Source organism: Methanoregula sp. UBA64, from assembly GCF_002502735.1.
In the GTDB taxonomy this organism is placed as follows: Archaea; Halobacteriota; Methanomicrobia; order Methanomicrobiales; family Methanospirillaceae; genus Methanoregula.
Map to the genome: position 1 here is coordinate 222,677 of NZ_DAQC01000006.1, position 57,490 is coordinate 280,166.

A 57,490-nucleotide genomic window follows, 5' to 3' on the forward strand; every position below is an offset into this window, starting at 1 on the left:
GCCAGGGCAATGAGCATCTCCCGCAGGTCAAGGTCAAAGAACGATATCGGTTTAGTGTCCAGGGGCGGGCCGTCTGTCGCGCCGGCTTTCGCCGGGGCCACGCTGTACCCGCCATAATCCGCGGTAACCGCCGGTATGCACGCTGCCAGTAAAAGGAAAAAAATGAGGGCAGCAGCCCTCACCGGGCGGGGTCTCATTGGTGAATGGTTCTCTATGATGGGATATCAGATTTATGGTTCGATTTTAATATGGGGTAAAATTATAACTCTGCGTCCCAAGGACCGTCATCCCGTACACCTTGAACCGCCAGGTTCCGGGTGCAATTCCGCCGCTTCTGCTGATCGTAATGAAGATCCTCCCGTCCGTTGCGCCGTCATCCGCATCGTAATACGGCCCGAGCGTCCCGTCCGGGGCAATAACCGTAAGCGCGAGGGAATCAGGGACATATCCCCAGTTGAGGTCAACGGTAAGGGAGGACTTTCCCGAAGGGACACTTGCTGTATGCCAGTCGGTCTCCCCCTGCGAGATAGTTCCAACGGTCATGGGCGACATGATCGCAGGCATATGCAGACTTCCGGCCGGGCTCACGGTATAGCCGGCACTTCTGTTGTCGGTACCCTGTGCAGAAACTCCCGATATGAGCACGATGGCGCAGACCAGGATTGCGAGGCTCGTTACGGATACTTTCATAGTAACCGGTGAGCGGGTTTTGGAATCCGGCTCATAACGTTTCTAACGCAATCGTCTACCGATCAGGGATCCGGTAGACACGGGAGTTAGAATCGTTATATCTCCCGAACCTGAGTTTTCCCGCGGGGCAGCCGGGGGTTGTCCCAAAAAAACCCGGGTTCTGCAAGACGACGAATTTTGCCGGGCCCGGGCCCGCCCGACGGCATGAGAACAGTATCGTAAACTATTGTGACCTGTCCTTCGAGCGGAGCGTATGTAAAAAAAATGGAGGAAAAAATGAAACATGTGAACTACGGCGTCATCCTGCTGGCACTGCTGCTCGCAGCGATGGCGATGATACCGATGGTGAGCGCCGCAGGAGAAAATTACGGCACTACCCAGCAGACTGTAATTACCACCGTTCAACATTCCATTGAAACAAATTCCAGCACGCCCCAGATGAATCAATCGGAATTTAGAACATATATCCAGAAAATGAGCCAAAAATATGGTTCTGATAAGGTCAAAGCGTTAACCACTCTCACCGGAGAACCCGACACACTTTCCCCACAGTTATCGTACGTTGGCGTTTGGACTGATCATCTCACAACTCCAAGTGGTGGAAATTCTGATTGTGCCTTAATGCTGTATAAATTCAATCAGGCAGATCCAAGTGGAAAGGACCACTATTATTACTGGCAATGGACATCAGCTCAGCCCAATTCTGGAGTGGTTTTAACTGACTTCTGGAACAAAGTTCAGCTGACAAATGGAAACTCCCGTTTGATTACCTATAATCCCGGTTCCACGATCACGGGCAATCAGCAGACAGTAAATGTCGGGATATCTACAGGATATTCCGGAATTAACTTTAATATCGGGGGAGCCTTTGTTCTCCATCAAGATACTGTCAAGCCCAAAGCCGGAGACTGTCAGGTTGGGTACGGTGGAAAATACGCGGTTGAATGGAGTGGGATATATGGAAACCCCCAGGAAATTCATGGTGCGATGCACATGGATATTCCCTCGGGGCAATCCCTTACGTCAACATGGACTAATTCATTGACCGCAGTATGATCGAAACGTATCTCCACAAGAAAGATACCTAAAATCTTCCCTTTTTTTTTAATATATCCCGTAACAAAAATCTGCATAAGTACTCTATTTTAGGCGTGAATCTCAACAGGTGCCTCGTGGCTCGTCACTCGCCGATCACCCCGGTTTTCCCGGAGAATCCGGTAGATGCTCGCGCTAGAATTGTTATAGGGACCTAGACTACAATCTCACCGATGGACTTCGCAGGAGTCCTCAGGTGGGTTATTTTGCTATGGAACGGAAAATCGGCTTGCTCGTATTATTGGTTATGGGAATTATTGTGAGTGTAATCGGGTTTGCCCTTGCCCAATTTCTCCCGACACTTATCATCATTGTTCTTATCGTTGCAGTGTTTCTCTACTTGGATTACCAGGAATCGCATAAAGAGGGTCAGAAAGATCTCAAAAAAAAAGCCGCTGCTGCCGTATTCGTGATCGTTACCGCGTATTGCATGATAACCGGCTTGTGGATTTTCTGGGCGGGAATTACTGCTATTCTCTATGTAGAAACTCTCGCTGACTCGATAATGGAACGATGTGATGCCCGTCACCGGGTCGATCCCGGTACGGGAACAATGCAGACACCGTCAACGGGAAACACCCTTGAGCCCATCAGGCAATCACTATTCCTTCTTGAGCAGCGGGTGAATGTGCTCGAAAAGGAGAAGGGAAAGTGAAGTCAGATCTCCTCTTGTTTTTTGCCATAACCGTAATCGGATCACAGGATAAAGGAGGATGCGTGCTTTGAAAATGGAAAACCCAAAAATTTTTTTTTAAAACCGGCGCACTGATTGCCATTTTAATTCTTTTCATAGCCGCTGCCGGCTGTGCATCAGAGAATAAAATCAGCAAAGACGAAGCGATCCGCGTGGCCCTTACTGACACCAGGACCATTCAGGCAATTAACAACAGCGCCTATAACGTATCTGAAGTCAGCACTGCAAATCTGGGTGTTGGCACACAAGCCCAGAATGAAGTATACTGTGTTTCGATAACCGTTCTGGACGGCAGCAATAAACGGGTAAATGTCTTTGTGACGTACGACGGGAAGGTGGCGCTCGTCGATGTCCCGTATCCTGCGATAACACCTCCTCATTACCCGGGAAGTACCTCATGAATAGTGTTGTGGGGGATACCTGCGGCGGGGTGTAGTGCAATGGAACGAAAAAACGTTGGAATGAGGGTTCCGTGGTATTTCCTGATAACGATCATCATAGCAGGCATAGTGACAGGAGGGATCTATTTGTTCACGATACAGCCATCGACCTCTCCCAAGATCTCCGTGACGGGAACGGTAAATATCACCGGTGGGGGTCATTACACCCTGATCTCGGATAACGGTACAGTATATTATCCCCTGAATCCTGAAGTGATCCATTTTCCCCCGGGGACAAGTGTCTACTGGGAAGCAGTCCCTGCCGATTCAGCAAATCTTTCTTCTGGCATTCCTGTCGAGATCCTGGTGATAACAGAATATGTTCCACCTTTAGACACAGTACGGGTTAATTTCACAATAAACGGCGAGTCTGCACCGGTTCCGCCAATTGCCACAACTCCACCCCGCGTTTGATCAGCATTGTGCAACAAATTGACAAATCCTCGTTTTTCCAACGCATCCCTTTTTTGGTAGACTGCCGCGCTAGAACCGTTAAATCCCCGGTAAAGAAATCTTCCTGCGTGATGAACCGGGGGTTGTAACAGGATATGTCGGCAAAAACCCAAAATTCCTTTAATTTTTTCCGGACGATCGCGATATCCACGATCATTATCCTTCTCTGGGTTGTCCCGTTTTTAATCCTCTTGTGGCAGGCAGGAACGCCCGGCAGCCAGCTCTGGGGTTTGATCTCCCTTATTGCGCTTCCGGCCACCATCGCATCCCCCCTGGTATATGGCTGGTTGTCCCGTGATTCAACCGGCGCAATACTTATCGGGACATTACCGTTCCTCATTATAACCGGCCTGGTAATCATTACCGGTAACGGCCCTGGAGGCTCCCAATACCTGGCCTACAGGATTGCGTATATCGCATCACTGATTCTGGCTGGCGGACTGGAAGGTTTTTTTGCAGCAAAGAAAACGACAGGACATTTAGTGATCGCCCTGCTCCTTGCAGTACTCTGGGCGGGGATATTTTTCAGCGGAATTCACTGATTTTTTTAATCCCTCTTACCGGTTTGATCAGCATTGTACAACGAATGGACAATATCCTGTTTTTCCCCCCGATACGTCCCGCTTTGGTAGATCCTTGCGTTAGAACGGATATATATCGCCTGGGAAAACCCCTCCTTCGTGGACAGCCGGGGGTTGTCCCGTAAATGTATGGACTGGTCTTGTGCAGGTGACGAACTGCACCGGGCCCGGTCTACCCGCGGATACGGGAAGCTTTCACCTGGCTAAGGGTGTAAGGAATTTTCCCGTTTCTCCCGGGCCGACAATACAAGGAAGTGATACCATAGGATTCACGCACAAAGGTCAGGATGGCTCCGACGGTTCAGGGAAGGATGCCATTCAGGTTTGCAAAGAAGAACGACAGACCGGCCCGGGCCGGGGACCTGGCAGGGCAGCGATACCAAAAACCGGTATCGGGAGGCAGGGATAACGATGGTGAAGAGTAACTCCGTGACAGAGAGCGAGATCCCGCTCTACCTCCTGCCCCGGGCACTCGCCCACCAGATCAACCGTATCGGCGACTCCGTATACCGGGTCAGCGTGAAACGCACGCACTGGCACCATTACAACCTCTCGGTGAGGACCCGGTCCCTGCCAAAGGAACTCGCCCCGGGGTGTGGCAGAGAACCGGTACGTCCCGGGGATCTTCCAAAGGAATACCGGAATAATGACGGTACACCGGATCCGGGATGTGAGGCATGAAACGGGGCTCGCCTCCGTACCGGGCCCTCTCTGACGCTCTTCCCCTTGCACGCCGGCGCGGGATAACCCAGGCCGCGGTGCGTGCCCCGGAAAACCTGTATGATTTTACGATCGTCTCGGCACTCCCTCTCGCATTTGTACGTGTCACCTCTTGTTCACGGATTCATGCACCGGCCGCAGAGCTCGCAAACGAGTTCCGGGACGAGCTCTTCGGGCTCGGCCGGATCCCGGTGCATACGGACATATCACGTGAACTCTGGCTCCGCTCGCGGCATGGCACCTGGCGGTTCCTTCGCCTCACGCCGGACTCCCTGGTCGAGCTCGGGCAGGACGGCAGGGTTCTTTTGGGAAAAACCGCGGCCGCCGGAAAAAAAGCAATCTTATCCTGAAAGGAGGGCAACTCCCCGCAGGGGAGGAACCCTCCCCCCTCCTTTCCCGTGGTAAATGGAAACGTCCCTTTTTTACCCCCCGGACCCCCCCCGAAAATACCGTTCATGCCCTGTTTTGGAATGGCCCGAAAACAAGCCCAAATCGGGCTCCGTTTGCCCCGGACCTCTCTTCCGGAGGTAATAATTCGGGAAAACGCGGTAATAATTCGGCCGGAAACACCCCGTTTTACGCCGGAGAACCCGAGGTAACAGATAGCAGCATTACAGCGGCGAAAGTACGGGGCGATCGTATTTCAGCCCGTTTTTGATAAAAAAGGGCCTGGAAACGAAGATATGCCCTTTTTGGTAAAATGATCCTTTTTACGACGTAGAACCACCCTCCCATTTTTGCGAAATTGTCCGGCGCGTTTCCTGCCCCGGATTGCCCTAAAATCCTCGTATAATGCCCGGTTTTACCCTCTGAAAATTTATTCAGCCAGAGATATCCTCTCTTACGTCGTAGAATACTATGTCAAAAGGGCCCTTAGATGACCCCGGGAAAACCCCGGGCCGGCAGGAGATGCGCGAAGACCCTGCCGGGAACCATGCCGGATCCGTAAAAGCGGGTCCGGCCTAAAAAAAAAAGGAGTTGACACACATGGGAGATTTCGTACAACACTCGGATGAAAAACCGCGGTCCGCACACTTGCAACCCCGATCGAAAATGTTGCGGGCTTTGAAGCACTGGTCCAGTCAGTCATCGCAACAAACCCGTTTGGCTGCGTGTCCTACAAGAGCGGCGGCACAACCCACGCTCCGGTCGAGAAGACAAAAGAGAACTACGTAGTCAGGATCGTGTACCAGAACAGCGACGCCAAGGTAGTAGGGAACAATAACGGCAGGTTCAACTCGGTCGCCGGGTTCAATGCCGGTGCCGCCGCCCTGCTTGCCGATACCGCACTTGCTGCGGCCCACGGCGGCTCGCCTGCCCGGGACACCGACACCGAAACGTACTCGGCAACCCTCAAATGCAATGACCCGAACGGTGAGCTCTACAACTTGACGTTCACCAGGAGCCAGGTGACCCTCTCCTCGTACATGGACGATGCGATCCGGGCAAAGGTCGAGACCTGGGCCGACACCGTTCCTGCCCTCGCATAAAAAAAGGAGATCCCCGGATCACCAAAAACGCATTCTGCCGTTCTACCTCCGGCCCCCGTGCGAAAGGAAGGGAGGAGACCCTTGTTCTCTCCCCCCTCCCTGCTTTGCCGGGCCGGTGTTTTAAAAAAAAAAATTACCTGAGGAGGTTACACCATGGAAAATGAAATGCTCGGGATAATACTTGGGGCGGTGCTCCCGGTCTATCCCCTCCTGCTCGTCATCTACCAGAAAATTGGCAGGTATGACGAGATTGTCGAGGAGTTTAAGAAACTCCAGAACGAACACGAAAAACTGTCGGGGCTGCACCATGCCGGATAATGCAGCAAGAGAACCTGTCGCGAAAGTGACCGGCCTCTACCGGGGGAAATTCTCCGGGCTCGAACCGCTCACTCCCGACAAACCCTTAAGCCTCGAAGAGGTCCGGCGCAATCCGATCTTCTACGAGCTGGATCTCAACCCGGATACGGGTGACGAGAACCTCATAATCGATCTCATCTACGACAACCTGTCCCCGCAGAGACTCCCGGATTTGATCCGGGGGACCGATATCCCGCACGGCATCCGGTTCTGGCCGGACTGGTTCGACATTCCGCCGTACCGTGAGATCCGGGACGTGGACGGCCGCTGGGTCTACCCCCGGGCTCCGGGGATCCACACCGTGCAGATCCGGACCGGCGTCCAAAGGCGGGCAAGGCTCGGCGGGAACCGGGATTTCCGCCCCGGGATGGGGGGATTTACGAGCCCGCTTTTCGAGTTCATGATCGCAGGGGAGGGCAATGTTCGAGAATGAAGTGCAGACAAGGGCCGCGATCTGCGGGACTGCCATCCTCATGGCCCTCGTCTTTTTCCTCGCGCACCTGCCGGCCGTTCTTCTCGTAGTCCCGGTCGCGGTCCTCTTTTTGGGCCTTGTCGCCGACCCGGAAGAGACGCATGCAGTCTGGTACGGGATGCTTTCTGTGCTCTGCATCTTCGACATCGCGGCGCTTTCCGATGCGGAGAAGGAGAACTACGCGGTAAAACGGCACTACTTCTGGTTTGGCGAGGCGGGGATGGCAGCGATCCTTGCCGGTCTTTTTGCCGTGCCGTCGGGGTTCTGGCTTGCCGGCCGGACCGATCCGGCGCTTGCCGCGATAGGGGCCGGCACCATCTTTCTCCCGCTCTTTGTCTTCCTGCCAAAGGTGATCAGGTGGGCAATGCAGGCGGACGTGGATGCCGCAATCGAAGCATTCGGGAAGAACGAGCACACAAAAAAAATGTTCTGGGCCGTTTTTGTTGCGGTTGCGGGGCTCGTGCTTGCCCGTGTTGCAGATCCGGCAATAGCACAGGAGATCATGCGGGCGATAGCCGGCTAAATCCCTTTTTTCCTTTTTAAAACCTGAAATGTGAAAATTGTGGTGGTGAGGATAGTGGGGGAGTTGATGAATGCATGAAACAACAAGCTCCGGGATTCCTGCGGCGCTCAAAAGGGCGGCCTGCCAGAGGGTGCAGCAGGGGAATGCAAATACACATGCAGCGATGAGCAGAAGTTGCCGAAGGCCGGGATCCCTGTTCCCGCATTAAAAAAATTAGGCCGGAGTTTTTTATGGATTCTTTGTTTTGGCCGGTGCGGTCGTTTTGGTCGGGGATCCTATTCAGCAGGTAACCTTTTCACGGGCCAATCCTTTTAGCAGTTCGTCCAGTTGTTCTATCTCCGGTGGATAATCCTTCAGGCACCCCTTTGCCTTATGGTAGCACTTTTCACTCTTGCCAATCAATGCCTGTTTTTTATCCCTATCAATTCCTTCTGTTTTGCTTAGTGTAAGGAACCGGTCGCCATGAGATGCCCAAATCTTTCCCAGCTCCCAGGATTTCTCCAGGAATTCGGCGTACCCGGGTTCTGCATCATGGATAATTTTCTCCAGTTCTTCAGGCGATTCTTGGTGCGACTTCGTGAAGTCGCAGAGTATCATGATCGCTGACACCCGGCTGTGGCTCTTCACATACCTGCACATTTCATCCCCCGCAGAGGTCTTCAGGGTATTCTGGGCATTGCGGTTCAGCAGGCAGAAGAAAGTCTCCATTTTCCCCAGGATCTCACGAATCCCCCACGCTTCAACTCCCTCCAGGTAGGATACGATCATCCTGGCCTCTTTCCAGGTACCAATATCCCAGCCCTTGGTTTTTTTCAGGCCCGCGATCAGTTTGCATTTCACGGTGTGGTTAGCCTTTCCCGGGTCCGGATGCGTACAACAGCAACCGGCTAGTACGGCGAGCAGGTAACAGTCAGGATTGTTTGGGGCCATACGGATCAGGGCCATGGTCTGCTCCTTAGCCATCACGGCCCGTTCCGGAAATAACCGCTTTGGTAATAACAGGTTGACAAGAGCCCGGTTGTACAGGGCATAATCAAGGAAGGGAGCAGATTTCAGTACGCGGGAAAACAGGTAATCCGCTTTTTCCAGGTCCTGCCAGTCTATCGTACCGTTGCAACCGAGTCCCCTGTTGAGATAGAGGAGGCCCAGGATATTCAGCTGACGGATAAATGAAAAATCCTCCGGTATTATCCCGTCTTCCCGATTTCCCGAAAATCTCACAACGGCCTGTATCGCGGTATGCAGGCAGGCAATACCCTTCCCGTAAATTTCCCTCTCATAGCAGCCTGCCTCTTTTTTCACCTCGGCCTGGAGGAGGTATAACAAACCCTGTGTAACAAAAACTTCCGGGTACCGGAGAGTATGCAGATTATGGGATATGGTTATCAGGCATGCAGCATCCTCCAGGCTCCTGCCGGTCTCGATAGGCGGGCAGTCCCCCCTCGTATTATTGGGCCATCCAACGCAATTCTCACAACTATCCCGGTGTTTCTCTTCGGTAAGATATTCCAGGTACGCAAGCGCATAATACGCCTCCCAGCGACGCGGCTGGTTTGCCAGCTCCTTCTTATATTCGGCAGTTGCTTTACGGACATAGATATCTGCCAAACGTTCGTTGCCGGAAGTGAGTGACAGTTCTTCATAGATCTTACCCCGGTTATAATGGAGCTTCTCGTAACTTCCGTCAAAATCCAGAGCGGCAGAAAAATTTTTGCATGCTTTTGTTAACAGTTCGTGTTTTTTCCCGCTTGCGGGTAACGAGGACCGGTAGAATTTCAGCCCCTCGTTAAAGAAGAATGTTGCTTCCCACCTCCGCGACCCTTCATTTCCCGTGAGTTCGGTAAATATTTTGCAGGCCAGTATTTTTACCATCAGCTCGGTATCCGGATATCCCAGAGAGAGATCTTTTTTATCGATCGTCTCTTTGATTTCCCTCATATCGTCGGGACGGACTGCCCAGCTGATCCCGCGTTTGTTTTTTGGATCGGCCATGGTGGCCGAAAGCACAAAATTGTTGCCCATGTACCCGTACATCCCGGACAATCGGGCGCCATTGACTCTCTCGCTGAAAAAAGCAATGATTGCCCCGATGGGAATGGTGAAGGAGCCAACCGATACTGACTGGCTTTTAAGGATTGGTTCACTATCCTCAATTTCTTTGAGTTGCTGAAGCGATGCAATGGGAGGGAAAGGACGTTCCATCTGGTTGGGTTCCCTCAGATCCTTTACCCAACCCTCCGTATTGACATCTTTATACATTGCAACAATATCGTTGAGTTCTGCCTGAAGCAGATCGCTGTAATGTCCGGTCGTTTTTCCCGGTGTTGTTTTCTCGGTGGATGTTCCTACGGGTGTATCAGCGAGGGACATATCCACGAAATCATAAAAAACAATATACGTCTCTTTTGTCTTTACAAAATAATGAAAAGACGAGATCAGGATACAGAGAACGATAAAGTAAAGGAACCCCTGTATTGAGAGGATAGCATTCAAGGCTTGGGTTGAATTTAAACTGAAATTGTCCCAGAATAAGATCCACGGGCTGGAAAGAGTACTCTGGCTGCCATTGAAAAAAGCAACAAGTTCCTCTATGAAGTATTTTGCCAGAAGGATGCCGAATAATACAATTGCTGCCACGATCATCGTGGGGAGAACCCCGAACCGGATATGTTTCCGGTAAATCCGGACAAGCTTAAGGTAACCCCTGTGAAGGGTAAACTGAAGCCCGGCTATCGGGATAAAGAGTGAAAGAGGAAATTTTTCAATCATACTGCGCATCACCCGGGGGCGGATCCATCAGAGAAAGTAAGATCTGTATGGATATATTTAGTTTTTTATAAAAAATGGGCGCTGACCGGGGTCGCCCGGCTGTACCCCCTTGAACGGTACTGAAGGATAGTGTCTTTTGGGACGCGGATCCGACAGAACGCGTATATTTCCTTCGGCCGGAAGAAACAGTGCCCTGTGGGATTATAAAGAAAGATCCGTCTTTGACCATTTTGACAAACCCGGCAATATTTTCACCCCGCTGCGTCATCGTGTCGATTCTATCCACGTCTGATTCAGCATTCTTCCGGGTAGGGATAGCGGTATTAAAAAACAGGTTGTGTTATCCGCTTGTTAGATGGCGGGAGAGCCGGGTATTTGATATCCATCCCGTGAGTTTATCTGTTGCTTTTCCGGTCTTGGTTACGAAGATATCCTGGCACAGGGAAATCTTTTCCATGAGATCTTTGGCATCACCGATTGTTGCAGATTCGGATACAACAATAAAACCGTTATTTAACCCGAATTCAAATCCTTTTTTCTTTTGATCCTCAAGGAAATCCGCTAATGTTTTACCGTTCGAAGCATCTTCGTTAGCATCGGATTTTTGCTCAATCAGGATATCTTTGACATACTTATCGATACTGCTTGCATGGATCATATACGCTGGTGAACCATCCCCTTTTAGGATAGGCAGACGGGTGGTTTCGCAATCATCGTCAAACTTTTTTCGGAGTTCGGTTAACAGGATCTCGCTTTCTTTCCGGTCATTCCCGTTATTGTTTTTCATGCTCATGACGGTCATCTCCGAAATTTTTTTCATTATCCCGGAGACCGGTTGTGCTGCCAGATCTTCCTGTGTATCCTGTTTTAGGAGTTCCTGTAACTGTTTATTGGATTCACGGACCTGTTTACTTGCCGATTCAAAATTTTCCTTGCCGAAATAGAATGCGATTACCGTTCCGATCCATGTAGCAAAAACGGGAAGAATAATATTCAGGGTCGATGAGGGATTGGAATCCCTGGCCATTACGAATATTGCAAATCCAATGATTGCTGCTATCCCCACAATTATGATAATAAGCGCAATTTTTTTGACGGTTTCACAATCCCTGCAGGAGGTATCCGCCCATTCACTGTTCCTCTGGGCGGTGTCACTGGATTGAGGGGTAGGTCCTGCAGAAGAATCCCTCTGGTTTTTTGTATCTGCCATTGGTCATCCCCACATTATTCTGTGCAATATATTATTTTTACAAATATATAATAAATGCCGATCTCCTCTCCGGGATCTCCAATTGCCGTGAGATTCTGAAATAAAAAATAAAAAACGGATTTATTCCCTCTTTGACCCGGTTAAAACCAGGGTAAATATGGAATTCCCATCCCATACTATCTTATCCGGGGATGTCTCCAGGTGGCCATATTTTACAATAACCGTGTGAGAGCCGGAGGACCTTACTTTTTGTGGAACCCAGAAATGAAAAGGACGGACAGCCCCAATGTTCTCCATCTTTGTTCCCCCGGTATCTCCGGTATCTACGCCATCAATAAAAACTCCAAATGTAAGCTGCCCTGTTTTAATGCAACGATAATCAAAAAACATGGAGGGTACCTGATTTATGTCACACGTAAACGTATCTTTTGGAGGATTTCCACTGGCGCTATGACCGTAAATTCCAAGAATTTCCGCATTTCCTCTTGTAAATGGTTCGACCATATCTTCACAACCTGCATCAACAGAACCCAAAAGATTATGGAAATCTCTTGGGGTATTGTGCAGATTACAATAATGCTATTGTTATTATATAATTATTTATATTGTATTTGGGTGTAACAGGCTTAAAAATGAATCTTTTTACTGCCGCTTCCTCGCAATAATCAAAAATGCCCGGACCACGGGATATTCTCCGATTCCGCATCCTTCCCGGAAAATCCCGGCACATGGAAAAATCGGATTTTTTCACCCCTTTTCGTATCCGGGTACCGGAACGACCGGATTTTTTATTAAAAAATGCTGCGATTATCGCTGGTTATTAAAAAATCCCGGAAAAATTAAAAGAGTGACCGCAGTGCCATTACCAGGCTCTGCAGGGGATTATTGCCGGACCCGGCATGCCCGGCCGTACCGGCGCCCGGCCCGGTCACCTGGACGTGGATGCCGCAATCGAAGCATTCGGGAAGAACGAGCACACGAAAAAAGTGTTCTGGGCCGTTTTTGTTGCGGTTGCGGGGCTCGTGCTTGCCCGGGTGCTGGACCCGGAGGCGGCCCGGCAAATCGTGGGGGTGATCGCCGGGATGGGGGGTGAACCTCCCGCGAATTATGCACGGACATTTCCGGCAAAACTTCCTTTTTTTTAAGTTATTGCAGGGCAGCTGCCTGTCGTATGGGGTTCAATCCTTTTTTTTAGTGCGAGAGTTTTTCTGCAAAACCTGCAACTTTTTTTGCCGCACCGGTGAGAATGGGCTGATCATGGCCTGAAAGCATGACCTCGTAGTCCAGGGAACCCATTTTTTTAATCGATGCAAGCGATTGTGTCTCATTCCCCTGGTAATTCAGGGGCTCTATGAACTCATCCCCCTTCATGCGCAGCGTATCCCCCGAGAAGAGCACGTTCTTTGAGGGGCAGTAAAGCCCGATATTCCCCGGGGTATGGCCCGGCAGCTCCACAACAACCAGGCCGCCAAGGACCGGGATCACATCCTTATCCCTGAGCCGTACATCCACCGGGCACGGAACGTGCCTGAGGAACGGCCGGATCAGGCGTAACAGGAATGCCATGGCAAACGAGGACTTTGGGATCGGGACAGGTTTTGTCCCTTCGACTGCATCCGCATCAACGGCACTTGCCATGACGCGGGCACCCGATATATCGCGAAGGGCTTTGAGGCCCCCGATATGATCCGGGTGCGCATGCGTGACGATGATCTGCCTGATGTCCGCGGGACCATAGCCGGATTTTTTTATCTCTTCAAGGATCCGTTTTTCAGAATGTCCCATTCCTGCGTCGATAAGGGTGATGCCGTTGTCCAGGATCATATAGACATGGCCGCCGCTTACTCTGTCCAGCATCTGGATTTCCGGAGTTATCTGAACCATAGTTATCACCCGGTCGTTACTCAAAGCCGGTATAATCGTTACTGACAACTTGTCAGTGACATTTTGTCATTGGGTCGGATATAGGTATCGGCCGGGCAATAACCTAGAGGGAGGACCGGAACATTCCCTCTTGTGTACCAAGGGTCCGTTCCATCAGTACCCGTGATGCGGCAATCTTTTTCTTCCGCTCAACAGGATCGCGTGTGTTCCTGAGCTCGCGGTTCAGGTACAGGCTGACAAAAAAAAGGATCTCGGCAGTCTCATCCGGGTAGTCCGTGTTGAACTGTCCTTCCGCTACACCCTGCCGTACGATTTGCTGGACAACAGACAGGAGCTTTGCCTTTATCTGGTTGACATACTCTGCCCGCCCGCCAAGCGACCGGTCAATTGAGGCGCCTCCGACAAGTCCCATCTTTTTTTTGGAGAGATCGATAAGCGCATCTGAGATCATCAGCAGTTTGTGAGGGGCATCCGGTGTCTGGTCGTTTGCTACCCGGGAAACATATTCGCTGACACGGTCCAGGTACCGATCGATGATGGCCCGGGCCAGGTCGTCCTTGGAAGCAAAATAATAATAAAAAGTACCTTGTGCGATGCCGGCTTTGCGGATAATGTCGCTTGGGGAAGTATGGTCGTATCCCTTTTCGATAAAAAGCTGCTCTGCGATAGCCATAAGTTCCGCTTTGCGTTCATCGGGGCTTTTGGTTATCCTGGCCATTCTCTTTTTCCACCCTTAACCTGACAGAGTGCCGGTAAATACCATTTTGGATCTGGCGATAATAATATATTGTTATTACCGACAATATGTTACTGACAAACTGTCAGTCAAGTAAAACGCACAGCAGGATCTTTTGGGAAAATGTACCGGGATCTTATTCGCCGGTTTTTGGAGGTACGGATTTTTGGATACCGGCAGCTCAGTCCCGTCCGATAAAAGCAGTACCGCATTTGGGTGGCGGTTTGTAGCGCCCCTGTATATCGGTTCTGCACTCAACCCGGTCAACAGTTCTTTTATTGCAACCGCGCTTGTGTCGATTGCATCTGCCGTGAACGTTACGGTGGGACAGACCGCAGTTCTTGTTGCAGCACTCTATATGGCATGTGTCGTTGCCCAGCCGGCAGCCGGGAAATTATCGGAAACATTCGGGCCGCGGAGGGTATTTTTGGCAGGCATCCTTGCCGTGCTTATAGGGGGTTTTGTCGGAGGATTCGGCCATGACCTCGCAACACTGATCGTATCGCGGATCCTTATCGGCATTGGTACTTCCACCGGCTATCCTTCGGCAATGCTCATCATCCGGAACCGGGCAGAATCGGCAGGGCTCACTAAAACCCCCGGTAACGTGCTTGGCGGCCTTATGATTGCAGGTATGGCGACGGCAGTTATCGGCCTGCCTATTGGCGGATTCCTGGTATCTGCGTGGGGCTGGCAGAGTGTATTTTTAATAAATATCCCGCTCGCTCTTCTCGCACTCGCTATGGCATTGTTCTGGATACCAAAAGATCCTCCGTGCACACCGGTAAAATCCGCCCGGGAGGTTGCAGAACGCATCGACCTTGCCGGCATCGCGATCTTTTGCTGTACAATGGCTGCGCTTCTTCTCTTTCTCCAGTCGCTGCCGGATCCGGCATGGGCAGTGCTTGGCGTTGCCATCCTTACGGGTCTGGCGTTTATCTGGTGGGAACAGCATGTGCGCCGCCCGTTCATCGATGTCCATCTGCTGGTTTCAGACCGGCCTTTGATGCTTACGTATGTGCGTTTCGCCCTGGCCAATCTCTGCGTCTACACCATATTGTATGGGGTAACGCAATGGGTCCTTGTTGCCAAAGACGTTTCTGCTGCTGAATGCGGACTCCTGATCGTACCGATGAGCCTTGCATCCGTGGTTATTGTCTTGCCGGTTTCGCGGCTGAATATGGTACGCACCCCGCTTATCGTGTCTGCTGTCGCCTGCCTTGCGGGATCCCTTGGCCTGCTCCTCGTGGTCTCCGCCACCCCCCTGATCTGGATAGTCCTCGTTACCGGATTCTTTGGGATTACTATGGGGCTGTGCATCAGTGCGAACCAGACCGCACTGTATACCCAGGTCACCACGGATCATATCAGTACGGCGTCAGGGCTGTTCCGTACCTTCGGGTATCTCGGTTCGATTGCTTCTTCGGCACTTATAACGATATTTTTCACCCCTGTTGTCAGCGATCGGGGCCTGCATGGTATTGCTGCGATTATGGTCATCTTCAGCATTTCAGGGCTGGCCATTGTTCTTGCGGACAAAAAAATCATGGCCCGGCCGGACTGACGAAAAAGAAACAGCCGCGATCGTTTCGTTCCTGTATGTACAGAGAACCAATGTCCCGCCGGACTATAAAAGAAAGATCAGTCTTTGACCTTTTTAACAAACCAGGCAATGTTCTCGCCCAGCTGTCTCATTGTGTCGATGCCTTCCTCGTCCGATTCAACCTCCCCGGGCATGAACCCTTTTGCATTGTTCCAGTACCGTGACCCGGCAGAGAACATCCCGCTGATCGTAAAGTAATGCATGATAGCGTCCACGGCCGAGACCGCCCCGGACCGGCGCTCGGCTGCAACCGCGGCGCCAAGTTTCTGCCGGAACATATCGTCGTTTGCCTTCCCGACCAGAAACGCCCGGTCCATAAAGGCTTTGATCTCCGGTGTTACCCCGGCAAAGTACGTTGGTGTCCCAATAACTACCGCATCGGCTTTTTGCATCTTTTCGATGCACTCGTTTACCAAGTCCTTTGTCTGGATGCAGCGCCGGTCTTTCTTCTCCAGGCATTTCCCGCATGCAAGACATGGATGAATCTGTTTTCCGCCAACCTGGATGATTTCGGTCTCTATCCCGGCAGTTTCAACCGCATCGAGAACGTGCCGGATCAGGCGGTACGTGTTGCCGTCCTTATGGGGACTTCCGTTGAATGCAATGACTTTCATGTGAGCCTCCCGGATATTTTCCCTTCAAGTACCTTTTAGGTAGTCAGTATAATATAGTAACCAGTAATCATAGTGTAACTGTGTAACATGAAGAGATCGAAAAAGAACGGTGCGTATCACTGCGAGATTGAGGCGGCCTTTGCGGTCATCGGGGGGAAATGGAAGGCCGGGATCATCTGGCATATCGGGAAGGAGCGGCCGCGATTCAACCAGCTGCGCATTCCCCTGGGGACGATAAGTCCCCGGATGCTTGCAAAACAGCTCCGCGAACTCGAAAGCGACGGCCTTGTGACCCGGACCATGTACCCCGAGATCCCGCCCCGCGTGGAGTACGAGCTGACCGATGCGGGAAAAGCGCTCATCCCCATACTTGAAGAGGTCACCAGGTGGGTAAGGGAATACTGCCCAAAGACGGCCCGGCAGATCGAAAAGTCCCGGGAATGAATCTGTTCCCTACGGTATTCCGGCGCCAAATCTCGCCCGGATTCCCATTCCCGGCACCGAATCCGGGCCCGTATCGGGCTCTGTTTAAAAAGGAGCTCAAACAGGTTGTATTTTTGCAATCGGACAAAATAAAACGATCACATAGCGTCGATCCTTTGCCTGTTTATGGCCCCGGTCGGTCGGGACGTTTGAGAAAAAGAGGCTGCCGGAACGCGTTTATGGCCCGAATAACAGCATTATATGGAGCTTAATTTGGGAGCATTTTGGCGAATGGGGCGATTATATCCGGCATTTCCCGCGCAAACCAAAAAGGAGGGTTTTACGGTCGTATTTCAGGAGGGTTTTTTGGGTACATGCTCCGCTCCCCACGTTGCCATCATCTCCAGGATGGGAACCAGGCTTTCCCCCTTCTCCGTCAGGGTATACTCAACCCTCGGCGGTATTTCCGGGAATTCTTCGCGGTGGAGCAGATCCTCGCGTTCAAGGGCGCGTAACTGCTGGCTTAAGATCTTATCCGAAATTGTTGGCAGCCTCTTTTTGATCTGCCCGTACCTCTGCATCTTCTCGTTTTTGATCAGCCAGAGGATCACCCACTGCCACTTCCCCCCGACAATCGAAACGGTATAGGACATCGGGCAGATCAGCGGATCGACAGGCCCATCCCTCATGCGACAACTCTCCTTTTCGTAAGTATCTCACCTGAATGTTCGTCTGTAGTTTAACTAAATGTACCTTCTTATAACGATCAGGAAAAAAAGAGTGATGCCCGGTATGGCTGACAAGTTTTCGCCAGCAATCATTGCTGCACAAAAGTACCTGACGGTGGTACAAGGCGCCTCCCTGGAGGTCTGGATGGATATCTGGGCCGAAAATGCTGTGGTGGAATTCCCCTACTCCCCGGACTCATATCCCCGGCGGCTGGAAGGCAGGGATGCCATTTATGCCTATTACAAAAATATCGCATCAGCCTTTGAACTGCGCACGGAGCACCCCCCTGTGGTGGCCTGCCCGTCATCAGATCCCCGGGTTGCGATCTTTGAAATATCCATGGGTTTTTTCATCCGGTCGACCGGGAATGAGTATCTCCAGGATTATATCTGCGTGGTAAAAGTCCGCGGAGACGGGCGGATCGTTCTCTGGCGCGAATATTCCGATCCGCTCCGTGCGCTTAAGGCCATCCATCCGGACAGGGTGAACCCCCCATGAAGGTAGTGGGGATCCTGGGCAGCCCGCGCCCGGATGGCAACACGGCAACACTCCTCTGCCATGTGCTGGAAGGAGCAGCCGCACAGGGCGCCACGACAACAACGATAGCTGCATACCGGCTCGCGGTCCGCGCCTGCACAAACTGCGATGCCTGCAAACGCACCGGGAAATGCGCAATAAACGATGACATGCAGGAGATCTACCAGCGGATCAGCGAATCCGATGTGGTAATCTTTGCGTCACCAAATTACATGGGCGGGATCTCCGGGCATCTCAAACCGGTCATCGACCGGCTGTACCGTTATTTCACGGTGACCGGGACAGGGGAACTGGCAACAACAATTTTCCCCTCAAAAAAAGCTGCACTGCTCATTACCCAGAATTCCCCCGGTGATAACAGGTACTACGTCGAAGCATTTACCCCGCTCCGTGGCATTCTCCATCTCGTCTTCCAGGGAAGTTTTGACCCGGTACATGAATCGCTCCTGGTGCCACTTCTCCTTGCTCCCGCCATGCAGGGAAAAAACAGTGTGACGGAGAACCCGAAGTTATTGCAGGAAGCGTACGCGTTCGGTGCCGGGCTGGTGCGGGAAAAATGACCCCGGCATGAGCCGTGTCCGCTGCCAGCGGCCGGGCCCGTGCTCACCCGGGTCACCGGCTAACCATAATCCCCCCGGACGTACGGCGCAGGATAAAAAGATCCTCCCCCTCTGATGATCGAGGGTCATCTTTTTAGAAATACCCGGGACATCTGGCCGGTTGTCCACGCGGGGGCACAAAACCCGTTCCTGCGCACGAAAAAAGCGCCGCAGGCCTTTTAAAAAACCGGTTACTGCCGCTTCCATGCCATGATCCCGAAGGCCAGGACCACGGCGCCGAGCGGGGCGTACTGGAGCGGGGCATGTTGTGTTGCCTGGTGAACCGGAGCAGTTGTAATGGCTGTACTGGCGATTGCGACCGTTGCCCGAGACGTCGGACTTCCTGTATCCGTGGCCCGGATCGTTGTTGGAACGGTTGCCAGAGGAGATGAGTTCGCACCGATGGCATACAGGTTCTTATCATTACTCCCGACATAGACAATCCCGTTTGCCACCGCCGGGGACGAATCCACCTTATCCCCCGTAGCGAACCTCCACATCTCTTTCCCCGTCACCGCATCGATAGCATACAGGTTCTTATCCTCGCTTCCGACAAAGACAATGCCGTTTGATACCGCAGGTGATGAATCCACCTTATCACCCGTAGCGAACCTCCACTTCTCTTTTCCTGTCATGGCATCGATCGCATACAGGTTTTTATCCCAGCTCCCGACATAGACAATGCCGTTTACGACTGACGGGGACGAAATAACCCGATCCCCTGTAGCGAACCGCCATTTCTCTTCTCCCGTCATGGCATCGATTGCGTACAGGCGTTTATCTTCATTCCCGACATAGACAACACCGTTTGCCACCGCCGGGGATGAATACACCCAGTCTCCCTTCGTGGTCCGCCATTTCTCTTTTCCCGTCGCAGCATCGATGGCATACAGGTTTTCATCGCCACACCCCAGATAGACAATCCCTTTCGCAACCGCCGGCGATCGATCCACATAATCTCCCATAACGAACCGCCACCGCTCTTTTCCCGTTATGGCATCGATTGCGTGCAGGCTTCCGTTTGTACCCTTGAGATCGTACCGGCTTTCATCGGCGTTACCCGCATATACAATCCCATTCACCACTGCCGGGGCTGAGTACACCCAGCCCCCCATGGCAAATCTCCATTTTTCCTTTCCGGTCGCTGCATCGATCGCATACAGGTTCTTGTCTTCGCTCCCGACATACACTGTGCCGTCCGCGAAAGTCGGGGACGATAATATGTGATCTCCCGTAGTGAATTTCCACTTTTTGTTTCCTGTCACCGCGTCAATCGCGTACAGGTTCTTATCGTTACTCCCGACATAGACAACACCGTCTGCCACGGAGGGGGATGAATAGACTCCTTCACCGGTAGCAAAATGCCAAAGTTCCGAATTTCCCGGTTCAGTACCTGCGTTGCCATAAACTCCGGTATGCTCCGGATTTGCCCGGAACTGTGAATCTCCGGCTGAAGCGGGAGCAACAAAAACAAAGAGAAGGGAAGCTATCAGGAACAGAATAAAAAGATGCCCTGAATAAAAATTACTGAACCGTCGTCCGGATAAGGATATATTTCGGTCTGCCATACTTTTTAGCACCTGCGTCTTTGATTTTACGTCTTTCTTTGAGGTTTCACCAAAACTGATTTTTACAAAATGGTGACGATTAATGCCTCTTCAAGATTGCAATTCCCACTGCCACAAAGATCGCCATGGGCAGAGCATACTGGAGCGGAGCCTGCCGGGTTGTCTGTGGGGCCGGAGCCCTTGTTGTGATTATCGCAGTAAGTGTAGTAGTTGCCCGGTATGTCGGAGTTCCGGTATTCGTGACACGGGTAGTGACAGGAGCGGTTGTCAGTGTGCCTGTTGTTCTCCCGATCGCATACAGATTCTTATCATTACTCCCGACATAGACAACACCGTTTGAGATGGCCGGCGACGAGTCCACCCACTCTCCGGTAACAAATCTCCATTTCTCTGTTCCTGTCGCCGCATTGATGGCGTACAGGTTCTTGTCCCTGCTTCCGACATAGACGACGCCGTCAGCCACAGCCGGAGATGAAGCCACACCGTCTCCTGTCGGGAATTTCCATTTCTCCTTTCCTGTCGCCGCATCGATGGCGTACAGGTTCCTGTCCCTGCTCCCGACATAGACGACGCCATCAGCCACAGCCGGAGATGAAGCCACTCTGTCTCCCGTCGGGAATTTCCATTTCTTCGTCCCCGTTGCCGCATCGACTGCATACAGGTTCTTGTCCTCGCTCCCGATGTAGACAACGCCGTCAGCCACAGCCGGGGAAGACCCGGACCGTGCCCCCATCGAATACTTCCAATCCTCTTTTCCCGTGATTGCATCGATGGCATAGAGATTTTTATCTGAACTCCCGACATAGACAACTCCATCAGCCACAGCCGGAGATGAATCTATATAATCTCCCGTAGCAAACCTCCATTTCTCTGTTCCTGTCGCTGCATCGATGGCGTACAGGTTTTTATCCGAATTCCCGATGTAGACAACCCCGTCGGCCACAGCCGGGGACGAATAGACCCACCCCCCCATCACAAATCTCCATTTCTCTGTTCCCGTAGTCGCGTCGACCGCATACAGGTTCTTGTCCTCGCTCCCGATGTAGACAACCCCCCTGGCAACGATCGGCGACGTGTATACATGATCTCCTGTCGCAAATTTCCATTTCATCATCCCTGTCATCGCATCGACGGCGTACAGGTTCGTATCGTCACTTCCGGCATAGACAATGCCGTTTGCCATTGTTGGGGATGAATAGACAATCCCGCCTGTAGCGAAATGCCAGATTTCAGAATTTCCCGGTTCAGTTCCTTCGTTCCCATAAACGCCGGTATGCTCCGGGTTGGCCCGGAACATCGCATCTTCAGCGGAAGCGAGAGGGGCAGAAATCAGGAAAAGAAAAGTAATCAGGAACAAAATAATAGCAGGCCTTGAACAGGGATTACGGAAGCGTCTCCTATAAGGAAGGAAGATCAGATCGGTCATGTTGTTTTACCTCGATTCTTTGACAGTAGGGTCTTCTCGGATATCTGGCAATACAAAAAAATTAGAAAAGGGATCGTAATGCTGTTTCCAGGCTGCGCAGAGAAGTCTCGATCGGTGTCAGCGAGGAGATCTTGCTTCCTGCACCTGTCACCTGGATGGGGATGACAGTATAGGTATCGTCCCGTGCCCCGGTATCGCTGAACGCAGCCACGAGCGCGTCTGCCGCATCGGCGCCCTGCAGGCTTCCCGGCCCGGAGATCCTAAAGAGGTTCGTGCCGTTGTTGAGAATTTCGTTGCGGACATACTCGCCGCTGATATCTATGTCGAACCGGTTGTTCTGCATCGGGTGCTGCACGAAAAGATAGTTCTGTCCTGCGGTGAGTTTTCCCGAGAGCGCCGCATCCACGGTAAAGGTAAAGGTTGCATCAGGATTTACCGGTGTTTTTGCAGTGTACACGGAGTTGTCGCCGATGATCCAGACCTGGACTTCGGGGACCTGTCCCTCCGCCGTCCCGGTGACCGTGAAGGGCTGGCCCGGTATCACGGACGATGTGGAGGGCATGGCCATGATAAAGGGTTTTTTTACAATGATCCCGACATTTGCGGCATCCGGCTGGTCCGCTGTTTCCGGCCCGTCAGCCGCATAGATGGTATAGGTCCCGGCATCGAGCGGGAGATCTGCCGTGTACCAGGAGTACTCCCAGGAGTTATCCGGTTTTGTGGCTGCTACCGTAAAGGTGTCCGAGCTCCCGCTTGCCGCAGCAGTTTTCGGGGAGGTAAGTTTTACCCCGGATACCGCCAGATTGGGCCCGGTCAGGAAAAGGTACGTTGAACCCGAACGGGTATTCTTTCCCCTCAGGACAACTTTTTCTCCCAGGTAATAGGACTGGGTGCCGTCCGCGGAGATCGTTACTCCGGAACCCGCAGGGGAAGTGGACCCGGCACTGGTAACTTTGAAAGGGATGATGGTGTAGGTGTCATTGGTATACGAATCATCGTTGGCATTCTGGGTGGTAATTGCGGTGATGAGTGCGTCTGCTGCATCGCTGCCCTGCAGATTCCCGGGGCCGGTGATCTTAAAGAGGTCCGTCCCGTTGGCAAGCTTCAGGTCGCGGACATATGCCCCGTTTACCACAAAGTCGAACTTGTTGTCTGCCATCGGATGCTCTACGATGAGGTAATTCTGCCCTTCCGGGAGATTTCCTGACATTGCCGCACCGGCAGTAAAGGTAAAGTCCCCATCAGAACTTACCGGTGTTTTTGTCGTAAACGCATACTTATCGCCGAAGATCCAGACCTGAACCTCGGGAGGGATTCCTTCTGCAATCCCGGTTACGGTAACCGGCTGCCCTTTTACAACATTCAGGGACGACATATTTGCCGTAATATACGGCTTTTTCAGGGCTATCCCGACATCGGCGGCACCGGAGTCCGGCTGGTCAGCAGCTTTTGGCTGGCTTTCTGCATAAACAGTGTACGTACCGGCGTCCACATTGAGATTATCGGTGTACCAGGAATATTCCCATGTTTTGTCCGGTTTCGTGGTTACTTCGGTAAATGTGTCCGGGTTCCCGCTGACTACCGCCTGCAGGGGGGAGGTAAGTTTTCCCCCGCTGGCGGGAATGCCGGGGCCGTTCTTGAATGTGGTGGGGCCGGTCATGAAAAGGTATACGGTACCTGCGGTGGAGCTCTTGCCCCGCAGGATCACTTTCTCACCCTGGTAATAGGAATGGCTCCCGTCAGCAGAGATTGTTACCGCTGCACCGGTAGATGTACCGGATGCCGGGGCGGCGGCCGGACTTCCTGCATTGGCGATCTTGAAGGGGATGATGGTGTACGTGTCATTGGTATATGTGGAATCGTGTGTCTCCCGGGCGCTGATTGCAGCGACGAGTGCGTCTGCCGCATCGCTCCCCTGCAGGCTCCCCGAGCCGGTGATTTTAAAGAGATCCATCCCGTTGTTCTGCTTTACGTCACGGACAGAGTCGCCGCTTACCACAAAGTCGAATGTGTTGTCCGCCATCGGGTGCTGCACGACAAGATAGTTCTGCCCTGCGGGCAGGTTCTCTGACAGCGCTGCATTACCCGTGAAGGCAAAGGAAGCATCGGGATTAACCGGGGTTGTTGTATGGTATGCGAAGTTATCGCCAAAGATCCAGACCTGGACAGAGGACTGGTTCCCGTCAGTAACCGCAGTTCCGGTAATGGTAAACGGCTGCCCCTGTGTAACCGGTAAAGGAGAGATCTCTGCGGCAATATACGGTTTTTTGATGATGATGCTCGTGGTGCCATAGGGTGTGTCAGCCAGCTGGTCCCCTGCTTTTGGTTCGCTTGCTGCATAAATGGTATACGACCCTGCATCTACCCGGAGACCCGCTGTGTACCACGGGTATTGCCAGGTCTTGTCCGGTTTTGTACTAACAACTGTAAATGTGTCCGCATTTCCGCTGACCACTTTTTGATCCGGGGCCGTCAGTTTCCCTCCACTCTCAGGAAGGTTGGGTCCGGTGATGTACAGGTACGTTGAACCTGTGTCGGTATTTATACCGGAAAGGATTGCTTTTTCTCCCAGGTAATACGCTCCGGCTCCCTGTGCGGCTACCGTGACAACTGGTTTGTCTGCCGCTGATACAGGTAGTGCCAGGAGTACTGTCCCTGCCATGATGCACAGCAGGAAGATCTTCCAGACCGAAAGCGGTCTGTTACTCCCTAATTTTGACATACGTAAATGTATGGATATTTACAATATATATTTGTCGGTGCCGTTTTGTGATCGCGGTTCCCGGGAGCTAAACCCGATTGGGGATATTTACCGGGATTGTATCTGTATTACTACTTCGGCCGGTGACGGGCCAGAAAAAATTACGGGGCCGGTTTTGTCCCGGTGGATTCGGGCATCAGCCCGGTCTTGGCAGCGCGGTAAAGATCCAAAACAGCGATTCCCCCGGCCGTTGCCAGGACAAATGCAACCGTGAGGAGCACGATATTGTAAAGAAGGGCAAGAGCGATCCACGTGGCCGGGGGATGGAAGATGACCGTGTTCCACGGGTCGATGATCCCCGAGGCTGCCTGGAGGAGCACATGTACGAGAAATGCCCCGGCTACGATCGCCGCAAGGAAAAGTACGCAGGTAACAACCCCGGCCCAGGACTTTTTGAGAAGGGCAAAGGAGCCAACAACTGCCTCCCGCACGGATTTCTGCCCGAGCACGATCTGAGGCACGACAAACGGCGTCAGGATAAAGAGGACAAGCGCGATCATGAGGAAATGCAGGGTCTCCAAAACCCCGAACGGGTATACCAGTAATAACAGCGATCGCCCGCCATAGCCCGGAACCTCGGTCAGCATATCCCAGTCAAGCGTCCAGTTGAAGGGGAACTGGTTTATCGTGTTGACAAACGAGCCGTCCATGATAGTATAGAGGAATCCAAACTCATGCGGGAACCAGACAAGGGCAACAAAAACATAAAGCCTGTCGAGCAGGAATGCTGCGAATGCGAGGACCAGGGCCCAGATAAAAAGGGTTTTCAGGTATTTTTTTGCTTCACAGAGTCCCCCAAAGAACGATGCAGGCCCTTCTTTTTTTGAGGATAGATTCAGGACAAGTCCTGCAAGGAGGAAGACGAGCAGGAAGAGCGTGGCAAACGCGAGTACAAAATCCTGAATATAGTACACCATGGTGCCGGGCTGCAGGAACCGGTTGAGGTACTCGAACGCTGCGTGGCCGATGGCGTTTGCCGCGAGCACGAGCCCGGCAAAGAGCGTAAACCAGAGGAGCTGCCGGTTCTGGCAGAGCGTTTTCATCCCCGAAATTGCAGCTCCGATGCCCCGGCGCACAGACCCCGATCCGCTGCCGCCGCCCCCGTCCGGGGTACCCGCGACGGTGTTCCCGGCCGGGAAACCAAAACCCGGCTGCATGATTTGGACCACCGGCGGCTTCCGGCACAGGCCGAGCCAGTACCCGGTGATCTCCTGTACGGAGGTCATTTCGTTTCCTCCCGGGTTTTTGCATACCGGTAGAGGTCGAGCGATGCAATCCCCCCGACCGTTGCGATAATGAGCGTAAATCCGGACAGCGCAAGACTGTACAGGAGGCCGAGCGCAATCCATGCATCGCCCGGGCGCGAGGACGAAATAGTTGTTATACCTCTGGCCACTTCCACCGTGCTGATCCCGGTAAACCGGAAGAGCAGGAACGTGAGCGAGACGGCAAAGAGTACCAGCCCGAGGCAGAGGATGCAGCCGGCCAGCGCTCCCCGGATCTTCTTTGCCAGGGCAAACGACCTATAAACCGCATCTTTGAGGCGCGTTTTCTCAAGCACCAGCAGGGGCACGACAAACAGGGTCAGGAGAACGAGGAGTACGTTGATCGCGGAAAAGACCAGCGTCTGGATAAATGCATTCGGGAATCCCGAGCCCGAACCTGATACTGCCCCGCCGGGGAGGTATGCAGCAAGGACGTCCGGGTTGAGGGACCAGCTGAACGGGTACTGGCCGAACACATTGGAGAGGAAGAGGTACACGTTCCCGTAGATATCGAACGTATGGAACCACGCGGGGATGCTCAGCGAAGCGAGCGTCCAGCCTGCATAAAAGACGAGTGTGCCTGCACCTGCCACGACCACGGACCACCCGGCAAGGGGTAGTACGTGGTTTTTGGCCTGCCTGAGCCCACGCCAAAAAGAGGCCGGGCTGCCATTGTTGCCGGAGAGACTCAAAACAAGGCCGGCCCATACGACCAGGAGGCAGAACACGGTCGGGAGCTCGACGGCAAATGCCACGAACGGCGATCCGATGAGATCGGTCCGGTCGTTCATGCTAAAAGATACGAGTATCCCCTGGACAATGAGATGGCCGGCAAGCACGAGACCGGCAAGGAGCGTAAACCAGAAAAGCTGCGGGTTATGGATCAGGGTTTTCGTGCTGGATACCGCAATGCCGAGTCCCTTGCGGATGTGGCGGGGCCCGCCGTCATCCGGCGGGGAGGAATGGCCGGTGTCCGGCTGGACCGGGACAGCGACCGGAGCCATGCAAAGCACCGGGGGTTTCCGGCAGAGGCCCAGCCCGTGCCCGGCAGTGTCCGATACCCGGGTCACGGGCTCTCCTCCCGGATCTTTTCGAGGAGTTCCTCTGCCATCCTGGTCGGGTCCTGGGTTTTTTCCAGTTTTATCCCGAGCTCGGCGGCAAGGTCCCAGATGAACTCGATGCATTTCGTGAACTCGTCGCAGGAGATGCAGTCGCCGTCATGCTCGTACCAGACCTGCATGCCGTGTTTCTCCGAGACAAAGATGTAGGCCTTGGTCTGGAACGGGATCGATCTCCCGAACAGCACTCCCTTATTCACATTGATCTTTTCAACTTGGATTCGGTTTGCGCGCGCCATCTCACGAAGCGAGGACTCGATCTTCTCGTCCATGGCAAGGAGCGCCTGCGAAACGCCCTGCCGGGTGATCCCGATCTGGTTTGCAATAGAGACGTTGGACATCCCGCTGCGCCGCATCTTCCAGAATCCGAACTGCTTTTCGTTCGTGGGAAGGAACATACGTAAATGTATCCGCATTTACAATATAAATCCTTGGGTGGGGTCGTGACGCCTGCTGACCGGCGGGAAAAACCGGCTCTGGAGAAACCTTACGTGACAACCTGAATTTTGTTGCGAGGGGACCACGGGTGCTCGCCGCCTCGTCGGGGCTCGCCCCGTGGAGCAAAACCGTGCTCGGGAAGCACAATTGAAAAATTTTATTCCGCAGGGGGTCAAGGGGGCTTGCCCCGCTTTGAGCTGCCTCCCCCTCTGGGGGAGAGAGGGGGTCACACTCGTAATTCCACGGAGTGCTTTGTGAGAAGGTTTTCTCCATAGCCAAAATAAGACAAATTTCCCGGATAACGAATCCGGTTCACCGGTTCACCCGTTCGAGCGCCAGGGCCGCCTGGTTTGCAAACGCTGAAAGGAGCCGGGTCTGCTCGTAGCTGATCCCGCCCGCCTCAGCGGCCGGCTTTACGGCAAGGACCCCGAGCACGCCCCGGGGACTCTGGACCGGGATATACCGCATCTTCGAACCATGCAGCGTATCGGTCTCGTAGCCGGCAACGGTACCGTTCTGGAAGGCCCAGGTCGCCACCGCAATGTCGTCGGCATCGATAGCAAGGTCCGGGCTTTTCCCCCGGATTACAAGACCGTTCTTTTCGGGCAGGAAAAGCGCGCTCTCCCAGCCGAAGATCTCCCGGATATTCTGCGAGACCGCACTAACGATCGCACCGGTATCGGTTGCCACCGCGAGGTCCTGCGAGAGGGCATAGAGCGTACCGGTCTCTTTTTCCCGGATCTGCGCGGCATCGGCATGACGCCGGGCCTTTGCCACGAGCAGGCTAATGAGGGTGCCGACAATGATCATCCCGGCAAAGGTGATGAGGTACTCGGTGTCCGTGACCCGGAAGGTAAAGAACGGCGGGACAAAGAAGAAGTCAAAGGCGAGCACGCCAAGGACCGAGGTAACGATCGCAGGCCTGAGGCCCCGCCGGAAGGCGATCACCACGACCGCGAGGAGGTAGAGCATCATCAGGTTTGCCAGGGAGATGTACGCGTGGACGAACCAGCCAAGGACAGAAACGCCGGCAACAATCAGCAGGCTCTCGACATAGTCCCGGGGCGGGGTTGCCGGGAGGAGCGGTTCGAGTTCGTCCGGGTTTTTTGCCGGGTCCCCGGTATCGTGCTCCCTGCTGCTGATCACGTAGATATCGATTGGCCCGCTGTTATGGATGAGCTGGTCCACGACCGAGCCAAAGAGGAACTCCTGCCAGCGGGGGCGCAGGGTCTTTCCGATAATGATCCGTGTCACGTTGTGCTGCCGGGCGTACTCGATCACCGCGGTTGCGACATTGAGCCCGAAGACGGTTGCTGTTGTGGCCCCGAGTTTTTCTGCGAGCACAAGCGATCGGCCCACCTGCTCTTTTGCTCCCTGCGAGAGCCGGTGGTGGGTCGCCGTCTCGACATAGAGCGCACACCACGGTGCATTGATCCGGTCGGCCTGCCGGCGGGCGGTACGGATCAGCCGTTCGGCAAGCGGCCCCGGGCCAATGCAGACAAGGAGCTTCTCCCCCACCGGCCACGGGCCCGGGATCGAGCGGGTCTGCATGTAGGCAAGCATCTGGGTATCGACCCGTTCGGCGGCCCGGCGCAGCGCCAGTTCGCGGAGAGCGTACAGGTTTCCTTCGTTGAAGAACAGCCCGATTGCCCGGGCGGCCATGTCCGGCACGTACACTTTTCCCTCGCGGAGACGCTGGAGCAGCTCGGGAGGTGCGAGATCGATCACCTCGATCTCGGCAGCCTCGTCGATCACCCGGTCGGGGATCGTCTCTTTTACCACAACGCCTGTGATCTGCGCCACGACATCGTTGAGGCTCTCAATGTGCTGGACGTTTAAGGTCGAGTACACATCGATCCCCGCTGCGAGCAGCTCTTCTACGTCCTGGTAGCGTTTCGGGTGCCGGGAGCCCGGGGCATTGGTATGGGCCAGTTCGTCCACGAGAACGAGCTGCGGCCGGGCGGCAAGGATGGAATCGAGGTCCAGTTCCGTGAGCACGACCCCGTGGTATTCGATCTCTTTTGGGGGGACTACCGGGATCCCCGCCATGAGCGCCTCGGTCTCGGAGCGTTTGTGATGCTCCACGTACCCGATCCTGACATCGATCCCCTCGTGGAGTTTCTGGTGTGCTGCCGTGAGCATCTCATAGGTCTTTCCTACGCCGGCAATGTAGCCAAGGAAAATTTTTAGTTTTCCTTTCTTCTTCTGATCCTCCTCGCCCTGCACGCGGGCAAGCAGCAGATCAGGGTCGGGCCGCCGTCCTGAAGTACCTGGCGATGACATAAGACAGGATCACACTCCAAGGAATAAAAGAAGCATATCGATGATCTTTATTCCGATAAAGGGGGCAATAAGCCCGCCGACACCGTAGATCAGGATATTGTTCCTCAGCGCTTCCTCCGCAGACATTGCCTGGTACTTCACGCCGCGGAGCGCGAGCGGGATGAGCGCCACTATAATAAGCGCGTTAAAGATCACGGCAGAGAGGATCCCGTCATGGAGCCCGAGGATGTTCAGGCCCCCGAGCGCCGGGTAGGTGGAGGCAAAGGCGACCGGGATAATGGCGAAATATTTCGCAATGTCGTTTGCAATGGAAAATGTGGTAAGAGCCCCCCGGGTCATGAGGAGCTGTTTTCCGATCTCCACGATCTCGATGAGCTTTGTCGGGTTCGAGTCGAGGTCGATCATGTTTGCCGCTTCCCGGGCCGGCTGGGTGCCGGTGTTCATGGCAACCGCAACATCGGCCTGTGCAAGCGCCGGGGCATCGTTGGTCCCGTCGCCGGTCATTGCCACCATCCGGCCGCCTGCCTGGTACTCGCGGATGAGCTTGAGCTTGCTCTCGGGCGTTGCCTCGGCAAGGAAGTCGTCGACCCCGGCTTCTGCCGCAATCGTTGCAGCGGTGAGCCGGTTGTCCCCGGTGATCATGACCGTCCTGATGCCCATTTTGCGCAGCTGTGCGAAACGCTCCTTGATCCCGCCTTTTACAATGTCTTTTAGGTGGATTACCCCGAGCGCTTTCCCGTTCCTTGCCACAACAAGCGGTGTCCCGCCGGCCCGGGAGATGGTGTCAACAGCACCTTTGAGTTCGTCTGAAACAGCGTTCCCGTTTGTCTCAATATACCGGAAGACCGCGTCTGCGGCGCCTTTCCTGACGTGGAGCTCGCCCTGGTCCACGCCGCTCATCCGGGTCTGGCTTGAGAACGCAATGAACTGCATCCCGTCGTCTGCCCCGGTCCCGCCGACCGTCCGGCCCCGGAGGCCGTACTTCTCCTTTGCAAGGATGACAATGCTCCTGCCCTCGGGGGTCTCGTCCGCAAGCGATGAGAGCTGGGCAGCCTTGGCAAGGTCGTCCACGGTTGTCCCGTCCACCGGGATGAATTCGACAGCCTGGCGGTTCCCGAGCGTGATCGTGCCGGTCTTGTCGAGCAGCAGAACGTCCACGTCACCGGCGGCTTCGATGGCCCGGCCGGAGGTCGTGATCACGTTTCTCTGGATCAACCGGTCCATGCCCGCGATCCCGATCGCGGAGAGGAGCCCGCCGATCGTGGTCGGGGCAAGGCAGACAAAGAGCGCGACAAGGACCGTGATGGTCACGGTTGTCCCGGCGCCGGCGGCATGAACGCTGTAGGCCGAGAACGCGTAGAGCGCGGCCGCGACCGCGATAAAGACCGTGGTGAGGCCAAGGAGCAGGATGTTGAGCGCGATCTCGTTTGGCGTTTTCTGGCGCTTTGCCCCCTCGATGAGGCCGATCATGTGGTCGAGGAACCCTTCGCCGGGGTTTGCGCTCACCCGGACAATAAGCCAGTCGGAGAGGATCGTTGTCCCGCCGGTAACAGCGCTCCGGTCGCCCCCGCTCTCGCGGATGACCGGGGCACTCTCGCCGGTGATTGCGCTTTCGTTTACAGACGCGATCCCTTCGAGAATCTCGCCGTCAACCGGGATCGTGTCGCCTGCTTTTACAAAGAAGAGTTCGTCTTTGCGGAGCACGGCGGAGGAAACGGTCTCGCAGTCGCTTTCCGCAGGCTCATGGCCTTTTTCGATCCGGTAGCCGGGCCGGAGGCGTTTTGCCGCCGTGTCCTGCCGCATTTTCTTTAAGGACTCTGCCTGCGCCTTTCCCCGGCCCTCGGCAAGCGCCTCGGCAAAGTTTGCAAAGAGAACGGTAAACCAGAGCCACGCGGAGATGGCGCCGATGAATCCGGCCGGTTCTTCGCCATGCCCGAGAAGGGCAGAAATGCAGAGGAGCGTGGTGAGCGCACTGCCGATCTCCACGCAGAGCATCACCGGGTTATTGGCAAGCGTACGCGGATCGAGTTTCAGGAATGCGTCAATTACTGCCCTGCGGTACAGGCCCGGGACCTGCACGGACGCCCGGGCAACCGGGTCAGACATGGAGGACACCCCCAATCATCCCGAGATATTCTGCAACGGGCCCAAGGGAGAGCGCCGGGAGGAAACTGAGCGCCCCGACCACGATGATGACAAACACGAGCCAGACAATAAAGAGCGGGCGGTGGTCGCGGAGCGTTCCTTCGCCTGCCGGCACGATCTTCTTTGCCACAAGCGATCCGGCAAGCGCGAGGGTCAGGACGATCGTTGCGTACCGGCCCACGAACATGCAGAACGCGGTTGCAAGGTTATAGAAAAGGCTGTTTGCCGAGAGGCCGGCAAAGGCGCTGCCATTGTTCTGGGCCGCTGATGTGAATGCGTACAGGATCTCGGAGAACCCGTGGGGCCCGGGGTTATAGACCCCGGCCTGGCCGGCGGCGGTCAGCACGGCAAGCGAGGTAAAGGTAAGGATGAGGATGATCGGGATGAGAATGATGACCGTTGCGATCTTCATCTCGCGCTCTTCGATCTTCTTGCCATAGAGTTCGGGCGTCCTCCCTACCATGAGCCCGGCAATGAACATGGCGATGATGGCAAAGACAAGCATCCCGTAGAGTCCCGAGCCCACGCCGCCAAAGACCACTTCGCCAAGCTGCATGTCAAAGAGCAGCACGCCGCCGGCAAGCGGCATGAAGGAGTCGTGCATGGCATCGACCGCACCGCACGAGGTGACCGTTGTCACCACCGCAAAGAGTGCGGAGGGCACGATCCCGAACCGGACCTCCTTTCCTTCCATGTTCCCGCCGGACTGGAGGGCAGAGGGCGACTGGTCGATCCCGAGTGGCGCAAATGCCGGGTTGCCGCCCTGCTCGGACCAGATGGCAAGGCCAAGGAGCGGCAGGAAAATCAGGCTCATTGCAAGGAGGAGGGCGACCCCTTTCCGGCGCGACCCGATCATGCCGCCAAACATCATGCAAAGGCCCGCCGGGATGATGATGATTGCAAATGTCTCGACAAAATTGGTAAACGGTGTGGGATTTTCCAGGGGATGCGCCGAGTTTGCATTATAGAACCCGCCGCCGTTTGTCCCAAGGTGCTTGATAGCGACCTGCGAGGCAACGGGCCCGAGCGGGATCGTCTGGGTGGTAACAAGCGCTCCAGTGCTGTCCTTTACCGGGTCAAGGAGCGGCACGGTGACAGGACCAGAGAACGTCTGGGGCACTCCCTGCGAGACGAATACGAGCGAGAGGAGAAGGCAGATCGGGATGAGGACGAGCGTGCTTTTCACGAGAAGCGACCAGAAGTTCCCGATCGTTGTGCCGGATTTCCTCGTGAATGCATAGATGAGCGCGACAAGGACTGCCATACCCACGGCAGCCGAGAGGAAATTCTCAACGGCAAGCCCGGCCATCTGGGTGAGGTAACTCATCGTTACCTCGGGCACATAGGCCTGCCAGTTGGTGTTTGTTGCAAAGCTCACCGCGGTATTGAGCGAGAGGTCCCAGGGGACGGCCGAAAGGCCGGCCGGGTTTAAGGGGAGATATTGCTGGACAAGTTCGAGAATAAAGACGACCGCGATACAGGGAATTGCAAAGACCATGACCGCAGCGGCAAACTGTTTCCAGTCCATCTCTTCTGCGGGGTCAACGCCGCTCCAGCCGAGGATCTTCTGTTCGATCCGGTCAAAGACCGGTGAGAAGATGTTGGGTTTCCCGGTATAGACTTTTGCGAGCCATGCGCCGAGCGGTATGCAGAGAAGGGCCACAAGGCCGATGAAGAGGAGCACCTGGATCCAGTCCGCAAACCTCATGCCAAAGACCAGGTCGTGACCGTTTGCAGGAAAATCGGCGCTCACCGGAGGTACGGAAATTTTTCCTTTACTGAGATCATCGAGTGCAAGGTTCAGGGAAAGGACATTGACCCGGGGTTCGCCGAAGATCCAAAACTCCCGGGGCTCGGCGTTTGCGGCAACGAGCGCAGAAATTTCGGATTCGGAGAGATTACGTTCCCGGGCTATGCGGGGCACCTGGTAATATGCGGCAGCAACCGAGATGTCCGGGTCAAGACCGCTCCCTGAGGCGGTGACGAGATCGACCGGGATCTCGTTTTTATTGGTGGGATCTGCTGTATGGAGGGCAGCGACCCGGGCTTTTACCTGATCCACGAGCGCCGGGTTGTTGGGCCCGAGGTTTGAGCCGCCCGAGGCTCCTGCATTATAGGGCACAGGAGATGTCGCAGACAGCCGGCCCCAGAAATACTGCGGGGACGAGAACGGCTGGCCGACATCTTTTGCGCCGGCGACCTGCCCGTTATGTACGAGGAGATTGCCGTTTGCCTGGGACGGGAATGCAACCTGGGCGATACCGGTGACAACGAGCGGGTAAAGAATGCCCACGAGAACGGTGAGCAGGAAAAAAATCATTACCGCAGGCTTTGCCTGTTTCCTGATCAGGGATCCTATGGATCCGGTGGTAGTCATAAAAGACCGCCTCTTATCGCACGAACGGGACCGTACCCTTGTGGAGTTTTGCCATGGGCCCGCACAGGTGCGTTATACGACGCTTCAAAAGTGATCGTATAAATGCTTGGCAGTCTGGATGCGGGAAGGACCGGGTCCGGGGATTATCCTATTATAAAAATACCGGCATGTCCGGTCTCCCCGCGCGGATCCGGAACTGCGGGTTTTTAAAAAGGCCCGGCTAAAAACCCGCATGGAATTTTGGTTTAACATTTTGTCAAAAGTCTTTTTACGCAGCAGGCAGACAAGAGTCTGAGGAAAAAATAGAGCACCTTGTTGTGTGAGGTTACCGCTGAAACACATGCTGCTGCCCGGAAACATCGAGAGATGCCAACGGGTTTGAGCAGGTCCTGCCGGATTAAGGCTTGATCTAATGCAGCTGGATGGCGACCATTGCCATCCCACGTCCAGCGATGCCAAATCTGAACGAGGAGTGTGTTCGCATGGGATCCTCCCCCGGGAATAGTTCCCCGGATATTATCCCCCGCAAAAATACCCGCCGGCTCGTTTTTCTTCTCTAAAAAAAAAAATTCGGAGGGAATGCAGATGGGTGACCGTATACCCGGTTATTTCCATAACCTTACCCGGAGCGCACGCTCACAAAATCCCGACCCGGCCCGCCAGGCGGGGCCCCAGGAGATCTCGGCACGACTTACCCGGCTATCCCGGATGCCGGTTGCGGATGTGCTCACGGAACTTGCCACCGGCGCCGGGGGAATAGGCGAAGAAGAAGCCGCAGCCCGGCTCGAACGGTACGGGAAGAACGAGATCGCGACCGAGAAGCCGCCGCGCTGGTACGTCCAGCTCCTGTCCGCGTTTCTCAACCCGTTTAACGGCGTACTTCTGGTCTTGGCAATAGTCTCGCTCTTTACCGATGTGATCTTAAGCGCCCCCGAAGAGCAGAACTGGCAGTCCGTTGCCGTCATCTCGGTGATGGTCTTAATCAGCGTCTTCATCCGGTTCTGGCAGGAGTACCGCTCGGGCCGGGAGGCTGAGGGGCTCCGGGCCATGGTCCGGACCACCGGCACGGTATACCGGGCAGATGCCGGAAGAAAAGAAGTCCCGATATCAGAGCTCGTGCCCGGCGATATCCTCCATATCTCCGCGGGGGACATGGTCCCGGGAGACGTCCGGCTCCTCTCGGCAAAAGATCTTTTCCTTGCCCAGTCCGCGCTCACCGGTGAATCGATGCCGGTGGAAAAGACCGCCGATCTCCCGGCCGCGGACGCGCCGGGACAAAAGAGCGCGCTCGACCTCTCAAACATCTGTTTCATGGGGACAAGCGTCCTCTCGGGGACCGCACAGGCCGTTGTCGTCTCGACCGGTAGTGCCACGTATTTTGGATCGTTTGCCAAAAAGCTCGTGGGCAAGCACGCTGAGACGAGTTTTGAAAAAGGCATCAACAAGGTCAGCTGGCTCCTCATCCGGTTCATCGCCGTGATGGTCCCGGTGATCTTCTTCCTCAACGGCTTTACCAAAGGCGACTGGCTCCAGGCCTTCCTCTTCGGCCTTGCAGTAGCGGTCGGCCTTATCCCCGAGATGCTCCCGATGATCGTTACCACCAACCTTGCAAAAGGTGCGGCGGGGATGGCAAAGTCAAAGACGGTGGTAAAACGGCTCAACGCCATCCAGAACCTCGGGGCAATGGACGTGCTCTGCACGGACAAGACCGGGACCTTGACCCAGGACCGGATCATCCTTGTCCGGCACCTCGGGATCGATGGGAAGGAGAACCCCCGGGTCCTCAAATACGCGTACCTCAACAGCTACTACCAGACGGGCCTCAAGAACCTCCTCGACGTCGCGGTGCTGGAGCACGAGGATGTCCCGGGCTTTAACCACGTGGAGCAACGCTACCATAAGATCGACGAGATCCCGTTTGATTTCCAGCGGCGCCGGATGTCGGTTGTCCTTGACCACGATGACGGCCGGCACCTGATGATCACCAAGGGCGCAGTCGAAGAGATCCTTTCTGTCTCTTCTTTTGTCGAACAAAACGGCGTAATAGTCCCCATGACCGGCGCCCACCGGGACGAGGTCACAAAGACTGTTGCCGGCCTGAACGATGAGGGGCTCCGCGTGCTTGCCGTTGCCATCCGGGCGCTGCCCACCACGGAGGCCGGCTATTCCGTTGCCGATGAAAAGGATCTCGTCCTTGCCGGCTACATCGGCTTTTTGGACCCGCCAAAAGAGACGGCCGGCCCGGCAATTGCCGCTCTCAAAAAACACGGCATCACGGTAAAGATCCTGACCGGGGACAATGCTCTTGTCACCCGCCGGGTCTGCGAGCACGTGGGCATCGACCCCGAGCCGGTGATCGATGGCTACGAGCTCGATGCGTTAAGCGACAAAGAACTTGTCCCGATCGTGGAGCGGACCTCGATCTTCACCAAGATGTCCCCGCTCCAGAAGTCCCGGGTGATAAAAGTCCTCCAGCAGCAGGGCCACACCGTGGGATTTTTGGGCGACGGGATCAACGATGCCGCAGCGCTCCGCGATGCCGATGTCGGGATCTCGGTGGACACGGCGACCGATATTGCAAAAGAGTCGGCCGATATCATCCTTTTGGAAAAATCGCTCATGGTGCTCGAAGAGGGCGTGCTTAAGGGCCGCGAGACATTCGCGAACATCATGAAGTACATCAAGATGGCGGCAAGCTCCAACTTCGGGAACATGTTCAGCGTTGTGGTGGCAAGCGCTTTTCTGCCCTTCCTCCCCATGCTTGCGATCCAGCTCCTGGTCCAGAACCTCCTCTACGACATCTCCCAGCTCTCTATTCCCTGGGACCGGGTAGACGAGGAGTACCTCCGGGTGCCCCGAATGTGGCAGGCATCCGACCTTGGCCGGTTCATGGTCTGTATCGGGCCTATCAGCTCCATCTTCGATATCGCTACGTTTGCGATCCTCTGGTTTATCATCGGTGCAAACACGGTCGGGGCCCAGGCGCTCTTCCAGTCCGGCTGGTTTGTCGAAGGGCTCCTCACCCAGACGCTCATCGTCCACATGATCCGGACCCGGCACGTGCCGTTTGTCCAGAGCCGGGCCTCGTGGCCGGTCCTTGCCCTGACCGCGACCGTCATGGCCGTCGGGATCGCGATCCCCTTTACGGCCCTCGGGAGCGCCCTTGGCTTTGTGCCGCTGCCGGCCATCTACTTCCCGTTCCTGATTGCAACGCTCGTGAGCTACTGCGTCCTGACACAGATCGTAAAAACATGGTACATCCGGCGCTACGGGACCTGGCTGTAACCTTTTTTTGACGGGGGACAGAACCCGGCCGGGGATTCGTTATGGGCCGCCCGGTGATGATTACGGGAAATTTCGCAGTTATCGCCGCATATATATAATTCCGTATCGGAGTGTCCTTGTATGAAATACTGGATGCCCCTTCTTCTCATCGCGTGCATCGCGGCCCTCCTTGTGGCCGGGTGCACCTCAACCCAGAACTCGTCTGCGCCCTCTTCTCCATCGTCCGTCCATCTCGAATCCGCCAGGGATGCCAGCTGGGGAGGCAGCAAATTCGTGTACACCTCCGGGCAGGCAGTCGCCCCGGTCCCCTCCTATGGCAGCGTCCCGCCCGCGGGAACCGATACCAAGATCATCCGGACCGCGGATGTCACCATCGAGATTTCCAATGTTACCCGGGCTGCGGATACGCTTGCAGGAATTGCGGCCGGGTCCGGCGGTTATGTCTCCTCGGCAAGTATCAGCACCGGCTATAACGACCGGCTCACCGGTTCCGTTACCCTCCGTATCCCGGCCAACCGGTTCGAGGACGCGCTTAGCGGGATAAAAGGGATCGGGAAGGTCACGTACCTTTCCGTCCAGAGCCAGGACGTGACCTCCGAGTACGTGGACACGGCGGCAAAGATCGCTGCGTACAAAAACCAGATCGCCCAGTACAATGCGATCTTAAAAAATGCCACCGAGGTAAAGGATGTGCTCGCCGTCCAGCAGCAGATCGATATGGTCCAGACCGAGCTCGACCGGGCCACCGGCCAGATGAAATATCTCACGAGTCGGATCGACGACGCCACGATCTCGGTCTCGTTGCAGGAGCCAGAGCCGGTCGGCGGCCGGAGCGGCCACGACTTTATTACCGCAATCAATGACGGGATTGCCGGGTTCTTTGGCGTGATCGACGGCCTCATCGTGCTCGTGATCACCATTATCCCGATCCTTGTGATCGGCGGTGCCGCATATGCCGGTTACCGGTATTACCGGAAACGCCACCCGGCCGCAGCGCAGCAGAAGGAACTGGTAAAAAAGGAATAATCTTTTTTTGGTTCCCCGGTTGTGCCGGGGCTGCTCCTGCATTGCCCTTGACAAAAACCTGTTCGGGATGGGGTGGAACAGCCTCCCGCGAGGATAAAAAACCACAAAAACCGGGCTCTGGAGAAAACCTTACGTGACACCCTGAATTTTGTTGCGAGGGGACCACGGGTGCTCGCCGCCTCGTCGGAGCTCGCCCCGTGGAACAAACCAGTACACGGGAAGCACAATTGAAATTTTTTTTTAGGGGGTCAAGGGGGTCTTTTCCTCCCTGGGCTGCATCCCCCTCTTTAGGTAGAGAGGGGGTCACTCCCGCAGACACGGTCTGGTGAAGGGGGAATAATTTCTACAGGGCCGAAAAACGATATATGAGAGAAACAAAACGGAGAACACCACCATGAAGCCAGCAGCAAACCGGCCAGGGAAATACAAATTCCTTGTCGATGCAGCAAAAGAACTCGGCGCCGCGGACGTAAAAGTGATCGCAGCAGGTGACGTTATCGTTGAAGACCGCGTGGCCTTAAAGTGCCGGGCCGGATGCATCGGGTACGGGAAGAAACTCACCTGCCCGCCGCACGTCCCGACACCGGACCAGTTCCGGAAGATCCTCGCGGAGTACCACGATGCCCTGCTTGTAAAATTCATCTCGCCGGCAGAAGCGGAAAATGACGTGATCTGCTCGATCTACAAGTACTGGCTCGACCCCGCGGCCCCGGCCGACAAGAAAGCAAAAGCGGAAAAGTTCTGGAAGGACCACTTCAACGGCACCGGATCGTTTGCCCCGCTGATGCTCGAACTGGAGCGCCGTGCATTTAACGCGGGAAACCCGTTCGCATTAGCGTTCATCAACGGCTCGTGCCGGCTCTGCGAGAAGTGCAATGTAGCGGGCGGCATCTGCCTCCATCCCACGCAGGCCCGGATCCCCGAGCACGCGGTGGGCGTGAACATGGTAGCGACCGCAAAAAAAGCAAACATGCAAATTACGTTCCCGGTCGAGGGGCACCCTGAGCTCATGGCGCTCCTTCTTATAGACTAAAGACCAGTCAGATCGTACAGGATGATACCCATGACCGAAATATCCCTTAAACCCGCGGACCGGGTGGAGATCACGGTCCTCGTGGACAACTATCTCGATATCTTTGTACAGCCAAAAACGCCCGTGGACCGGCGCCTGCCCTTCGATCCCTGCCGCAATCTCCTTGCAGAGCACGGGCTCTCCTGCCTGGTCCGGGTATTCTCCGGAAAACAGGAGCACGCGATCCTCATGGATGCCGGGCTCTCAAAAGAGTGCATGGCCTGGAACGCACGGCAGCTCGGGATATCCTCAAACTCGATCGAGGCTGTAGTCTTAAGCCACGGCCACTTCGACCATATCGGCGGCCTCGAAGCTGCGGTTGCCGGCGCGGGACACCAGGTGCCGCTCGTCCTCCACCCGGATGCATTTTTAGAGCGGAGGATGAACAGCAAAAACGGGATCGCAAAGCTCCCGCCGCTCGATGCGGTAGCGCTCAAGAAAGCCGGGGCCGATATCCTCAAACGCGCAGGCCCGTCCACGCTTGCCGCCGGCCACCTGCTCGTTACGGGCGAAGTCGAACGGGTGATGCCATTCGAGACCGGGATGCCCGGGATGGAGATGCTTGCCGGTGGCGCATGGGTCACGGACCCGATAAAAGACGACCAGGCCATCGTGATACCGATCAAAGATCGGGGCCTCGTGATCTTAAGCGGCTGCGCCCATGCCGGGATTGTCAACACGGTAAAATACGCGCAGAAGATCACCGGTGTTGAAAAAGTCCACGCGGTCCTCGGCGGGTTCCACCTCACCGGCCCGGCCTTTGCGTCACGGATCCAGCCGACCATCGACGCGATAAAGGAGATCGGCCCCGACTACGTTGTCCCGATGCACTGCACCGGGTGGGACGCGATCAACCGGTTCATGGCCGCAATGCCGGAACAGTGTATCTTAAACACGGTCGGGACAACCTACGTATTCCCGGGGCCGTAACGGTCCCCCGGCACTTTGCCGGTACCTCTGGTTTTTTTACCTCCGCGCGCGCATGATATGCGCTGAAATGATGTACCTGGGGGCGCTCATATCCGGGAGAACGGTCATGGCCCGTGCGCCTGCCTTAACTAACTCATTTTAACCAAACATCCCAATTAATCGAAAATATTTATAAAAACGGCGGCGGATAATGCCGGGAGTTACCGGCCCGGCACCGCGAAGAATACGGCACCATGCCGGGGAAGGAGTGAATACCAACGCCCGTTGTCATACCCGATGTAGTCTGTTCTGTCTGCGGATCGCTCTGCGACGACATCGAGGTCACCGTATCGGACGACCGGCGTACCATACTCTCGGTAAAAAACGCCTGTGCGATCGGTTCGGAAAAGTTCAACCTCCAGCGGACCGAGGAACGGGTCACCCTCCCGCGCCTGCGCCAGCCGGATGGATCCTATAAGGAAATATCGTACGACGAGGCCATCGACCGGACGGCAAGGATGCTTGTCAAATCCCGGAAAACCCTGATGTTTGGCTGGATCAATACCAGCTGCCAGGCGATGAGCGTCGGCCACGCAATAGCAGAAAAGGTCGGCGGGATCGTCGACAACGGCGCCACGATCTGCCACGGCCCGTCGCTTATCGCCATCGAGGACGTCGGGATCACCACCTGCACGCTCGGCGAGGTCAAGAACCGGGCTGACTGCGTGGTCTTCTGGGGCTGCAACCCGGCCCACGTCCACCCCCGGCACATGTCGCGCTACTCGATCTTTCCCCGGGGATTTTTCACAAAAGAGGGCGCGAAAGGCCGGAAGATTATCTGTATCGACTGCCGGTACACCGATACGGCCCGGAGCTCGGACCTGTTTATCCGGATCGAGCAGGGCTTTGATTACGAATTCATGGACGCGCTCCGCACGGCGCTGAACGGCGGCCGCCTCAGCGGGAGCATTGCCGGGGTCCCGGCCGAACAGATCCATAAACTGGCAGAGGACTTTAAACGGGCAAAGTTTGGCATAATCTTTTTAGGAATGGGTCTTGCCCAGTCGGTGGGCCGCAACCACAACATCGACATGGCCATCAACCTGACCTACGACCTCAACCGGTACACGAAGTTCGTGGTCATGCCGATGCGTGTCCAGGGCAATGTCACCGGCTCGGGCGAGGTGCTGGGATGGCAGTACGGTTTTCCCTTTGCCGTGGACCTCTCGAGAGGCGACCAGGCCCGGCACCAGACCGGCGAGACTACCGCGATCGATCTCCTAGTCCGCGACGAGGTCGAGGCGTGCCTCTTTGTGGCTGCCGATCCCGCGGCGAGTTTTCCCATCGAGGCAACGATCCATGCCGTAAAAAAACCCCTTATTACGATCGACCCGCACATCAACTGCACGACCGAGCTCTCCGATCTCCATATCCCGGTTGCCGTGGACGGGGTCGAGACCTGCGGCTGCGTGTACCGGATGGACACCATCCCCTTAGAGATGCGCAAAGTCGTGGATCCCCCCGCAGGAGTCCTCACCGATATCGAACTCTTAAAAAGGATCGAGAAACGCGTGGACGAACTCCAGGCGGGAAAATAACCGGTTTTTTTAAAAGACCGGATCCACCGGCTCCCGGGTAAAAAGAAAAACTTACTCCGGCACTTTCCGGCACATGCGGACGTCCTGGACCAGGATGAGGCCGTCGGCTACCATCGCCTCGACCTCGGGGAGGACGGCCTCGATCTTCTCTTTGGTATCGATCACGTCGATGATGACCGGCAGGTCGAGCGAGAACTGCAGGACATCGACCGTCCGCATCCTGTTCTCGTGGCCAAACCCGCTCATGCCCCGGTACACCGTGCACCCGGTCAGGCCGCGGGAGAGGAAAAATTCCGGCAGGTACCGGCTCGCCGGCTTATCGTTGACTTTTGTCGATTCCGCGATATAGATGCGCATTAACATGCCGTTCTGCAACATGATTCTCCTCCCGGTTACCCCATCACGATCCAGTACCCGAGCAGCACGCCAAGGAGGCTGCCGCCCGCATTGGTGAGGATGTTTGCCCCCATCGTATAATAATCATGATTTTCCATCATGCGGAACGTCTCGTACGAGAAGGTCGAGAACGTGGTATATCCCCCGAGGATTCCGGTGCCAAGGAAGTACCTGCTGTCGGCCGGCGACTGCGAGAAGACCAGGATGGCGAGGGCGAGGCTCCCGGTCACGTTGACGATGAGTGTCCCGAGCGGAATTCCTTTTCGTGTCGGGATTTTCGAGAGCAAAAACCGGAAGACCGAGCCGGCTGCCCCGCCGATACCCACGAGAAGCGCCGGGTCCATGGTTCAGATCCCCCGCTGGTACGAGATAATATACCGGCCCGCAAGGATCCCGGCAAGACCGAGCAGGATGCTGCCGAGGAGATATGCCATGCCCGTCACCGGCCCGGCCTGGAAGCTCTCGACCGCGAGCGCGGAAAACGTGGTAAGCGCCCCGATAACCCCGGTTGCAAAGAAGATCCGCGTGCGCCGGTCAAACGCCCCGATATAGATCGATTCGTACATGAAGATGCCCATGAGCACACTCCCAAAAAAATTGACGATAAGCGTCCCGGCCGGCGACGGGAAGAGTTCGCCGGTCCAGAAGCGCAGGACCGCGCCGAGAAACCCCCCGGCGGCAACCAGTGCGTACGGGACAAGATCGGGCTTCATGCAGACAACGGCTCCATCCGGTGGTACCGCGTACCCGGCAGTCTGTTCAAAGGATAGTCTACCTCAGTTGTTTTTGGTGGAGAAGAGAAGTCACGAGCCCGTATCCGGGCGGTTTGAGGTGGACTTCATCGCCTTAAAAGCTGTTTTCCCGTGACCGATAAAATGCTTGCGATGGGGACCGGTGCCGATCAAAAATACGGCCCGGGCAAAAAATTACGGGGTTTCCTTCTGCTCTTTCCCAAACGCCCAGAAGAGTTTCCGGTACGCCCGGGAGAACGGTGTCTTTTCCAGGAGGAAGATCAGGACCGAGCAGGCAAGGATCGAGAAGAAGATCACAATATATGTCACGTCCTGGATGGTCTGGCCTGCGGCAATTCCCGCATTGAGCGGCATGGACGCGAGGACCGCGGCAGCAAGCCCCTTTGGTTCCATCACGGCAATGAACGAGGCATCGGATGCCGGGATATTCCGCGGGATGGTACACCAGACGATCACGATCCGGGCAAGATAGACTGCTACGGTGAGGAGCGCCCCCAGGTAGATCACGGTCATGTTGGAGAAGTGGATCGAGAGCCCGATATAGATGAAAAAGAAGGTCTTTAAGAGCGAGACCAGCTGGGAGAAGAATTCCATTTCTACGGGCGTGAGTTCTACCTGCGTGATATCGTTACCCAAAAACGGCAGGACTTTTTCTGCCTTGAAATAGTTCAGGTTCCCGAAGGTCACACCGAGCGCAAGGGCTGCGATCGCGCCGGAGAACCCGAGCAGGCTTACCAGGCCAAAGACGATGAAGACAAACGCCGGCGTGATAAATATGCTCTTGATGTTTACGAGTTTGTGGTAGACCGAAGACCACCAGATGCCGGCGACAACCCCTATGATGATCGCGATCAGGAACGAGGCAATCAGGTTGCCGGTCACATGGCCGATATTGAAGTCCTGGACCTTGTACACATCGAGCAGGGCGAGCAGGACAATGATGCAGACCACGTCGCTGATGGCGGATTCGAGGGCAAGGATGGCTTTTGCGTCTTTTCCTATATTGAGGTAGTTGGTGAACGGGATCACGACTGCGGACGAGGTCCCGCCGAGGATTGCGCCGAGCATGCAGGACTCAAGGAGCGTAAAGCCCGCATAGTACTGCATGATCACGATGCTGATCGCGGTGACAACAAAAAAATTGGCAACCGTGATTGCCATGGTCCCGGTGATGGCTTTTTTGAGCGTCTCTATCGTGATATGGAGACCGCCCTCAAAGAGGATGATAGCAAGCGTGACCTCGGCAAATATCGGGCCCACGACCCCGAATGCCGAGGGCTCCACAAGACCGAGCAGCGGGCCGATAACGATCCCGAGCGCGATCAGGAACAGCACGTCGGGGATCTTTGTTACCGTGAAGACACGGGAGAGAACGTTCCCGAGGATGATGAGTATGCCAAGGAAGAGAACAGTTACCGCTGCATCCATCTGATTGATCTATTGAGCTGCGAAGCGAAATATGTTGTTGGTGGTCCCGGTGATATATTGCACCTCCCGGTTCTGCATATCCCCCTGCCGGCCGGATCAGGAGCGTAAAAATCCGAATTCGTCGTTAAAACGCGAAAAAACAGAAAAGAGATAAAGAATCGGCCTCCCGGGTACTTATGAAACCCGTAAACGATTCAAAACCCATAAAAGAGCTTCAAACGTCCCCGGATTTACCTCATCCCGCCGATCCGCATCCCCTTCAGGATACTGCAAAGGCGGACTCTGTCCGGGTACTCCAGGCTGTCGGCGGAATCCTCTCTCTTATCATCCTCATCTGGCTGGTTCTTCAGCTGGTTCTGTAAAATCCGGAATCCCGTTTCCCTCCCGGTCCCGGGTCACCCGGTCTGCCAGTCTTCGAGTTCGCCGGCATGGAATACTTTTACCGACACCGGGAGACCGTCCCGCATCCGCTGTACGCTTTCGCGGTGCTTTGCCGGGTCGTGGCAGAGGTCGTGGGCGGTGAAGTACTCGTGTACGGCCTCTAAAAATGCGATCTGCTGGGAGAGGAACCCGTTCTCGTATTCGAGGACCTCGCGGGCGAGGGCCATGCAGGTCTCGTCAGGGATATCCGTGCCGTACGCCCCGTGATCGTTTCTCCGGGCAAACATGCACCAGCCGGGATCTTTTGATTCTCCCGCTTCCTTCCGCAGCATGTGCGGGTAGATCCGGCAGACAAAGAACCGGTTCCCGTAGATCCGGCAGCGGTTGTTTTCGAGGAACCGGCAGGCCCCGCTGCCGTCCATAACAAGGGCGTACCCGGAATCGTAGAGCGTGCCGCTCTCATCGCAGAACTCCGGGTCCGGGGCGGGGCGGTACGCGCCGGGATCGATCGCCCGCACTGCCTCCACGTCGCGGTCCAGCAGGAAGACATGGCGGTTGACCGCCCGGGTGCAGCAGGCCCCGCAGAGCGTGCAGGAGAACCCGGTTGTTTTGATCTCTGCTGCGAGCGCTTCGGCCGGGAACGCAAAGAGCCGGTTCTGTTCCTGCATCAGGGCAATGATCCGGTAAGGTATGGGGACCCCCGGGGCTGCCGCCATTACACGGCCCCCGGTTTTTTCTCGCCCTCAGTCCGCAGGTGGATGTCGACCTGTTTATACGGGATCTCGATCCCTTCCTCCTGGAACCGTTCGTCGATCCGCGAGTTCATGTAGTCCTGGACGTCCCAGGAATTGTCGTAGTTGCTGGTCCAGAGAAGGAGCTGGCCGTTTAAGCCCGATTCGCCGAATTCGAGGAAGTAGACCGATGGTGCCGGATCGGCAAGCACCCAGGGAGTCTTCTCCTGCGCTTCGCGGGCGATCTCAAGGAGCATCTCCTTGATGCGGGGCATCTTCGATCCGTACGCAACCGAGAACGGGATCCGCACCTTGAGCCTGGGATCCGGCTGCGCATAGTTGACGACAATGTTTGTGGTGATCTTCGAGTTGGGGATGGTGACAATCTGGTTGTCGAGCGTTTTGAGGCGCGTGCTCCGCGGCCCGATACTCACGATATCCCCGAAATATTCATCGAACCTGATCCGGTCGCCCACGATAAACGGCTTGTCCATGGTGATGATCGCGCCGCCAAAGAAGTTGGACAGGAGGTCCTGCGCGGCGAGCGCAACGGCGATGCCGGCAATCCCCGCGCCTGCCAGGAAAGGTGTTATATCGACGTTAAACGTTGCAAGGATGAGTAAAAACGCGACAAACCAGATCAGGTATTTGGCCGCAATTTCGAGGACCGGGAGGAGCCGGTCGTCAAGATCGGTCTGGGTCCTCGCGGCGATGACGGTCCCGTAGGTCCGGATGAAGTTATAGGAGAAGACCGAACAGATCCAGGCCCCGAGCAGGATGAAGACCGCCGTGATCACCTGGTCGGTAATAAGCCAGCTGAGCGCTTCGGGGACGACATCGAACCGGGTCAGGGCTGCATACACGGAAACTGCGACGATACATACCACGAGCGGCCCGCCGATTGCTTCGAGCAGGATATTGTCGAGCTGCGTGTCGGTCGTATCGGCCTTCTTTTTGAGCCAGCGGACCACGAAATGGGCGGCCCCGGCAAGGATGAGGCCGGCAAGCACCGTGACTGCCGCATGGAAATACCCGGGATCGATCATGCGCCCGTCACCAGCCGTTTATACCAGATATTCATGCTCTCCAGCGTCCCGCAGATATTGGTGTTGTTTGCAAGCGTGCCGGCACAGGCGTACCCGGCGCGGGCAAATGTCACGTTCATCGGGTAGGACGTTGCCCGCGCGATTGTGTAGGCAAGGAGAATGCCCTGTCGTTTCAGGAATTCCTCCATAGCCTCAAGCAGGCAGCCGGCAAGGCCCTGTCCCCGGTACCCGAGATCGGTTGCGAAATCGGTCATCTCGGCATTTTTATGTGCGGTATCGGTGTCGCAGGAGCCCACTGCTACGATCACCCCCCCGTGCAGGATACAGAAGTACCGGACATTCTCCTCCATGGTTGTTTTGATAAATCCCGGATCAAAGACCGGGAACGGGTAACTCTCGAACGTCTCGCGGTATAAACTCGAAATCATCCCGGCATCGTCAGGCCCGGCCTCCACGAGCGTGTACGCCCGCTGGAGGTGCGCCCGGTAGCCGGCGCTATAATGCGCCCTGGCGGTGGCAAGGACATCGGCCGTGAGTTCCGGGTTGCATGTTGCTGCCCGGCCCGGCACGAGGTACTTTCCCATGAAGAGTGCGGTACCGGTACCGTTGTAGAACCCGGGGACATCGGCTTCGGGGACATAGCCTGCCGATAAAAAGGGATCTTTTGATTCGTACGGGACCCGGATCACGATCTTCGTGTACCCGTTTTTTTCCGCAAGGGCTCCCAGGCGCGGGATGATCCCGGGGATATCTTCCGGGTCAAGGCGCATCACGTAGGCCCGGTTGTTGAAATGGCCGTGCTGGACTTTACTCTTCCCGATAATTTCTATCGTGTCCGCGGGTCTCATTCCTGCCTCCGTTCCATCCGGTCGGTGTTCTCGGGGACAAGCGTGGTGGTTTCATCGTAGTCTGCGAGCAGTTTTGCCACGCCGACGAGTTTTGATTCGTCCGCCCGGCTGGTGTTGAGCTGGAGCCTGCAGGCATCGCAGTCCCCGTTGCAGAAGATCCGTTCATAGTTGGCCGGCTCCTGGTACGTACAGATCATGCCCTCGTAGTTGCGGAGCACCACCTTGTGGACCGACCAGGTTAAGAGATAGTTGGGGAAGATGGGGATCTTCCCGCCCCCGCCCGGGGCATCGATCACATAGCGCGGGACGGCAAAACCGCTCGTGTGGCCTACGAGATTTTCCATGATCTCGATGCCTTTTGAGACCGGCGTCCTGAAATGGCTGATACCCTCGGAGAGGTCGCACTGGTACAGGTAGTAGGGCCGGACCCGGTTTTTTACAAGCTCGTGAACGAGCGCCTTCATGATCCGGGGACAGTCGTTAATCCCCGCAAGGAGCACCGACTGGTTCCCGAGAGGAATCCCGGCATCGGCAAGTTTTGCAAGCGCGGCGCGGGCAGAATCCGTCATCTCCTTTGGGTGGTTGAACTGCGTGTTCACCCAGACCGGGTGGTGCTTTTTTAAGACCTCAACAAGATTATCGGTCACCCGGTACGGCAGAACGACCGGTACTCGGGTCCCGATCCGGATTACTTCCACATGCGGGATTGCCCGCAGTTCGGAGAGGATCCAGTCGAGGTATTCGTCCGAAAGCATGAACGGGTCGCCCCCCGAGAGGAGCACGTCGCGGATCTGCGGCGTGTTTTTTATGTACCTGATTCCTGCGAGGATCTCATCCCGGTCCGGGATCGAGTCCTTATCGCCCACCTTGCGCTTTCTCGTGCAGTGCCGGCAGTACATTGCGCAGGTATTGCTCACCAAAAAGAGAACCCGGTCCGGGTACCGGTGCGTGATGCAGGGGCAGGGGCTGTCTTTTTCTTCGGAGAGCGGGTCGGAAAGCTCGTAGTTTTCCACGATGAGTTCGGCGGGCGAGGGAAACGCCTGCCTGAAAATGGGATCGTTTTTGTAATCGCCGGTATCGATAAGCGAGAGGTAATACGGCGTGATGCAGAGCGGGAACTTTTCTATGGTCTGTTTGATCTGCTCTTGCTCCTCTGGCAGAAACGTGATCCCGAGCAGGCGGGAGACGGTGTCCGGATCGCGGACTGCATGCCGGACCTGCCAGCGCCAGTCCTTCCAGTAATCGGGAAAATCCCCGGGTTCGCGGGTCTGCCGGATCGTCTCTGTGTCTATCGGGCGTTCTGCCCCGCGGGAATACCCCCGGAGCACGGATGCAAGGTCCCTCAGGGAACCGGTGACCTGGCCGCCAAGTTCCCTGAGGGACCGCCTACGTGCAGGATCGCCCGGGTCCTGCCAGGTGCCGGTCTCTGTGCCGGATGATGAGGATGTCATGGTCTAAAAAAACCTCCCTATCTTAGAACAGCCAGAGCTTCTTTGGCTCGAAGTCGGAGAGCGGGTGGTGGTAATCGTCGAACCAGCGGGCGAGCGGGTTGGTCTTAAAGACCATGAACTTCCCGACCGCCGCGGGATCGGCCGCCTGGTGGTAGCGCATGAAGATGTGGGACGCGGTCTTTCCCACCACCTCGATCTTTCCCGTGGCATGGGACATGACAAACCGCGCCCGCTTTGCAAGCCCCGAGCAGGTCTGCCAGGATTTCTGGATGCAGTCGTACGACCGCTCCACCGGGACGGTAAAGGCCGCATTACCGGTTGTCGGCCGGCACTGGAAGACATAGTATGGCGAGATGCCGGCAAACGAGACCTTCCGGAACAGTCCCGTCAGGGTATGCGGGTCGTCGTTTACCCCGGCAAGGATCGGCGTCTGGTTCACCACGACCACGCCGGCGTTTCGTAAGGATTCTGCGGCCTGGACCGAGACCGGGGTAAGTTCCTTTGGATGGTTGAAGTGCGCCATGAGATAGATCCGTTTTGCCGGGGTGCTGTACCGGGCAAGGACCGACAGGAGCTCGGGGTCGTTGAGGATGCGGTACGGGTTGTACGCGAGCATCTTGCTCCCGATCCGGATGATGTTGACATGCTCGATCTCGCGGAGCTCTTTTAGCACCGGTTCGAGCCGGCGTGTTTCGAGCATGAGCGGGTCGCCGCCGGTCAGGAGGATATTGGTGATCTCCTTGTGCTCCCTGATGTATTCGATATTGTCCGACACGTCCCGCACGGTCTCGCGTTTGCAGGACATAAAGAGGCGCTTGCGGAAACAGAACCGGCAGATGCCGGCACAGGTGTCGGTAAGAAGCAACAGGCCGGTCTGGTCGTACTTGTGCTGCAGGCCGGGTTTTTTCGTGTAATCCTTTTCCGAGGAGGGATCGGCGCACCCCCCGCGGTCGAGTTCCCGGATGTCGGGAACCACGATCCTGCGCAGGGGGTCGTTGCCGTCCTTCCAGTCGATAAGCGAGAGATAGTACTCGTTTGCCCGGAAGGGATAGAGCTCTGTCACCGACTCCATCTCCTTTCGCTCCTTTGCCGTGAGGCCGACCCTGTTGTCGAGTTCGGCCACTGAAGTAAGATACCGTGGGTTCATGACGTCACCGTAGTTGATGTGGCTGGTATTTCCCCGCCCGTAAAGGGGCCGGGACGTGATTTGTGAGAAATTTTTCAATGGAACATTAACAGGAAATGCGTGATATCCAAAACCACAAATCAGCAAGGATTCCTATCGGACCAATCGTTTAAACCCTTTCCGATTTTACCTGCCCCGTTAAAAAAAGCCGTCCCCTTCCAGCAGGCATTTAGCATATAAAAAAAGAAAATGACCTTGGAGCATACCGCCCGATCGAGTGTTTTTAGAGGATCCTTACCTTATGACCGCCCAGGACCATCCTGAGAAAAAACCGGCGCCGGAACTGCCGGACAACCCGGCCGGCCTCTCCACAAAAGAGGCAGCCCGGCTCCGGGAGCAGTACGGGCCAAACGATATTCCTGATGAAAAAAAGCACCCGCTCCGTGCATTTTTAGCCTATTTCTGGGGACCGATCCCGTGGATGATTGAGGCAGCGGCAATTATCTCGGCCGCGATTGCGCACTGGGAAGATTTTTTTGTCATCCTGCTGCTGCTCATGATAAACGCGGTAGTCGGGTTTTTCCAGGAGAAGAAAGCCGAGAACGCGATCGAGCTCTTAAAACAGCGGCTCGCTCCCAATGCCCGCGTCCTCCGCGACGGGACGTGGCAGGACATCCCGGCAAAGGAGCTCGTGCTCGGCGACCGGATCCACATCCGGCTCGGCGACATTGTGCCGGCCGATGCCCGGCTCGCTGCCGGAAATTACCTGCTTCTGGACGAATCGGCGCTGACCGGCGAATCGCTGCCGGTTGAAAAGAAGGCCGGGGAGACGGTATATTCGGGCGCAATCGTCCGCCAGGGCGAGATGGACGCACAGGTTACCGCGACCGGGTCTGCCACGTTCTTTGGCCGGACCACCCGGCTGCTTGCGGCAAAACCGCCGAGGAGCCATTTCCAGGCCGCGGTCCAGAAGATCGGGAATTACCTCATCATCCTCGCGGTCGTGCTCGTGAGCATTGTGTTTCTCGTCGCCCTTCTCCGGGCCGAGTCCCTGCCGGACACCCTCCAGTTCGCGCTGATCCTCGTGGTCGCCGCGATCCCGGCGGCACTCCCCGCAGTCCTCACGGTCACGCTCGCGGTCGGGGCCGTTGCGCTTGCCAGAAAAGAGGCGATCGTGAGCCGGCTCTCTGCCATCGAGGAGCTGGCCGGCATGGATATCCTCTGCTCCGACAAGACCGGGACGATAACGCAGAACGCGATCAGCATCGGCGGGATCGAAACATTTCCCGGGGTTTCTGAAGCGGAGGTTCTCGCGGCCGCGGCCTTTGCCTCGCGAAAGGAGAGCGACGACCCGATCGATAAGGCGGTACTGGCCCGGTACGCCGTACAGCCGGCAGCGGATGGCACGGTTACGGCCTTTGTCCCGTTTGACCCGGTCAGTAAGTTTTCAAAAGCTGCCGTGCAGGACGGCTCAGGCCGTACGTTTGAAACGGCCAAAGGGGCCCCTCAGGCAATTGCCGCCCTTGCCGGGACGGGAGGGGACAACCGTGCAGTCCTCGATGCATGGGTCGAAGGGTTTGCACGGAAAGGGTTCCGGGCGCTCGGGGTTGCCCGGACCGGCCCTGACGGGAGATGGCAGTACCTCGGCGTGATCGGCCTTTTTGACCCGCCGCGCGAGGATTCGGCGGCCACAATAGCCCAGGCCGGAAAACTCGGCGTCGGCGTGAAGATGGTGACCGGGGACCATGTCGCCATTGCGCAGGAGATCGCCGGGCAGGTGGGGATGGGGAAAAATGTCCTGCCCCGCACGGGACTTCCTGACGGGGACGGCCCTGAAGCGCTCGCCCGGATGGAACAAGCCGATGGTTTTGCGCAGGTGCTCCCCGAGGACAAGTTCCGGATCGTCAAAGTTCTCCAGGGCGACAGCCACATTGTCGGGATGACCGGCGACGGCGTGAACGATGCCCCGGCCCTCCGCGAGGCCGATGCCGGGATCGCGGTCGCCGGCGCTACCGATGCGGCAAAATCCGCAGCCGATATCGTGCTCACAAAACCCGGGCTCTCGGTCATCATCGATGCAATCGAACGGAGCCGGGAGATCTTCCGGCGCATGGAGAATTACGCGGTGTACCGGATCGCAGAGACGGTCCGGGTCCTGATCTTTTTGACCCTCTGCATCGTGCTGTTGAATTTCTACCCGGTCACCGCGCTCATGCTCGTCGTGCTCGCGATCTTAAACGACCTGCCCATCATGATGATCGCGTTTGACAATGCACCGGTCGCGAACAAGCCCGTGCGCTGGCAGATGGACCGGATCTTAACCATTGCCAGTATCCTCGGCATCCTCGGGGTAGTATCGAGTTTTCTGCTCCTCTGGCTCTCCCGCGAGTACTTCCACCTCGACCCGGGGGTCATCCAGACGCTCATTTTCCTAAAACTCGCCGTTGCCGGCCACATGACGATCTACCTTGCCCGGACCGGAAAGCAGCACTTCTGGGAGCGCCCGTACCCGTCACTTTCCCTCTTTGGCGCTGCCGAGCTCACGCAGGTTGCCGCGACCGTGATAGCCGTGTATGGGCTTTTCATGACGCCGCTCGGGTGGACGCTTGCGCTTATCGTCTGGGTGTACGCGCTTGCATTCTTTGTCATCAACGACCAGGTCAAGGTCTGGCTGTTTAAGAAGATCCACCCGTACTCGTAACCTGCTCTTTTGGCTCTGTAGAAATCATTCCCCCTTCACCAGACCGTGTCTGCGGGGGCGACCCCCTCTCTACCTAAAGAGTGGGAGGCAGCTCACGGGGACAAAGCCCCCTTGACCCCCCCCAATTTTTTTTTATTGTGCTTCCCGCGTACGGGTTTGTTCCACGGGGCGAGCCCCGGCAAGAAGGCGAGCACCCGTGGTCCCCTCGCAGCTAAATTCAGGGTGTCCGTAAGGTTTTCTACAGAGCCGCTCTTTTGCCTTTTTATCTGCTGGTATCACCAATTGCCCCTGGTCGCCGGATGGGAACAGAGAAATAGGATAGGGAAAATACCGGAATTCCGTCAGCCATGGCATTTTCGCTTCCCGTCGGGATTACCCCTACCAAACGCGTGATTCTGATCGCGTTTGTGGTCGGGATCATTGCCGGTTTCGGCGCGCTCCTCTTCTTTGAAGGGCTCAAAATCGGCACGGCCTTTTTCATGGGCTACCTGCTCCAGTATACGTACCCTCAGGAAGGCCAGACGGTGGCTGCGATCAGCCAGTGGTCCGGGCCCCAGGCGCTCTGGCTCCTTCTTCCGATCATGATCATCGGGAGCCTCCTTACCGGTATTCTTGTCACAAAGCTTGCGCCTGAAGCAGAAGGGCATGGGACCGATGCGGCGATCAAGGCGTTCCACGGCGAGGGCAGGATCCGGAAACGGGTGCCGGTGGTAAAAGCAGTCACCTCGATCCTCACGATCTCGACCGGCGGGAGCGCCGGCCGCGAGGGACCGTCGGCCCAGATCTCGGCGGGATTCGGGTCGATGGTGGCGGACATGCTCGGCCTTTCCGAGAAGGAGCGGCGGATCGCGCTCACCACCGGCATCGGGGCCGGTATCGGCACGATCTTCAAGGCACCCTTTGGCGGCGCCGTGCTCGCGGCCGAAGTCCTTTACACCCGGGACTTCGAGTCCGATGCGATCATCCCGGCGTTCCTTGCATCGGTGATCGGCTATGCGATCTTCGGCTTTTTCGAGGGCTATGCCCCCATCTTCTCGCTTGGCGCCATTGCGTGGACGGTCGTGCAGATCCCGCTCTTTGCCCTCCTCGGCGTATTCTGCGCTGCGTTCGGCCTGCTCTATATCTGGCTCTTCTACGGGAGCAGGGACGCGTTTTCTGCATTCTTTGCAAAGCACCGCCTGCCGGCATACTTAAAGCCGGTCTCGGGCGCAGTCATCCTTTGCCTTATTGTCCTCGCCCTTGCGCTCGTCTCCCCGGACCTGGAGACGCTCGGCCTTGCCTCTCTCGGGTCGAGCTACGGCTTTGACCAGCTGATGTTTTATTCCATGCTCCCGCTCGTGGTTGTCCTGCTCCTGCCGTTTTTGAAGATCGTGGCGACTTCGCTCACGCTCGGGAGCGGCGGGAGCGGGGGCGTCTTTGCCCCGGGGCTTACCATCGGTGCCTCGGTCGGGGCGTCGCTTGGCCTTGTGCTCCACCTGTTCTTCCCGGCCCTTGTCCCGGTCGAGACCATCCCGGTCTTTGTGGTTGTCGGGATGATCGCCCTCTTTGGCGCGGTTGCAAACGCCCCGATCGCCGTCCTTATCATGGTCGTCGAGATGGTGGGGAGCATCACGATCCTCATCCCCGCGATGGCGGCGGTAGGGGTCTCGCAACTGCTTAAAGGGGAAAAGACGATCTTCCGGCAGCAGGTGCCCACCAAGGCGCAGTCGGGGGCCCACCGGGGAGAGTACGACCGCGACGTCCTCTCGCGGCTCGCGGTACGGGACGCGATGGTCAAAAAGGACGCGGTCATCGCGTTCTCGCCCCAGGATGGGCCGGCCGTCGTCCGGAGCGTGATTGCAGAGACCGGCCACACGGGATTTCCGGTTCTTGAGAACGGCCGGCTGGTCGGGGTCATCACTCATCGCGACGTTCAGGGCGCGGGAAAGGCGCCGGGTGAGTGCCCGGTCCTGCGCCGGCTTATGACCGCTCCGCCGGTTGTCGTGCACCCCGGCGATACGCTCGAAGATGCCCTTGCCCTTATGGTGGGCCGCGACTTCGACCACCTGCCGGTGGCAGAGGACGGCACGACCGATCTGCTCGCCGGGTTTATCACCCGGACCGATATCCTGCGGGCGTATGCCCGGGAGAATCATGCGGCATCCTGTGATACCGGAAAACCCGGGCCGGTAAAAAAAGAATTTTCTTAACTGCCGGCCGCATCGGACCGGCAGTCTTCGCCCTTGAAGAACCAGTTCCGGTAGATGATCGGCGTGATGATGGTCGTGAGCAGGCTCATGAGGACGAGCGTGACGTAGATCCCCTGGCCGATGATCCCGGCTTCGAGACCGAGGAGCGCAACGATCATCGCGACCTCTCCCCGGGGCGCCATCCCGAAACCGACGATGAGTGCGTCCTTCCGGCACATTCCCATGAGCCGGGCCGGAATACCGCAGCCGATCACTTTTGTTGCAATCGCCATGATGGTGAGCGCAGCAAGGAAGATGAGGATCTCGGGGGTGAGCGCACGCAGATCCGCAAGAACCCCAAGCGACACGAAAAAGATCGAGGCAAAGATGATCTGGAGATACTCCGCACCCTCCTTAAAGTTCCTGCTGTGCGTGAGTTTCACTCCTTCAAACGAGACGCCGGCGATGAATGCACCGACTATGGCAGAGAGGCCCACGGCTTCTGCGCAGAGGGCGTACAAAAATGCCATCATCATCGCGAAGATGAAGATGAATTCCGGGAATTTTTTACAAAAACCCGTGGCATCGAGCCGCTCTACGTACCTGCTCACGACAAAGATGCCGCATGCCCCGCCGATTACGATAAAGGCCACTGCCTTGATGGCAACAAATGCAATCGCCCCGGCCGTAACGGTCCCGCTTACGACATCTGTACTGATCGCAAGGGCAAGAAGGCTGAGCACGTCGTCGATGACCGCAGCCCCGATGATCGCCTTTGCAGCATCGGTCTGGAGTTTCCCGAGCTCTTTTAAGACATTTGCCGTGATCGCAATGCTAGTCGCGGTGAGCGCCGTCCCGACAAAGATCGCGGCCCCGGTCTCAAAACCAAAGGCAAGCGAGAGCCAGTACCCGCCGATCCATGGTACAATGACGCCGACTGCTGCTATCACCCCGTTTCTTACCGAGAGGATCTCCCGTACATTGAACTCAAGGCCGATCACAAAGAGCAGGATCACGGCGCCGAGCGAGGCAAGCCCTGCAACAAAATCGGAATAGGTGATAAGGCCAAGGGCGCTCGGGCCGACAAGGAGCCCGACCAGGATGAGGCCGATGACCGCCGACTGGTTGATCCGGGAGGCGATGAGGTACCCGCCCAGCGCGACAAAGAGGAGCAGGCTCATCTGGAATTCAGGGGAAGCAAGCAGCGATTCCATTCAGGCAGATACTGGGCGGCCGGTCTACAAACCCTTTTTGTTCAGCCTGTACCGTCATTCCCGTTAAGGAACGGGAAATTTTCAGGCTGGTTTAAAAAAAAGACCTTCACACCGGGGCACGGGCGGAATGTACCGATGTATCGAGGCGTGAGGAATCGATCGCTGTCCTTTGCCCGCGGTGTGTTGCTGCTGTAGTCTTGTGGTGTTACCCGGTCCTGTATGCCCCGGGTACCCTGAGGTCTTGAGTGCATGTGTCCGGTTGGTATGTGCATCCCAAAGGGACGATCACACTATAGGTCCTGCGGTATTTTAATGTTTTTTATTATACATAATCACAAAGTTAATGTAAAAAAGTATACCTATGCCCGGAAATATGTACGGGTGCTGTAAAAGACGAAGATACGGTTTTCATCGGGTGCCATATACGGGCAAAAGAATCCCACCCTGACGGCAAACGGATCCAAGGCCGAAATAAAAAAGGAGATTATACCGGGTCTTATCCCAGCGCTGCCGTGATACCGGTAATACCTGACTGGATGATTAAGGCGACTGCGATGATCACGCCGGCCATTTCGAGCGCGACTGCAACATTGCCTTTCTTGAGCTCTGCGAACTCCTCGAGTTCCCGGGTGAACCGGTCGAGGATGTTGAGCGCAAGGTAGATGGCGCCGACCGCAAAGAGGACGCCGAGCACCAGCTGGATAATAGCGACAACGATCACGGTGATCCCGTCGACAGAAGCAAACCCGAGGGTTGCTGCCTTGCTGATGCCGACCGAGATACCGGCCACACCGGACTGGACCATGATGCCGATCGCGATGAAGATCGAAGCAACGATGATCCCAAAGGCGACATTACCCTTTGCCAGTTCTTTCTGTTCGTCAACATCCCGGGTGACTTTCCCGAAGACCGAGAACCCGATATAGAGTGCGACCACCGCAAAGATGACGGCGATGATCAGCTGGACAATTCCGACAACTACCGTTATTGAGTTCATGTGCACGCCTCAAAAAAAAAAAATTTAAAATTTACTGCTTCTTTACGACCACGGTGTCGATGATCTTGTCCATGATCGCTTCGCTGCGGTTCTTGAGACCGAAGCCGACAATGATAGCGATTGCGGCGCCAAGACCAAGCCCGATGCCCCAGGCAATCGGGGTGACAAACGTGTAGATGATCGTGAGGTCAAGCATCAGCTGCGAGAGCGCGAGAACGGCGATCACGAAGTACAGGAAGATCCTCATAAGGAAAAGGACCGGGTTGATGAGCTGGATGTCCTGCTTGGCATAGTACTTCCCGAGGAAGTCGATGAAGTAGTCGGAGAGCAGGAACCCGACGATAAGGATGATGACAAAGGC

Annotated in this window: 54 protein-coding genes and 2 riboswitches (2 of these 56 cut by a window edge); of the genes, 23 read left to right on the forward strand and 31 right to left on the reverse strand. The window is 56.0% G+C overall.

Going from position 1 to position 57,490, the window contains the following annotated elements; translation table 11 throughout:
- A protein-coding gene (locus tag BP758_RS09555; protein WP_292370647.1) for a winged helix-turn-helix transcriptional regulator crosses the window boundary here: on the reverse strand, positions 1-197 show its beginning. 595 nt of this gene lie to the left of the window's left edge; 197 of the gene's 792 nt are visible here — the first part of the coding sequence; its start codon is at positions 195-197; its stop codon lies beyond the left edge, outside the window.
- Positions 198-243: 46 nt separating this feature from the next.
- The gene (locus BP758_RS09560) at positions 244-690 is read right to left on the reverse strand and encodes a PPC domain-containing protein (RefSeq protein WP_292370648.1); all 447 of its coding nucleotides are present in this window, start codon (positions 688-690) and stop codon (positions 244-246) included.
- A gap of 264 nt (positions 691-954) precedes the next feature.
- Here BP758_RS09560 and BP758_RS09565 point away from each other — a divergent pair, with 264 nt between their 5' ends.
- The 11 genes from BP758_RS09565 to BP758_RS09615 all read left to right on the forward strand — a co-directional run bounded on the left by BP758_RS09565 (position 955) and on the right by BP758_RS09615 (position 7,515).
- Positions 955-1,746, forward strand: a complete 792-nt coding sequence (locus BP758_RS09565) for a hypothetical protein (protein WP_292370649.1) — start codon at positions 955-957, stop codon at positions 1,744-1,746.
- Between the two features lie 250 nt (positions 1,747-1,996).
- Positions 1,997-2,440 carry a hypothetical protein gene (locus BP758_RS09570; protein WP_292370650.1) on the forward strand — a complete coding sequence of 148 codons (444 nt, stop codon included), beginning with the start codon at positions 1,997-1,999 and terminating at the stop codon, positions 2,438-2,440.
- Between the two features lie 191 nt (positions 2,441-2,631).
- Positions 2,632-2,880, forward strand: a complete 249-nt coding sequence (locus BP758_RS09575; RefSeq protein WP_292370651.1) for a hypothetical protein — start codon at positions 2,632-2,634, stop codon at positions 2,878-2,880.
- A gap of 39 nt (positions 2,881-2,919) precedes the next feature.
- The gene (locus tag BP758_RS09580) at positions 2,920-3,333 is read left to right on the forward strand and encodes a hypothetical protein (protein WP_292370652.1); all 414 of its coding nucleotides are present in this window, start codon (positions 2,920-2,922) and stop codon (positions 3,331-3,333) included.
- Positions 3,334-3,467: 134 nt separating this feature from the next.
- Positions 3,468-3,914: a hypothetical protein gene (locus tag BP758_RS09585; protein ID WP_292370653.1), complete on the forward strand. Its 447-nt coding sequence runs from the start codon at positions 3,468-3,470 to the stop codon at positions 3,912-3,914.
- A gap of 450 nt (positions 3,915-4,364) precedes the next feature.
- Positions 4,365-4,634 (forward strand): hypothetical protein, encoded by a 270-nt coding sequence (locus BP758_RS09590; RefSeq protein ID WP_292370654.1) that lies wholly within the window; start codon positions 4,365-4,367, stop codon positions 4,632-4,634.
- A complete protein-coding gene (locus tag BP758_RS09595; RefSeq protein WP_292370655.1) occupies positions 4,631-5,023 on the forward strand; it encodes a hypothetical protein in 393 nt (130 codons plus the stop codon). Before BP758_RS09590 ends, BP758_RS09595 begins: the two co-directional genes overlap by 4 nt.
- Before the next feature lie 762 nt (positions 5,024-5,785).
- Positions 5,786-6,163, forward strand: a complete 378-nt coding sequence (locus tag BP758_RS09600; RefSeq protein WP_349680506.1) for a hypothetical protein — start codon at positions 5,786-5,788, stop codon at positions 6,161-6,163.
- A gap of 153 nt (positions 6,164-6,316) precedes the next feature.
- Positions 6,317-6,481: a hypothetical protein gene (locus BP758_RS09605; protein WP_292370656.1), complete on the forward strand. Its 165-nt coding sequence runs from the start codon at positions 6,317-6,319 to the stop codon at positions 6,479-6,481.
- Positions 6,471-6,953 (forward strand): hypothetical protein, encoded by a 483-nt coding sequence (locus BP758_RS09610; protein ID WP_292370657.1) that lies wholly within the window; start codon positions 6,471-6,473, stop codon positions 6,951-6,953. Before BP758_RS09605 ends, BP758_RS09610 begins: the two co-directional genes overlap by 11 nt.
- On the forward strand, positions 6,940-7,515 hold the full coding sequence (locus BP758_RS09615) for a hypothetical protein (protein ID WP_292370658.1): 576 nt from the start codon (positions 6,940-6,942) through the stop codon (positions 7,513-7,515). Before BP758_RS09610 ends, BP758_RS09615 begins: the two co-directional genes overlap by 14 nt.
- A 279-nt stretch (positions 7,516-7,794) precedes the next feature.
- On the opposite strand, the gene BP758_RS09620 is transcribed toward BP758_RS09615, so the two are convergent.
- From BP758_RS09620 to BP758_RS09630, 3 genes are all read right to left on the reverse strand, one after another.
- Complete coding sequence (locus tag BP758_RS09620; RefSeq protein ID WP_292370659.1) at positions 7,795-10,284, reverse strand: tetratricopeptide repeat protein; 2,490 nt, start codon at positions 10,282-10,284, stop codon at positions 7,795-7,797.
- A 340-nt stretch (positions 10,285-10,624) separates the two neighbouring features.
- On the reverse strand, positions 10,625-11,494 hold the full coding sequence (locus BP758_RS09625) for a hypothetical protein (protein WP_292370660.1): 870 nt from the start codon (positions 11,492-11,494) through the stop codon (positions 10,625-10,627).
- 120 nt (positions 11,495-11,614) lie between these two features.
- Positions 11,615-11,998 (reverse strand): hypothetical protein, encoded by a 384-nt coding sequence (locus tag BP758_RS09630; RefSeq protein ID WP_292370661.1) that lies wholly within the window; start codon positions 11,996-11,998, stop codon positions 11,615-11,617.
- A 395-nt stretch (positions 11,999-12,393) separates the two neighbouring features.
- On the opposite strand from BP758_RS09630, the gene BP758_RS09635 reads away from it, so the two are divergent.
- A complete protein-coding gene (locus BP758_RS09635) occupies positions 12,394-12,639 on the forward strand; it encodes a hypothetical protein (RefSeq protein WP_292370662.1) in 246 nt (81 codons plus the stop codon).
- A gap of 46 nt (positions 12,640-12,685) precedes the next feature.
- On the opposite strand, the gene BP758_RS09640 is transcribed toward BP758_RS09635, so the two are convergent.
- Both BP758_RS09640 and BP758_RS09645 read right to left on the reverse strand, forming a co-directional pair.
- Positions 12,686-13,351, reverse strand: coding sequence for an MBL fold metallo-hydrolase (locus BP758_RS09640; protein WP_292370663.1), 666 nt, complete (start codon positions 13,349-13,351; stop codon positions 12,686-12,688).
- 130 nt (positions 13,352-13,481) lie between these two features.
- Positions 13,482-14,096, reverse strand: coding sequence for a TetR/AcrR family transcriptional regulator (locus tag BP758_RS09645; RefSeq protein WP_292370664.1), 615 nt, complete (start codon positions 14,094-14,096; stop codon positions 13,482-13,484).
- 184 nt (positions 14,097-14,280) lie between these two features.
- On the opposite strand from BP758_RS09645, the gene BP758_RS09650 reads away from it, so the two are divergent.
- The gene (locus BP758_RS09650) at positions 14,281-15,678 is read left to right on the forward strand and encodes an MFS transporter (RefSeq protein ID WP_292370665.1); all 1,398 of its coding nucleotides are present in this window, start codon (positions 14,281-14,283) and stop codon (positions 15,676-15,678) included.
- A gap of 77 nt (positions 15,679-15,755) precedes the next feature.
- Here BP758_RS09650 and BP758_RS09655 read toward each other — a convergent pair whose 3' ends face one another.
- Entirely contained in the window at positions 15,756-16,331 is a 576-nt protein-coding gene (locus tag BP758_RS09655) for a flavodoxin family protein (RefSeq protein WP_292370666.1), read from the reverse strand.
- 87 nt (positions 16,332-16,418) lie between these two features.
- Here BP758_RS09655 and BP758_RS09660 point away from each other — a divergent pair, with 87 nt between their 5' ends.
- Complete coding sequence (locus BP758_RS09660) at positions 16,419-16,775, forward strand: winged helix-turn-helix transcriptional regulator (RefSeq protein ID WP_292370667.1); 357 nt, start codon at positions 16,419-16,421, stop codon at positions 16,773-16,775.
- Positions 16,776-17,107: 332 nt separating this feature from the next.
- Here BP758_RS09660 and BP758_RS09665 read toward each other — a convergent pair whose 3' ends face one another.
- Positions 17,108-17,443 carry a winged helix-turn-helix transcriptional regulator gene (locus BP758_RS09665; RefSeq protein WP_292370668.1) on the reverse strand — a complete coding sequence of 112 codons (336 nt, stop codon included), beginning with the start codon at positions 17,441-17,443 and terminating at the stop codon, positions 17,108-17,110.
- A gap of 103 nt (positions 17,444-17,546) precedes the next feature.
- On the opposite strand from BP758_RS09665, the gene BP758_RS09670 reads away from it, so the two are divergent.
- Positions 17,547-17,981, forward strand: a complete 435-nt coding sequence (locus tag BP758_RS09670) for a nuclear transport factor 2 family protein (RefSeq protein ID WP_292370669.1) — start codon at positions 17,547-17,549, stop codon at positions 17,979-17,981.
- On the forward strand, positions 17,978-18,580 hold the full coding sequence (locus BP758_RS09675) for a flavodoxin family protein (protein WP_292370670.1): 603 nt from the start codon (positions 17,978-17,980) through the stop codon (positions 18,578-18,580). Before BP758_RS09670 ends, BP758_RS09675 begins: the two co-directional genes overlap by 4 nt.
- A 230-nt stretch (positions 18,581-18,810) precedes the next feature.
- On the opposite strand, the gene BP758_RS09680 is transcribed toward BP758_RS09675, so the two are convergent.
- From BP758_RS09680 to kdpA, 9 genes are all read right to left on the reverse strand, one after another.
- On the reverse strand, positions 18,811-20,187 hold the full coding sequence (locus tag BP758_RS09680) for a PQQ-binding-like beta-propeller repeat protein (RefSeq protein ID WP_292370671.1): 1,377 nt from the start codon (positions 20,185-20,187) through the stop codon (positions 18,811-18,813).
- A gap of 79 nt (positions 20,188-20,266) precedes the next feature.
- Positions 20,267-21,613 (reverse strand): PQQ-binding-like beta-propeller repeat protein, encoded by a 1,347-nt coding sequence (locus tag BP758_RS09685; protein ID WP_349680507.1) that lies wholly within the window; start codon positions 21,611-21,613, stop codon positions 20,267-20,269.
- A gap of 61 nt (positions 21,614-21,674) precedes the next feature.
- Positions 21,675-24,335, reverse strand: a complete 2,661-nt coding sequence (locus BP758_RS09690) for a hypothetical protein (protein ID WP_292370673.1) — start codon at positions 24,333-24,335, stop codon at positions 21,675-21,677.
- A 140-nt stretch (positions 24,336-24,475) separates the two neighbouring features.
- A complete protein-coding gene (locus BP758_RS09695) occupies positions 24,476-25,600 on the reverse strand; it encodes a hypothetical protein (protein WP_292370674.1) in 1,125 nt (374 codons plus the stop codon).
- A complete protein-coding gene (locus BP758_RS09700) occupies positions 25,597-26,643 on the reverse strand; it encodes a hypothetical protein (RefSeq protein WP_292370675.1) in 1,047 nt (348 codons plus the stop codon). The genes BP758_RS09695 and BP758_RS09700 overlap by 4 nt, the downstream gene beginning before the upstream one ends.
- A gap of 62 nt (positions 26,644-26,705) precedes the next feature.
- Positions 26,706-27,155, reverse strand: coding sequence for a hypothetical protein (locus BP758_RS09705; protein ID WP_292370676.1), 450 nt, complete (start codon positions 27,153-27,155; stop codon positions 26,706-26,708).
- Between the two features lie 352 nt (positions 27,156-27,507).
- On the reverse strand, positions 27,508-29,478 hold the full coding sequence (locus tag BP758_RS09710) for a sensor histidine kinase (protein ID WP_292370677.1): 1,971 nt from the start codon (positions 29,476-29,478) through the stop codon (positions 27,508-27,510).
- Between the two features lie 9 nt (positions 29,479-29,487).
- On the reverse strand, positions 29,488-31,584 hold the full coding sequence (gene kdpB / locus BP758_RS09715) for a potassium-transporting ATPase subunit KdpB (protein WP_292370678.1): 2,097 nt from the start codon (positions 31,582-31,584) through the stop codon (positions 29,488-29,490).
- Positions 31,577-34,000, reverse strand: a complete 2,424-nt coding sequence (kdpA, locus tag BP758_RS09720) for a potassium-transporting ATPase subunit KdpA (RefSeq protein ID WP_292370679.1) — start codon at positions 33,998-34,000, stop codon at positions 31,577-31,579. The genes kdpB and kdpA overlap by 8 nt, the downstream gene beginning before the upstream one ends.
- Before the next feature lie 304 nt (positions 34,001-34,304).
- Positions 34,305-34,481: riboswitch (M-box (ykoK) riboswitch) on the forward strand.
- 104 nt (positions 34,482-34,585) lie between these two features.
- On the opposite strand from kdpA, the gene mgtA reads away from it, so the two are divergent.
- The 4 genes from mgtA to BP758_RS09740 all read left to right on the forward strand — a co-directional run bounded on the left by mgtA (position 34,586) and on the right by BP758_RS09740 (position 40,313).
- Positions 34,586-37,285, forward strand: coding sequence for a magnesium-translocating P-type ATPase (gene mgtA / locus BP758_RS09725; protein ID WP_292370680.1), 2,700 nt, complete (start codon positions 34,586-34,588; stop codon positions 37,283-37,285).
- A 120-nt stretch (positions 37,286-37,405) separates the two neighbouring features.
- Positions 37,406-38,311 carry a DUF4349 domain-containing protein gene (locus BP758_RS09730; RefSeq protein ID WP_292370681.1) on the forward strand — a complete coding sequence of 302 codons (906 nt, stop codon included), beginning with the start codon at positions 37,406-37,408 and terminating at the stop codon, positions 38,309-38,311.
- 394 nt (positions 38,312-38,705) lie between these two features.
- Positions 38,706-39,344 (forward strand): DUF2284 domain-containing protein, encoded by a 639-nt coding sequence (locus BP758_RS09735; RefSeq protein ID WP_292370682.1) that lies wholly within the window; start codon positions 38,706-38,708, stop codon positions 39,342-39,344.
- 30 nt (positions 39,345-39,374) lie between these two features.
- On the forward strand, positions 39,375-40,313 hold the full coding sequence (locus BP758_RS09740) for an MBL fold metallo-hydrolase (protein WP_292370683.1): 939 nt from the start codon (positions 39,375-39,377) through the stop codon (positions 40,311-40,313).
- Positions 40,314-40,482: 169 nt separating this feature from the next.
- Here the strand turns inward: BP758_RS09740 and BP758_RS09745 are convergent, their stop codons facing one another.
- Complete coding sequence (locus BP758_RS09745; RefSeq protein WP_292370684.1) at positions 40,483-40,734, reverse strand: hypothetical protein; 252 nt, start codon at positions 40,732-40,734, stop codon at positions 40,483-40,485.
- On the opposite strand from BP758_RS09745, the gene BP758_RS09750 reads away from it, so the two are divergent.
- Positions 40,628-41,890: a formylmethanofuran dehydrogenase subunit B gene (locus BP758_RS09750; RefSeq protein ID WP_292370706.1), complete on the forward strand. Its 1,263-nt coding sequence runs from the start codon at positions 40,628-40,630 to the stop codon at positions 41,888-41,890. The two genes, BP758_RS09745 and BP758_RS09750, sit on opposite strands and share 107 nt — an antisense overlap.
- Positions 41,891-41,941: 51 nt before the next feature.
- Here BP758_RS09750 and BP758_RS09755 read toward each other — a convergent pair whose 3' ends face one another.
- The 9 genes from BP758_RS09755 to BP758_RS09795 all read right to left on the reverse strand — a co-directional run bounded on the left by BP758_RS09755 (position 41,942) and on the right by BP758_RS09795 (position 50,070).
- Positions 41,942-42,268 carry a DUF190 domain-containing protein gene (locus BP758_RS09755; protein ID WP_292370685.1) on the reverse strand — a complete coding sequence of 109 codons (327 nt, stop codon included), beginning with the start codon at positions 42,266-42,268 and terminating at the stop codon, positions 41,942-41,944.
- Between the two features lie 14 nt (positions 42,269-42,282).
- Positions 42,283-42,630 carry a fluoride efflux transporter CrcB gene (crcB, locus tag BP758_RS09760; RefSeq protein ID WP_292370686.1) on the reverse strand — a complete coding sequence of 116 codons (348 nt, stop codon included), beginning with the start codon at positions 42,628-42,630 and terminating at the stop codon, positions 42,283-42,285.
- 3 nt (positions 42,631-42,633) lie between these two features.
- On the reverse strand, positions 42,634-42,999 hold the full coding sequence (crcB, locus tag BP758_RS09765; protein ID WP_292370687.1) for a fluoride efflux transporter CrcB: 366 nt from the start codon (positions 42,997-42,999) through the stop codon (positions 42,634-42,636).
- A 77-nt stretch (positions 43,000-43,076) separates the two neighbouring features.
- Positions 43,077-43,141: riboswitch (Fluoride riboswitch) on the reverse strand.
- Between the two features lie 71 nt (positions 43,142-43,212).
- Positions 43,213-44,466, reverse strand: a complete 1,254-nt coding sequence (locus BP758_RS09770; protein ID WP_292370688.1) for a cation:proton antiporter — start codon at positions 44,464-44,466, stop codon at positions 43,213-43,215.
- 395 nt (positions 44,467-44,861) lie between these two features.
- Positions 44,862-45,563, reverse strand: a complete 702-nt coding sequence (locus BP758_RS09775; RefSeq protein WP_292370689.1) for a YkgJ family cysteine cluster protein — start codon at positions 45,561-45,563, stop codon at positions 44,862-44,864.
- A complete protein-coding gene (locus BP758_RS09780; RefSeq protein ID WP_292370690.1) occupies positions 45,563-46,624 on the reverse strand; it encodes a mechanosensitive ion channel family protein in 1,062 nt (353 codons plus the stop codon). Before BP758_RS09780 ends, BP758_RS09775 begins: the two co-directional genes overlap by 1 nt.
- Positions 46,621-47,472: a putative beta-lysine N-acetyltransferase gene (gene ablB / locus BP758_RS09785; protein ID WP_292370691.1), complete on the reverse strand. Its 852-nt coding sequence runs from the start codon at positions 47,470-47,472 to the stop codon at positions 46,621-46,623. Before ablB ends, BP758_RS09780 begins: the two co-directional genes overlap by 4 nt.
- Positions 47,469-48,923, reverse strand: a complete 1,455-nt coding sequence (gene ablA / locus BP758_RS09790; RefSeq protein WP_292370692.1) for a lysine 2,3-aminomutase — start codon at positions 48,921-48,923, stop codon at positions 47,469-47,471. The genes ablB and ablA overlap by 4 nt, the downstream gene beginning before the upstream one ends.
- A 22-nt stretch (positions 48,924-48,945) precedes the next feature.
- Complete coding sequence (locus BP758_RS09795) at positions 48,946-50,070, reverse strand: KamA family radical SAM protein (RefSeq protein WP_292370693.1); 1,125 nt, start codon at positions 50,068-50,070, stop codon at positions 48,946-48,948.
- 280 nt (positions 50,071-50,350) lie between these two features.
- On the opposite strand from BP758_RS09795, the gene BP758_RS09800 reads away from it, so the two are divergent.
- Complete coding sequence (locus BP758_RS09800; RefSeq protein WP_292370694.1) at positions 50,351-52,750, forward strand: plasma-membrane proton-efflux P-type ATPase; 2,400 nt, start codon at positions 50,351-50,353, stop codon at positions 52,748-52,750.
- Positions 52,751-53,097: 347 nt separating this feature from the next.
- Positions 53,098-54,939 (forward strand): chloride channel protein, encoded by a 1,842-nt coding sequence (locus BP758_RS09805; protein WP_292370695.1) that lies wholly within the window; start codon positions 53,098-53,100, stop codon positions 54,937-54,939.
- Here BP758_RS09805 and BP758_RS09810 read toward each other — a convergent pair.
- The 3 genes from BP758_RS09810 to BP758_RS09820 form a co-directional block, all read right to left on the reverse strand.
- Positions 54,936-56,132: a cation:proton antiporter gene (locus tag BP758_RS09810; protein ID WP_292370696.1), complete on the reverse strand. Its 1,197-nt coding sequence runs from the start codon at positions 56,130-56,132 to the stop codon at positions 54,936-54,938. The genes BP758_RS09805 and BP758_RS09810 overlap by 4 nt on opposite strands.
- A gap of 496 nt (positions 56,133-56,628) precedes the next feature.
- On the reverse strand, positions 56,629-57,129 hold the full coding sequence (locus BP758_RS09815; protein ID WP_292370697.1) for a DUF350 domain-containing protein: 501 nt from the start codon (positions 57,127-57,129) through the stop codon (positions 56,629-56,631).
- Positions 57,130-57,160: 31 nt separating this feature from the next.
- On the reverse strand, positions 57,161-57,490 hold the end of the coding sequence (locus BP758_RS09820; RefSeq protein WP_292370698.1) for a mechanosensitive ion channel family protein. The gene runs 363 nt beyond the window's last position; 330 of the gene's 693 nt are visible here — the last part of the coding sequence; its start codon lies beyond the right edge, outside the window — the gene reads right to left on this strand; it ends in the stop codon at positions 57,161-57,163.

Bases quoted from the DNA above. Each gene is read 5' to 3' on its own strand.
- BP758_RS09560 (WP_292370648.1), bottom strand. From the start codon at position 690: ATGAAAGTATCCGTAACGAGCCTCGCAATCCTGGTCTGCGCCATCGTG.
- BP758_RS09565 (WP_292370649.1), top strand. From the start codon at position 955: ATGGAGGAAAAAATGAAACATGTGAACTACGGCGTCATCCTGCTGGCA.
- BP758_RS09570 (WP_292370650.1), top strand. From the start codon at position 1,997: ATGGAACGGAAAATCGGCTTGCTCGTATTATTGGTTATGGGAATTATT.
- BP758_RS09580 (WP_292370652.1), top strand. From the start codon at position 2,920: ATGGAACGAAAAAACGTTGGAATGAGGGTTCCGTGGTATTTCCTGATA.
- BP758_RS09585 (WP_292370653.1), top strand. From the start codon at position 3,468: ATGTCGGCAAAAACCCAAAATTCCTTTAATTTTTTCCGGACGATCGCG.
- BP758_RS09590 (WP_292370654.1), top strand. From the start codon at position 4,365: ATGGTGAAGAGTAACTCCGTGACAGAGAGCGAGATCCCGCTCTACCTC.
- BP758_RS09595 (WP_292370655.1), top strand. From the start codon at position 4,631: ATGAAACGGGGCTCGCCTCCGTACCGGGCCCTCTCTGACGCTCTTCCC.
- BP758_RS09605 (WP_292370656.1), top strand. From the start codon at position 6,317: ATGGAAAATGAAATGCTCGGGATAATACTTGGGGCGGTGCTCCCGGTC.
- BP758_RS09610 (WP_292370657.1), top strand. From the start codon at position 6,471: ATGCCGGATAATGCAGCAAGAGAACCTGTCGCGAAAGTGACCGGCCTC.
- BP758_RS09615 (WP_292370658.1), top strand. From the start codon at position 6,940: ATGTTCGAGAATGAAGTGCAGACAAGGGCCGCGATCTGCGGGACTGCC.
- BP758_RS09620 (WP_292370659.1), bottom strand. From the start codon at position 10,284: ATGATTGAAAAATTTCCTCTTTCACTCTTTATCCCGATAGCCGGGCTT.
- BP758_RS09625 (WP_292370660.1), bottom strand. From the start codon at position 11,494: ATGGCAGATACAAAAAACCAGAGGGATTCTTCTGCAGGACCTACCCCT.
- BP758_RS09630 (WP_292370661.1), bottom strand. From the start codon at position 11,998: ATGGTCGAACCATTTACAAGAGGAAATGCGGAAATTCTTGGAATTTAC.
- BP758_RS09635 (WP_292370662.1), top strand. From the start codon at position 12,394: ATGCCCGGCCGTACCGGCGCCCGGCCCGGTCACCTGGACGTGGATGCC.
- BP758_RS09640 (WP_292370663.1), bottom strand. From the start codon at position 13,351: ATGCTGGACAGAGTAAGCGGCGGCCATGTCTATATGATCCTGGACAAC.
- BP758_RS09645 (WP_292370664.1), bottom strand. From the start codon at position 14,096: ATGGCCAGGATAACCAAAAGCCCCGATGAACGCAAAGCGGAACTTATG.
- BP758_RS09655 (WP_292370666.1), bottom strand. From the start codon at position 16,331: ATGAAAGTCATTGCATTCAACGGAAGTCCCCATAAGGACGGCAACACG.
- BP758_RS09660 (WP_292370667.1), top strand. From the start codon at position 16,419: ATGAAGAGATCGAAAAAGAACGGTGCGTATCACTGCGAGATTGAGGCG.
- BP758_RS09665 (WP_292370668.1), bottom strand. From the start codon at position 17,443: ATGAGGGATGGGCCTGTCGATCCGCTGATCTGCCCGATGTCCTATACC.
- BP758_RS09670 (WP_292370669.1), top strand. From the start codon at position 17,547: ATGGCTGACAAGTTTTCGCCAGCAATCATTGCTGCACAAAAGTACCTG.
- BP758_RS09675 (WP_292370670.1), top strand. From the start codon at position 17,978: ATGAAGGTAGTGGGGATCCTGGGCAGCCCGCGCCCGGATGGCAACACG.
- BP758_RS09680 (WP_292370671.1), bottom strand. From the start codon at position 20,187: ATGGCAGACCGAAATATATCCTTATCCGGACGACGGTTCAGTAATTTT.
- BP758_RS09685 (WP_349680507.1), bottom strand. From the start codon at position 21,613: ATGACCGATCTGATCTTCCTTCCTTATAGGAGACGCTTCCGTAATCCC.
- BP758_RS09690 (WP_292370673.1), bottom strand. From the start codon at position 24,335: ATGTCAAAATTAGGGAGTAACAGACCGCTTTCGGTCTGGAAGATCTTC.
- BP758_RS09695 (WP_292370674.1), bottom strand. From the start codon at position 25,600: ATGACCTCCGTACAGGAGATCACCGGGTACTGGCTCGGCCTGTGCCGG.
- BP758_RS09700 (WP_292370675.1), bottom strand. From the start codon at position 26,643: ATGGCTCCGGTCGCTGTCCCGGTCCAGCCGGACACCGGCCATTCCTCC.
- BP758_RS09705 (WP_292370676.1), bottom strand. From the start codon at position 27,155: ATGTTCCTTCCCACGAACGAAAAGCAGTTCGGATTCTGGAAGATGCGG.
- BP758_RS09710 (WP_292370677.1), bottom strand. From the start codon at position 29,478: ATGTCATCGCCAGGTACTTCAGGACGGCGGCCCGACCCTGATCTGCTG.
- kdpB (WP_292370678.1), bottom strand. From the start codon at position 31,584: ATGTCTGACCCGGTTGCCCGGGCGTCCGTGCAGGTCCCGGGCCTGTAC.
- kdpA (WP_292370679.1), bottom strand. From the start codon at position 34,000: ATGACTACCACCGGATCCATAGGATCCCTGATCAGGAAACAGGCAAAG.
- mgtA (WP_292370680.1), top strand. From the start codon at position 34,586: ATGGGTGACCGTATACCCGGTTATTTCCATAACCTTACCCGGAGCGCA.
- BP758_RS09730 (WP_292370681.1), top strand. From the start codon at position 37,406: ATGAAATACTGGATGCCCCTTCTTCTCATCGCGTGCATCGCGGCCCTC.
- BP758_RS09735 (WP_292370682.1), top strand. From the start codon at position 38,706: ATGAAGCCAGCAGCAAACCGGCCAGGGAAATACAAATTCCTTGTCGAT.
- BP758_RS09740 (WP_292370683.1), top strand. From the start codon at position 39,375: ATGACCGAAATATCCCTTAAACCCGCGGACCGGGTGGAGATCACGGTC.
- BP758_RS09755 (WP_292370685.1), bottom strand. From the start codon at position 42,268: ATGTTGCAGAACGGCATGTTAATGCGCATCTATATCGCGGAATCGACA.
- crcB (WP_292370686.1), bottom strand. From the start codon at position 42,630: ATGGACCCGGCGCTTCTCGTGGGTATCGGCGGGGCAGCCGGCTCGGTC.
- crcB (WP_292370687.1), bottom strand. From the start codon at position 42,999: ATGAAGCCCGATCTTGTCCCGTACGCACTGGTTGCCGCCGGGGGGTTT.
- BP758_RS09770 (WP_292370688.1), bottom strand. From the start codon at position 44,466: ATGGATGCAGCGGTAACTGTTCTCTTCCTTGGCATACTCATCATCCTC.
- BP758_RS09775 (WP_292370689.1), bottom strand. From the start codon at position 45,563: ATGGCGGCAGCCCCGGGGGTCCCCATACCTTACCGGATCATTGCCCTG.
- BP758_RS09780 (WP_292370690.1), bottom strand. From the start codon at position 46,624: ATGATCGATCCCGGGTATTTCCATGCGGCAGTCACGGTGCTTGCCGGC.
- ablB (WP_292370691.1), bottom strand. From the start codon at position 47,472: ATGAGACCCGCGGACACGATAGAAATTATCGGGAAGAGTAAAGTCCAG.
- ablA (WP_292370692.1), bottom strand. From the start codon at position 48,923: ATGACATCCTCATCATCCGGCACAGAGACCGGCACCTGGCAGGACCCG.
- BP758_RS09795 (WP_292370693.1), bottom strand. From the start codon at position 50,070: ATGAACCCACGGTATCTTACTTCAGTGGCCGAACTCGACAACAGGGTC.
- BP758_RS09800 (WP_292370694.1), top strand. From the start codon at position 50,351: ATGACCGCCCAGGACCATCCTGAGAAAAAACCGGCGCCGGAACTGCCG.
- BP758_RS09805 (WP_292370695.1), top strand. From the start codon at position 53,098: ATGGCATTTTCGCTTCCCGTCGGGATTACCCCTACCAAACGCGTGATT.
- BP758_RS09810 (WP_292370696.1), bottom strand. From the start codon at position 56,132: ATGGAATCGCTGCTTGCTTCCCCTGAATTCCAGATGAGCCTGCTCCTC.
- BP758_RS09815 (WP_292370697.1), bottom strand. From the start codon at position 57,129: ATGAACTCAATAACGGTAGTTGTCGGAATTGTCCAGCTGATCATCGCC.